Annotated in this window: 44 protein-coding genes and 2 tRNA genes (1 of these 46 running past the window's edge); 20 read left to right on the forward strand and 26 right to left on the reverse strand. The window is 61.7% G+C overall.

The window, feature by feature from the left end; all coding sequences use genetic code 11:
* Both NA647_RS16430 and NA647_RS16435 read left to right on the forward strand, forming a co-directional pair.
* Nucleotides 1-1,713, forward strand: a 1,713-nt coding sequence (locus NA647_RS16430; RefSeq protein WP_256058675.1) for a GMC family oxidoreductase, incomplete at its 5' end; no start/stop codon positions are given.
* Nucleotides 1,710-2,933 carry a c-type cytochrome gene (locus NA647_RS16435; RefSeq protein ID WP_256058676.1) on the forward strand — a complete coding sequence of 408 codons (1,224 nt, stop codon included), beginning with the start codon at nt 1,710-1,712 and terminating at the stop codon, nt 2,931-2,933. The genes NA647_RS16430 and NA647_RS16435, both read left to right, overlap by 4 nt.
* A gap of 39 nt (nt 2,934-2,972) precedes the next feature.
* Here NA647_RS16435 and NA647_RS16440 read toward each other — a convergent pair whose 3' ends face one another.
* The 3 genes from NA647_RS16440 to NA647_RS16450 all read right to left on the reverse strand — a co-directional run bounded on the left by NA647_RS16440 (nt 2,973) and on the right by NA647_RS16450 (nt 6,158).
* Complete coding sequence (locus NA647_RS16440) at nt 2,973-3,317, reverse strand: YdbL family protein (protein ID WP_256058677.1); 345 nt, start codon at nt 3,315-3,317, stop codon at nt 2,973-2,975.
* Between the two features lie 8 nt (nt 3,318-3,325).
* Nucleotides 3,326-3,517, reverse strand: a complete 192-nt coding sequence (locus NA647_RS16445) for a YnbE family lipoprotein (RefSeq protein ID WP_256058678.1) — start codon at nt 3,515-3,517, stop codon at nt 3,326-3,328.
* Nucleotides 3,518-3,584: 67 nt separating this feature from the next.
* Nucleotides 3,585-6,158, reverse strand: a complete 2,574-nt coding sequence (locus tag NA647_RS16450) for a YdbH domain-containing protein (RefSeq protein ID WP_256058679.1) — start codon at nt 6,156-6,158, stop codon at nt 3,585-3,587.
* Between the two features lie 557 nt (nt 6,159-6,715).
* On the opposite strand from NA647_RS16450, the gene NA647_RS16455 reads away from it, so the two are divergent.
* On the forward strand, nt 6,716-7,069 hold the full coding sequence (locus tag NA647_RS16455; protein ID WP_256058715.1) for a tetratricopeptide repeat protein: 354 nt from the start codon (nt 6,716-6,718) through the stop codon (nt 7,067-7,069).
* A gap of 60 nt (nt 7,070-7,129) precedes the next feature.
* On the forward strand, nt 7,130-8,605 hold the full coding sequence (gene rmuC / locus NA647_RS16460; RefSeq protein ID WP_256058680.1) for a DNA recombination protein RmuC: 1,476 nt from the start codon (nt 7,130-7,132) through the stop codon (nt 8,603-8,605).
* A gap of 134 nt (nt 8,606-8,739) precedes the next feature.
* Here rmuC and NA647_RS16465 read toward each other — a convergent pair whose 3' ends face one another.
* A complete protein-coding gene (locus tag NA647_RS16465) occupies nt 8,740-12,210 on the reverse strand; it encodes a hybrid sensor histidine kinase/response regulator (RefSeq protein ID WP_256058681.1) in 3,471 nt (1,156 codons plus the stop codon).
* A gap of 487 nt (nt 12,211-12,697) precedes the next feature.
* Here NA647_RS16465 and NA647_RS16470 point away from each other — a divergent pair, with 487 nt between their 5' ends.
* From NA647_RS16470 to NA647_RS16485, 4 genes are all read left to right on the forward strand, one after another.
* Nucleotides 12,698-13,267 (forward strand): GNAT family N-acetyltransferase, encoded by a 570-nt coding sequence (locus NA647_RS16470; protein WP_248496564.1) that lies wholly within the window; start codon nt 12,698-12,700, stop codon nt 13,265-13,267.
* A 320-nt stretch (nt 13,268-13,587) separates the two neighbouring features.
* Nucleotides 13,588-14,331 carry an AzlC family ABC transporter permease gene (locus NA647_RS16475; protein ID WP_256058682.1) on the forward strand — a complete coding sequence of 248 codons (744 nt, stop codon included), beginning with the start codon at nt 13,588-13,590 and terminating at the stop codon, nt 14,329-14,331.
* Entirely contained in the window at nt 14,313-14,639 is a 327-nt protein-coding gene (locus NA647_RS16480) for an AzlD domain-containing protein (protein ID WP_248496570.1), read from the forward strand. The genes NA647_RS16475 and NA647_RS16480 overlap by 19 nt, the downstream gene beginning before the upstream one ends.
* Before the next feature lie 49 nt (nt 14,640-14,688).
* Nucleotides 14,689-16,020 (forward strand): MFS transporter, encoded by a 1,332-nt coding sequence (locus tag NA647_RS16485; RefSeq protein WP_256058683.1) that lies wholly within the window; start codon nt 14,689-14,691, stop codon nt 16,018-16,020.
* 2 nt (nt 16,021-16,022) lie between these two features.
* On the opposite strand, the gene malE (NA647_RS16490) is transcribed toward NA647_RS16485, so the two are convergent.
* From malE (NA647_RS16490) to NA647_RS16500, 3 genes are all read right to left on the reverse strand, one after another.
* Nucleotides 16,023-17,270, reverse strand: a complete 1,248-nt coding sequence (gene malE, locus NA647_RS16490; protein ID WP_256058684.1) for a maltose/maltodextrin ABC transporter substrate-binding protein MalE — start codon at nt 17,268-17,270, stop codon at nt 16,023-16,025.
* A gap of 177 nt (nt 17,271-17,447) precedes the next feature.
* Entirely contained in the window at nt 17,448-18,371 is a 924-nt protein-coding gene (locus NA647_RS16495; protein WP_256058685.1) for a MalM family protein, read from the reverse strand.
* Between the two features lie 175 nt (nt 18,372-18,546).
* Nucleotides 18,547-19,770 carry a maltoporin gene (locus NA647_RS16500; RefSeq protein ID WP_423836490.1) on the reverse strand — a complete coding sequence of 408 codons (1,224 nt, stop codon included), beginning with the start codon at nt 19,768-19,770 and terminating at the stop codon, nt 18,547-18,549.
* Nucleotides 19,771-20,227: 457 nt separating this feature from the next.
* On the opposite strand from NA647_RS16500, the gene NA647_RS16505 reads away from it, so the two are divergent.
* Nucleotides 20,228-21,907: a glucan 1,4-alpha-maltotetraohydrolase domain-containing protein gene (locus NA647_RS16505; RefSeq protein ID WP_256058687.1), complete on the forward strand. Its 1,680-nt coding sequence runs from the start codon at nt 20,228-20,230 to the stop codon at nt 21,905-21,907.
* A gap of 261 nt (nt 21,908-22,168) precedes the next feature.
* On the forward strand, nt 22,169-24,199 hold the full coding sequence (locus tag NA647_RS16510) for a methyl-accepting chemotaxis protein (protein WP_256058688.1): 2,031 nt from the start codon (nt 22,169-22,171) through the stop codon (nt 24,197-24,199).
* Nucleotides 24,200-24,481: 282 nt separating this feature from the next.
* Here the strand turns inward: NA647_RS16510 and NA647_RS16515 are convergent, their stop codons facing one another.
* A complete protein-coding gene (locus tag NA647_RS16515) occupies nt 24,482-25,573 on the reverse strand; it encodes a hypothetical protein (protein ID WP_256058689.1) in 1,092 nt (363 codons plus the stop codon).
* A 47-nt stretch (nt 25,574-25,620) separates the two neighbouring features.
* Entirely contained in the window at nt 25,621-27,702 is a 2,082-nt protein-coding gene (locus NA647_RS16520; protein ID WP_256058690.1) for an alpha-amylase, read from the reverse strand.
* Nucleotides 27,703-27,953: 251 nt separating this feature from the next.
* Between NA647_RS16520 and malE (NA647_RS16525) the strand changes: the two genes are divergently transcribed.
* From malE (NA647_RS16525) to NA647_RS16545, 5 genes are all read left to right on the forward strand, one after another.
* On the forward strand, nt 27,954-29,141 hold the full coding sequence (gene malE, locus NA647_RS16525; protein WP_256058691.1) for a maltose/maltodextrin ABC transporter substrate-binding protein MalE: 1,188 nt from the start codon (nt 27,954-27,956) through the stop codon (nt 29,139-29,141).
* A 62-nt stretch (nt 29,142-29,203) separates the two neighbouring features.
* Nucleotides 29,204-30,766: a maltose ABC transporter permease MalF gene (gene malF, locus NA647_RS16530; RefSeq protein ID WP_256058692.1), complete on the forward strand. Its 1,563-nt coding sequence runs from the start codon at nt 29,204-29,206 to the stop codon at nt 30,764-30,766.
* 194 nt (nt 30,767-30,960) lie between these two features.
* Nucleotides 30,961-31,851, forward strand: coding sequence for a maltose ABC transporter permease MalG (malG, locus tag NA647_RS16535; RefSeq protein ID WP_181101230.1), 891 nt, complete (start codon nt 30,961-30,963; stop codon nt 31,849-31,851).
* 50 nt (nt 31,852-31,901) lie between these two features.
* Nucleotides 31,902-34,646 carry an HTH-type transcriptional regulator MalT gene (malT, locus tag NA647_RS16540; RefSeq protein WP_256058693.1) on the forward strand — a complete coding sequence of 915 codons (2,745 nt, stop codon included), beginning with the start codon at nt 31,902-31,904 and terminating at the stop codon, nt 34,644-34,646.
* Nucleotides 34,647-35,070: 424 nt separating this feature from the next.
* Nucleotides 35,071-35,619, forward strand: coding sequence for a sugar O-acetyltransferase (locus tag NA647_RS16545; RefSeq protein ID WP_256058694.1), 549 nt, complete (start codon nt 35,071-35,073; stop codon nt 35,617-35,619).
* 48 nt (nt 35,620-35,667) lie between these two features.
* Here NA647_RS16545 and NA647_RS16550 read toward each other — a convergent pair whose 3' ends face one another.
* Nucleotides 35,668-36,948 (reverse strand): hypothetical protein, encoded by a 1,281-nt coding sequence (locus tag NA647_RS16550; protein WP_256058695.1) that lies wholly within the window; start codon nt 36,946-36,948, stop codon nt 35,668-35,670.
* A 340-nt stretch (nt 36,949-37,288) separates the two neighbouring features.
* On the opposite strand from NA647_RS16550, the gene NA647_RS16555 reads away from it, so the two are divergent.
* Together NA647_RS16555 and malK are read left to right on the forward strand one after the other, a co-directional pair.
* Complete coding sequence (locus NA647_RS16555) at nt 37,289-38,908, forward strand: alpha-glucosidase (RefSeq protein WP_256058696.1); 1,620 nt, start codon at nt 37,289-37,291, stop codon at nt 38,906-38,908.
* Nucleotides 38,909-39,002: 94 nt separating this feature from the next.
* Nucleotides 39,003-40,118: a maltose/maltodextrin ABC transporter ATP-binding protein MalK gene (malK, locus tag NA647_RS16560; protein ID WP_256058697.1), complete on the forward strand. Its 1,116-nt coding sequence runs from the start codon at nt 39,003-39,005 to the stop codon at nt 40,116-40,118.
* 61 nt (nt 40,119-40,179) lie between these two features.
* Here the strand turns inward: malK and sugE are convergent, their stop codons facing one another.
* The 3 genes from sugE to rdgC all read right to left on the reverse strand — a co-directional run bounded on the left by sugE (nt 40,180) and on the right by rdgC (nt 42,843).
* Entirely contained in the window at nt 40,180-40,494 is a 315-nt protein-coding gene (gene sugE, locus NA647_RS16565) for a quaternary ammonium compound efflux SMR transporter SugE (protein ID WP_256058698.1), read from the reverse strand.
* Nucleotides 40,495-40,629: 135 nt separating this feature from the next.
* Entirely contained in the window at nt 40,630-41,595 is a 966-nt protein-coding gene (locus NA647_RS16570; RefSeq protein WP_256058699.1) for a bile acid:sodium symporter family protein, read from the reverse strand.
* A 327-nt stretch (nt 41,596-41,922) separates the two neighbouring features.
* On the reverse strand, nt 41,923-42,843 hold the full coding sequence (gene rdgC / locus NA647_RS16575; protein ID WP_197445696.1) for a recombination-associated protein RdgC: 921 nt from the start codon (nt 42,841-42,843) through the stop codon (nt 41,923-41,925).
* A 238-nt stretch (nt 42,844-43,081) separates the two neighbouring features.
* Here rdgC and NA647_RS16580 point away from each other — a divergent pair.
* The 3 genes from NA647_RS16580 to NA647_RS16590 all read left to right on the forward strand — a co-directional run bounded on the left by NA647_RS16580 (nt 43,082) and on the right by NA647_RS16590 (nt 44,344).
* Nucleotides 43,082-43,157 (forward strand) — tRNA-Val (locus NA647_RS16580).
* Between the two features lie 13 nt (nt 43,158-43,170).
* Nucleotides 43,171-43,247 (forward strand) — tRNA-Asp (locus NA647_RS16585).
* Between the two features lie 341 nt (nt 43,248-43,588).
* Nucleotides 43,589-44,344, forward strand: a complete 756-nt coding sequence (locus NA647_RS16590; RefSeq protein ID WP_256058700.1) for an FKBP-type peptidyl-prolyl cis-trans isomerase — start codon at nt 43,589-43,591, stop codon at nt 44,342-44,344.
* A 269-nt stretch (nt 44,345-44,613) separates the two neighbouring features.
* Here NA647_RS16590 and rimO read toward each other — a convergent pair whose 3' ends face one another.
* The 13 genes from rimO to NA647_RS16655 form a co-directional block, all read right to left on the reverse strand.
* On the reverse strand, nt 44,614-45,936 hold the full coding sequence (gene rimO / locus NA647_RS16595; protein WP_256058701.1) for a 30S ribosomal protein S12 methylthiotransferase RimO: 1,323 nt from the start codon (nt 45,934-45,936) through the stop codon (nt 44,614-44,616).
* 124 nt (nt 45,937-46,060) lie between these two features.
* The gene (locus tag NA647_RS16600) at nt 46,061-47,662 is read right to left on the reverse strand and encodes a sensor domain-containing diguanylate cyclase (protein ID WP_256058702.1); all 1,602 of its coding nucleotides are present in this window, start codon (nt 47,660-47,662) and stop codon (nt 46,061-46,063) included.
* A gap of 127 nt (nt 47,663-47,789) precedes the next feature.
* On the reverse strand, nt 47,790-48,860 hold the full coding sequence (locus NA647_RS16605; protein WP_256058703.1) for an acyltransferase family protein: 1,071 nt from the start codon (nt 48,858-48,860) through the stop codon (nt 47,790-47,792).
* 47 nt (nt 48,861-48,907) lie between these two features.
* Complete coding sequence (locus tag NA647_RS16610; protein ID WP_256058704.1) at nt 48,908-49,906, reverse strand: glycosyltransferase; 999 nt, start codon at nt 49,904-49,906, stop codon at nt 48,908-48,910.
* Between the two features lie 103 nt (nt 49,907-50,009).
* Nucleotides 50,010-50,234 carry a hypothetical protein gene (locus NA647_RS16615; RefSeq protein ID WP_256058705.1) on the reverse strand — a complete coding sequence of 75 codons (225 nt, stop codon included), beginning with the start codon at nt 50,232-50,234 and terminating at the stop codon, nt 50,010-50,012.
* A 23-nt stretch (nt 50,235-50,257) separates the two neighbouring features.
* Nucleotides 50,258-50,596 (reverse strand): hypothetical protein, encoded by a 339-nt coding sequence (locus NA647_RS16620; RefSeq protein WP_256058706.1) that lies wholly within the window; start codon nt 50,594-50,596, stop codon nt 50,258-50,260.
* A 33-nt stretch (nt 50,597-50,629) separates the two neighbouring features.
* The gene (locus NA647_RS16625) at nt 50,630-51,847 is read right to left on the reverse strand and encodes a glycosyltransferase family 4 protein (protein WP_256058707.1); all 1,218 of its coding nucleotides are present in this window, start codon (nt 51,845-51,847) and stop codon (nt 50,630-50,632) included.
* 141 nt (nt 51,848-51,988) lie between these two features.
* Nucleotides 51,989-53,104: a glycosyltransferase family 4 protein gene (locus tag NA647_RS16630; protein WP_256058708.1), complete on the reverse strand. Its 1,116-nt coding sequence runs from the start codon at nt 53,102-53,104 to the stop codon at nt 51,989-51,991.
* A gap of 47 nt (nt 53,105-53,151) precedes the next feature.
* Nucleotides 53,152-54,474: a hypothetical protein gene (locus NA647_RS16635; RefSeq protein ID WP_256058709.1), complete on the reverse strand. Its 1,323-nt coding sequence runs from the start codon at nt 54,472-54,474 to the stop codon at nt 53,152-53,154.
* Complete coding sequence (locus NA647_RS16640) at nt 54,471-55,805, reverse strand: hypothetical protein (protein WP_256058710.1); 1,335 nt, start codon at nt 55,803-55,805, stop codon at nt 54,471-54,473. Before NA647_RS16640 ends, NA647_RS16635 begins: the two co-directional genes overlap by 4 nt.
* Nucleotides 55,750-57,009, reverse strand: a complete 1,260-nt coding sequence (locus NA647_RS16645) for a glycosyltransferase family 4 protein (protein WP_256058711.1) — start codon at nt 57,007-57,009, stop codon at nt 55,750-55,752. Before NA647_RS16645 ends, NA647_RS16640 begins: the two co-directional genes overlap by 56 nt.
* A 37-nt stretch (nt 57,010-57,046) precedes the next feature.
* On the reverse strand, nt 57,047-57,550 hold the full coding sequence (gene rfaH / locus NA647_RS16650) for a transcription/translation regulatory transformer protein RfaH (protein ID WP_131650361.1): 504 nt from the start codon (nt 57,548-57,550) through the stop codon (nt 57,047-57,049).
* 54 nt (nt 57,551-57,604) lie between these two features.
* A protein-coding gene (locus tag NA647_RS16655) for a WbqC family protein (protein ID WP_256058712.1) crosses the window boundary here: on the reverse strand, nt 57,605-57,671 show its end. It continues 674 nt past the right edge of the window; 67 of the gene's 741 nt are visible here — the last part of the coding sequence; its start codon lies beyond the right edge, outside the window; its stop codon occupies nt 57,605-57,607.

The following is a 57,671-nucleotide window of genomic DNA, read 5'->3' on the forward strand; positions in this document are numbered from 1 at the left end:
GGGTCGATCATTGCCAACGAGCTGGCCGACGAGGGGCTCGATGTCATTGCCCTGGAGCGTGGGCCCTGGCGCGACACGGCGCGTGATTTCAACATCGCCTCGGTGACGGACGAGTTGCGCTACCTGCGCCGCCAGGAGTTGATGCTGCGGCCCATGCAGAACGCCGTGACGGTGCGCAACAACCCTTCTCAGACCGCATTGCCCATGCGCGATTGGGGCTCTTTTCATCCCGGTAACGGTGTCGGCGGGGCGGGCAACCACTGGGCCGGCATCACCTTTCGCTTTCAGCCCGAGGAGTTTCGCCTCAAGAGCCACCTGACTGAGCGCTACGGCGCCGACGCCATCCCCGACGAGCTGGTGCTGCAGGATTGGGGCACCGACTGGGCAGAGATGGAGCCCCATTACAGCGCCTTCGAGCGCCTGGCCGGTACCTCGGGCAAGGCAGGCAATCTCAACGGTGAGATTCGCCCAGGCGGCAACCCGTTCGAAGGTAGCCGTTCCATCGAATACCCGACGCCCCCGCTGGATCAGCCCTATGGCCCGATGCTGTTCGCCGATACCGTTCGCGAACTGGGCTACCGTCCGTTTCCAGTGCCGTCCTCGCTAGCGTCCCAGGCCTACACCAACCAGCTCGGCGTCACCATGGGGCCCTGCACCTTTTGCGGCTTCTGCACCAACTTTGGCTGTGCCAACTATTCAAAGGCCAGCGCGATCGTGAATGTGCTGCCAGCCTTGATGCGCAAACCCAACTTCACCGCCGTTACCCATGCCGAGGTGCTTCGCGTAACGCTCGATTCGACTGGTAAACGCGCCACGGGTGTGGTCTACGTCGACACTTCGGGCAATGAATACGAGCAGCCGGCGGATCTGGTGATCGTCAGCGCCTTCACCTTCGAAAACGTTCGACTGATGCTGCTCTCGGGCGTCGGCCAGCCCTATGATCCGGTCAGCAACACGGGCACGACCGGACGCAATTACGCCTACCAGACGGCCAACAACGTGCAGCTGTTTTTCGATGACAAGAACTTCAATCCCTTCATCGGCGCGGGTGCTGTCGGCATGGGCATCGATGATTTCAACAACGACAATTATGATCATTCGGGGCTTGGTTTCTTCGGTGGTGGCAGTATCCGTGTCACACCGGTTGGCGCCGCCCCGATCGGCACGCGGCCGGTCCCGCCGGGCACGCCGCGCTGGGGTTCGAAGTGGAAGCGGGCCACCGTGGACAACTACCTCAGCACCATGTCCATCGGCTGCGAGGCGAGCAGCTATACCACGCGCACCAATTACCTCTCGCTGGACCCGACTTACACCGACCCGCACGGAAGACCGCTGCTGCGCATCACCTTCGATTTTTCGGAAAACGATCGCAAGATGTCGCGCTTTTCCGTTGAGAAGCTGGCCGAAATCGCGGCACGGATGAACCCCCGGGAAATCGTCAAGACCTACCAGGACGGTCACTGGAACAGCGGCCCCTATCAGTCGTCCCACGTGGTCGGCGGATTCGTGATGGGCGCGGACCCATCCACCAGCTCGGTGAACAAGCATCTGCAGGTCTGGGACGTGCCAAACCTGTTCGTCGTGGGCGCCAGCGCCTTTCCCCAGAACCCGGGCTACAACCCGACCGGAACGGTGGGCGCATTGGCGTTCAAGGCCGCCGACGCCATCCGCCGTTTCTACCTGAAGAACCCCGGGGAGATGATCACCGTATGAAGATGCTCCCTCTTTACGCCAGCCTGCTTGGTCTCATGGCGAGCCTCGCGCAGGCTGCCGACGGCAGCGACTCCTACGACCTGGTTGCCCGCGGCCGCTATCTGGCGGTACTTGGTGACTGCACAGCCTGCCATACCCTGCCAGGGCAGGCGCCGTTCGCCGGCGGTGTCTCGATCCAGACGCCGTTTGGCGAAGTGCTGGGTGCCAACATCACCCCGGATGCGGACACGGGGATCGGGCGCTGGTCGTTCGAAGACTTCCACAACACCATGTCCAACGGGCATGCACGCGGCGGCAAGCGCCTCTACGCCGCCATGCCCTACACCGCGTACACGAAGGTGACACGGCAGGACAATCGCGCGCTCTGGGCCTATCTGAATTCGCTCGAGCCGGTACGACACCCGGTCGAAACCAACCAGCTGCCGTTCCCGTTCAACATCCGCACCAGCCTGATCGTCTGGAACTGGCTGGCCTTTGATGAAGGTGAGTATCAGCCTGATCCTGAGCGATCGGCGCAATGGAATCGAGGCGCTTATCTGGTGCAGGGGCTGGGACATTGCGGCAGCTGCCACACCCCCAAGAGCCTGATCGGCGGCGACAAGGACGACGAGTTTCTCTCCGGGAGCGCCTTGCAGAGCTGGATGGCCCCAGATATCACCGCCAATAGCCATACCGGGATCGGGCGCTGGAGCGAAGCGGAAATCGTCAGCTACCTGAAAACCGGGGCGAATCGCTTCGACATGGCATCCGGGCCGATGGCCGAGGCGGTTGAACACTCCACCCAACACTGGAAGGACGAGGATCTGAGCGCCGTCGCGGTTTACCTGAAAAGTCTTGGCGGTAAGGATCAGTCGCCGCCTGAGCCGCTGGCGCAGGAAGATACGACCATGCGCACCGGCGCGCTCATCTACGAAGATCAGTGCTCGGCCTGCCATACGCCGGACGGCGAAGGCATCGCCAATCTGTTTCCGAAGCTGGCGCAAGCGCCGCTGGTCAACAGCCGCGACGCGACCTCGTTGATACGCGTGGTGCTTGCCGGTAGCCGCGCGGTGGGAACCGATGCGGCACCGACTGCTCCGGCGATGCCGTCTTTTGCCTGGAACATGTCCGACCAGCACATTGCTGATGTCCTGACCTATGTTCGCAATAGTTGGGGTAACGCGGCTGCCGCTGTGTCTGCCGATGACGTCAAGGCCTTGCGAGATGACATGCAACCCTGACGAGAGCGCCGATACGGCATACCGTCTCGGCGTGTCGGGTTACTTCTTCACCCAGCTGCCATTGAGCTGAATGATCTGGCCCGGTGGGGTTTTCTCGATGGCCTTCTTGCCGGCGATGGCCTCCACGTCGCTGACGCTGATGCCGTTCTTCTGCGCCAGGCGATGGTATTCGGCGCGCCGCGCCTGGTTGATCTGGCTGGCGATATCTTCCGCCTGGCCACTGGACTGCACCACACCCAGATAGCCGTCGGGCTTCTCCCCCAGCTGGCCGCTGGCCTTGGCCTGACCGAGCGCGGCCATGGCTTCATTGAGGGTCATGGCGGCGGCGGGCAGGGCCAGGCACAGCGCCAGGAGCAGGGTGCCGAGTTTCAGATAGCTTTTCATAAGGCTCCTTAGAACAGGCCGCTGTCTTCGTTGATGATCGAGTCGAGCTGCTTGTCGACCTTGATATAGATCTCGTGCTCGATTTTCACATTGAGGTTGATGTTGATCGGCTCGTTGGGCACGGCCAGTTCCACGCGCGGGGTGCAGGCGCTGGCGAACAGGGCCAGCGCCAGAATGCTGATCGGATAGCGCAACCGCATGACGGTCTCTCCTGTACTTGGTGCCGATACAGTGCCTAACGGGCCGCTGAAAAACCACCCGGTTTGCTCAACGGTCTTTTCTGAGGTGCTCCTGTACCCGCCTTTGAATGGTTTCGCTGACGCGATCGGACAATTGCAGGCTGGTCAGCAGAGCCGGAATATCCTCTTCGAGGTTGACCGAAAGGTTGATCGGGCGCCCGCCTTCCAACGCTGGGTTGCGCCCGTGCAGCTTGAGTCCAAGATCGAGCGTGCCGTCGGCGGAGTAGCGCACGTCGCTGGCCAGCAGGTCGTAGTGGAAGTCGTCCAGGGCTTCGGTCACCAGACGCATCGCTGGGTTGGATCGGCCCAGCGCCTGGATTTTCGCTGAGCGGAACCGCAGCACGCCGCCTGGCTCCCGCGCCTGCAGCGAGCCCCGTTCGATGCTCACGCCAGCCGCGCTGCGTTGCAGCTGCAATTCGCCGTCGATGATGCCGGTGCCGGACAGGCCTTCGGCGGGATACGCCTCCAGCAATAACGGCAGTTGCAGGCCTCGCAGATGTGCGTTCAGCTGTTGGGTGCCGGCGTTCAGGTCCGCCTCGCCGGGGTCGAGCCAGAGCCGGCCGCCCAGCAATTGCACTTCGGCGGTGCTCCAGGCAAGGCGGCCCCGATCGAGGTGATCGATGTCGCCCGTATATTCGCCGCCGAACCGCAGCGGGCCGAAGGTGAAGCCGGGATTGGCTTCCCGCAGGACTAGTTCGGGAATATCCAGGCGCAGCTGGTTTCGCCGCAACGCGAGCGAAAGATTCGCGTCCAACCCGCTCAATTCGGTGCGATCGTAAATGCCGCCTAGCCCTTTGACGCTGAGCGTCGCGCTCGCCTCGGGAAGACCCTTGGCAGGCAGGTCGAGTTGACCCTGCCCCTGCAGCCTCCCAGTGCCCAGTTCCAGAACCTGCGGCCAGTCGGCGAGCGTGGCAGCCAGTGGGTTGCCCGCGCGCAGGAACAGCTCGGGAAGGCTCGCATTCAGCTGCGTCGCGCCGCTGGTCCAGTTGTGGTTGAGCGTCAGAGGGAGCGTGAGCCCGGCGTCGTTTTGCAGCGGGCCTTCGAGCGAAAGCTGTTCGCTTCCGGCAACGAGTTTGCCGCTCCATTGCCAGCCCATGGGGCGCAGCGCCGGCTGCCGGAGTTCGGCAATCTTCAGCGTGGGCTTGCCTTCGATTGACAATTCGTCCCACTGCCGGTCGTTGGAGCTAATAGCGATATCGAGCCCGGATGAGTAAATTTGCACGCTGTTAGCCACCAGATCGGCGCCGTTGCTCAGGCGAACCAGTGCGATCTGTGAGCCTTTCTCGAACTGGATAATGGCCGCTTCCATGGTTGCGCGGCCATGCATCCGTAGATCGGCTTCAAGGCCGGTCAAGGTCATTTCCTCCAATGAAAGCGCTCGGCCTTCAAGCGTCAGTCTGGTTTGCTCGAAGGACAGCGCATAGGGCGCGGCGGTTTCGAGCGCGATCAGGCTATCGAGTGTGAGCGGCGTAGCTCCGCTCGCGCTCAGGCGCATCTGCAGCGGCATCGTGGAGGTTGATTCAGTGGCCGGGGCTGGCGTGATCTGCAGGCTGATCGCATCGGGTCGCAGCGTTACCGGAAGGGCTTCGACCAGTGTGGCCGACGGGCGCAGTTGCAGATCAGCGGTCAGTTCGGTAGGTAGCCAGATGCCACGGTTGGCTTCGGCGGTTGCATCCAATCGTCCCTGCACTTGACCGATGCCGGGGACCGGCCAGGGTGCGGGCAGATGGCTCGATAGGCGTAGCTCGCCATCAAGCACACGCCATTCGCCCGTAAGGTCGTCGGTATCGATCTGCAGCGACCAGCCCGCGCCAATGCGCATCTGCTCCGGCAATTCGGGCAAAGTTGGCGGTGCGTAGGCCAGCCATTCGCCCAGCCACTCCAGCAGCCAAGGCGCTTCCGGCAGTTCGCTCATGGCCAGCGTGCCGCGCCATTGTGTCGAGTCGGCCTCTGGCGTCAGCCGGTTTTGCATGGACAGACGCTGTTGGCCGTCCAGCTGCAATTGCAGATCGGCATGGGTGTCGGCGCCCTGTTCGTGGATGTCCAGTGTCAGTGCCAGATGATGCGTGTCGTGACGTAGCTGCAAGTTCAGTGTGGCGGGTAGCACCTCTTTGCCGGCGTGCTGCCAGCTCAGTTCGCCCTGTTCCTGACAGGTACCGCTGGCGCAGGGCAGGGTAGTGACAAGCGAAGCGATATGGCCGCTCCTGGGCAACCAGGCCGCCCAGCGTTCCAGTTGCTGACGATTGGGCAGGGCGGTGGGGTCGCGCTCATCGCTCGCGTTGGGCACCGGCTGCCACTGTACGTCGAGGTGATCGATACGTAGAAACCGGAGCGGCAGCGGTCGCCACCAGTTCTCGAAGCCGAGGCGCAAGTTATCGACCATTACCGCGAGCCGTTCGTCGGCTGCGGTCTGCCTGACCAAGACAATTTGTCGCACATGTAGCTGATCGGTCGACAGGCGCAACCCGTCGATGTCGAGCGTGACGATATCGAACTCGCGCTTGAGTTCTTGCCAGCGCAAGCCACCGTAGACGGCGATGCCAAGAACCAGCAGAACCACTCCCGCTACCGTCCAGCCCAGGACCTTGCGCCCCTTCGTCATGACTTATCCCGTTGTGATCGATGCCCAAGCATAAGCCGGTCAATGCGCGTATTGCGATGTGCCTCAACTGACGGAGCCCGACGACCGGTAAGGCAGTACAAAGTTCCCCGTTAGCCGCTCAAACTTGCGCAAAAGCCGCTTGCGACGGGCTCTCTGAGGTTGCTGCCACAAACTTGTGCACATTCCGTGAGCGGGCTTGTCAAGCGCTTATGACAAACTGTCGCAAATCGCGTGGACGCATAGATCATTAATAACTTGCTGAAAAATAAGGAGATTTTCTAGTGGTGAAAAAAACGCCAGTTTAACTGCAGCCCGCTATCCATAAGCGCTAGCGGAATTTGTAACCCGGTTGCCCACAGAGTTATCCACAGCTTTTGTGGATGAATTTTTATGTGATCTAGATCGCCTTTCTCCAAATTTTGCAAGGCTTTAACTCTAGGAAAAAAGGAGTAGAGTGCGCGCCCTGTCCTCGAACCCCTTCGGTATCCATGAGAACGCGCTCCACCGCTTCGACTTCTGTCGATAGCCCATCAACGTCCCCGCGCTTGCCGTTGCGCATGGCGCTGTGGCTGCTGGATAACCAGCGTCTAGGGCAAACCAAGAGTGTCAAACGAATCGCTGGTCGGATGCTCAAGCAGCCCGCGCGCGAGGGCGTGGTCGAAGCGCAGAGCCGGCTCGGGCGGCTGCTCTGCACCGACTGCGACAGCCAGCGCGATCGGCGCATCGGTTTCGAAATGCTGCGGCAGGCTGCACGTGCCGGTGATTGCCAGGCGCAGCTGGAGCTGGGACAGCTGTATTGCCAGCCGCAGTACTGCGAGCTGAGCAAGGCCCGGCATTGGCTGGAGCAAGCCGCTGCGCAAGGTTCGGCTGAGGCTTCGAGCGCTCTGCAGCGCTTCCCCGCGAAGCGCTGACACAGGCGACCGGCATACGACGGCTGGCTATACTGCCCGGCAATTCAGCCGGAGCCGTTCATGCCTCTTGATCCCATTTACCTGTTCGCCGGGCTTGGTTCCCTTTGTGTGCTGTTGACAGCTGTCGCCGTCGCGTTGCAGCTCCGTCTCTCTCAGAGTCAGGCCGAACTTGCCTTGTTCGACGAGCGGCTCGCCCAGGCCACCATGGCACAAGAAGGCCTGAGTGCGCAGCTCGAAACCAGTCGCTTGGCACATGCCGACCTCAGCGAGTCGCGCGCCGCGCTGCAGGCCGAACTCGCGGCGCTGCGCCGCGAAACCGAGTGGCTGCAAACACAGCGCCTGGAATCCCGCGATGCGCTCAATGATCTGGAAGCCGAGCGCGATGCGCAGCAATCCGAGCTGCGAGCCCTGAGCGCTGCTCATGCCGCAGTCACCGCCGAGCTCAATGAACAGCAGAAGACCCACGAGCAGCGCCTGATCGATCTGCAGAGCGCTCGCGACGAGCTGCGCGCGCAGTTCGCCGAGCTGGCTGGGAAGATATTCGAGGAGCGCGAACAACGCTTTGCCGAGGCCAGCCACGAGCGGCTCGGGCAATTGCTTGACCCTTTGAAGGAACGCATCCAGTCGTTCGAGAAACGTGTCGAGGAAAGCTACCAGAGCGAGGCGCGCGAACGCTTCTCCCTGGCCAAGGAGCTAGAGCGGTTGCAGCAACTCAATCAGCGTCTGGGCGACGAGGCGACCAACCTGACCCGCGCGCTGCAGGGGCAGAAAACTCAAGGCAACTGGGGCGAGCTGATTCTCGAGCGCGTGCTGGAACACGCCGGGCTGGAGAAGGGGCGTGAATACCACACACAGGTCAGTCTGAAGAGCGCCGACGGCGAGCGATTCCAGCCTGACGTGCTGATCCAGCTGCCAGGCGACAAGAAGGTGGTGGTGGATGCCAAGGTCAGCCTCACCGCCTATCAGGCGCTGACCTGTGCCGAGGACGAAGGCAGTCGCGCGCTGGCGCTCAAGCAGCACGTACTGTCGCTGCGTAATCATCTGAAAGGTTTGTCGCTGAAGGATTACCAGCGGCTCGAAGGGCTGCAGAGTCTGGATTTCGTGCTGCTCTTCGTGCCGATCGAGGCGGCATTCGCCGCGGCGTTGCAGGGCGATCCCGAGCTGTTCCAGGAGGCTTACAGCAAGCACATCGTGATCGTCAGCCCGACCACTCTGCTCGCCACATTGCGGGTGATCGACAGCCTCTGGCGGCAGGAGCGGCAAAGCCAGAACGCCCGTGAGATCGCCGAGCGGGCCGGGGCGCTCTACGACAAGTTCGCCGCGTTCATTCAGGACCTGGACGAGATCGGCACGCGCTTGCAACAGCTGGACAAGGCCTTTATCGGCGCGCGCAACAAGCTCACCGACGGGCGTGGCAATCTGGTTGGCCGCGCCGAGCAGCTGAAACTCCTGGGCGCGCGTGCAAGCAAGCGACTGCCGGCCGATTGGCTCGAACGTGCTGGGGCCGAAACACCGCTGGAAGAGGCGGGGGAATAACCGACGCAGGCGGCGTGATGGAGCGTGTGCAAATGACGTCAGCCAGGCGTGGGGGTCCCGCCCCGGGCGAAGCTTTGGCTCTTGTGCTGATATGTCCACCGTCGCCGCTGGGTCGCGCCGCAGCGGCATTTTGCTCAATGCAAGGGCACGTGCCGGCTCATCAGTGCTCGCAGTGCGGCCGGCTTGACCGGCTTGGCAAGGAAATCCAGCCCCGCCGCGTGAACCGCCGCGATCAGCTCTGGGCGTCCGTCGGCACTGATCACCACACCGGGCACTGGCTCGCCGAGGCGGGCACGCAGCCAGGCCATGACGTCCAGGCCGGTTTCGCCGTGGTCAAGGTGATAATCCACCAGCACCAGCTGAGGCCGGATATCGTCCTTCAGCAACGCCTCGGACTCGGTTCGGTTGCTGGCGGTCCATACCTGGCACCCCCAGCGTGAAAGCAGGCTTTGCATGCCAACCAGGATGCTGTCTTCGTTATCGATGCACAGCACCTGGATGCCGGTCAGTGCGGTCTGCTGTACTTCGGACTTGCCGTTGACCTTGGTCTGGCGGACTACGTTACTGGCGATCGGAACCGTCACGCTGAACACGCTGCCCTTGCCTGGCCAGGAGCGTACCGACAGCGGGTGATTCAGAACCTGGCAGAAGCCGTCCGCAATCGCCAGCCCCAGTCCCAGGCCTTTTTCGGCGCGGGTCTGATGACTATCCAGGCGTTTGAATTCCTCGAAGATCACTTGCAGTTTGTCCTCGGAAATTCCCGGCCCGCGGTCCCAGACTTCCAGGCGCAGGGACTCGCCCTGCCGCCGCACGCCCAGCACTACGCGACCCTTGGCGTAGCGGAAGGCATTGGTTAGGAAGTTCTGCAGCACACGGCGCAACAGGCGTATGTCGCTGTCGACCCGTAGCCGGCTGCCATACACCTTGAAATCGACCGCCTGTTCGGCGGCCAGCATGGTGAACTCGGTACCCAGCGTGTCGAACAGCGTGGCCAGCGGGAATGGGTGGCGATCGGGCGTGATGCGTCCGTTTTCCAGGCGCGAAATATCCAGTAGATCCGAGATCAGGTCTTCAGCCGAGCGCAGCGAGCTGTCCAGATGGCGCACCAGATCCTGCGCTTCTCCCGGCAGGGTATCCTGCTGGTGCGACAGGGCAGCGGAGAACAGCCGTGCGGCATTCAGCGGTTGCATCAGGTCGTGGCTGACCGCCGCCAGAAAGCGCGTCTTCGACTGATTGGCCGCTTCGGCAGTGCTCTTGGCTTCGGTCAGCGCGCGGTTCAGTTTCGACAATTCCTGGGTCCGTTCGATGACCCGCTGTTCGAGACCTTCGTTGGCGTCTTTCAGTCCGCGCTCGGCTTCGCGGAAGGCGGTGATGTCACTGAAACTCATGACGAAGCCGCCACCGGGCATCGGGTTGCCGATCAGTTCGACCACCCGGCCGTTGGGAAACATTCGCTCGGAAGTATGTGCGCGGCCCTGGCGCATCCAGTACAGCCGCTTGGCCACGTGGGTGTCCGCGTCGCCAGGGCCGCAGAGGCCGCGCTCGGCGTTGTAGCGGATGATGTCGGCGATCGGTCGGCCGATGTAAACCAGCCCGTCCGGGTATTCGAAAATCTCGAGATAGCGATGATTCCAGGCCACCAGTCGCAGCGACTGGTCCACAACGCTGATCCCTTGGGTGATGTTTTCGATCGCGCCCTGCAGCAGCGCGCGGTTGAACTGCAGAACCTCGGATGCCTCGCCGACGATGCGCACCACGTCATCGACCTGCATGTCACGGCCCTCCAGCGCGGCCTTGACCACCGCGCGGGTCGAGGAGGCGCCGAGGACGCCTGCGAGCAGCCGCTCGGTGTGAGCGATCCACTGGCCGTCGGCCTGTTGCTTGGGTGAAAAGTCATGGCCATGGCGGCGGGCGAAGCGTTGGAAGCTGAGCTCCGCGCGCTCGGCACCGACGAAGCGCGAGGCCAGCGAGAGCAGGTCTTCAACCTGCACGGCCAGCAGTCGGCGCGTGCTGGCGGTCGGGTGGATCTCCTGGCCGATGAAGCGGCTGGCCTGCCAGTGCTCGGCCACACGGGTTTGGGACAGGATCGAGACCCAGAAAAACAGCGTCGCATTGCCCACCAAAGACAGCGTCACGCCGAGCGTCAGGGCGCTGGCGCCGAACGGCAGCTCGGCGGTGTACATCCATTGCAGGCCGGGAAACATCTCCAGTGGCCAGCCGAGCAGCGGCAGAATCAGTGTGTAGACCCAGATCACCGCGCCGGCAGTCAGGCCGGCAAACACACCACGCCGGTTAGCCTGTTTCCAGTACAGCGCACCGACCATGGCGGGGGCCAGCTGGGTCAGGGCGGCAAAGGCGATCTGGCCGATGGTGGCCAGGCTGGCGCTGGAGCCGAGCAGTCGATAGCTCACATAGGCCAGCAACAGAATGGCGACGATGCTGATGCGGCGCACCGACAGCATCCAGTGACGGAACACCTCGAAGGGTTGTTCGGCCTCTTTGCGACGCAACAGCCAGGGCAACAGCATGTCGTTGGACACCATGGTCGACAACGCCACACTGGCGACGATGACCATGCCGGTCGCGGCCGAGGCGCCACCGATAAAGGCCAGCATCGCCAGCGCTGGGTGAGCTTCGGCCAATGGCAGGCTGATCACGAACGAGTCGGGGCTGATTCCGCTCGGCAGAAGAAGTTGTCCGGCCAGTGCGATTGGAATGACGAACAGCGCGGCTAGCACCAAATATAGAGGAAAGACCCATCGCGCCAGGCGGAAGTCGCGCGGCTCGATGTTTTCCACCACCGTCACGTGAAATTGTCGCGGCAGGCAGACGATCGCCATCAGCGCCACGGTGGTCTGTACCAGCATGGCCGGCCAGTTCACCGTTTCCTCCCAGAAGCCGGCCAGCTCCGTGGATGCGTATGCCTGATTGAACAGGTCGCCGAAGCCGTCATACAGCCCGAAGGTGACGAAGGCGCCGACCGCCATGAACGCCAGCAGCTTGACCAGCGACTCGAAAGCAATCGCCAGCACCATGCCGCGATGGTGCTCGGTGACATCCAGGTTGCGTGTGCCGAACAGCACCGTGAACAACGCCAGGACCACGGAGACGATCAGCGCCGTATCCTGCGCGCCGGCGCCGGCCACGGCCTCGCTGTGCTTGCCGATCAGCAGGTTCACGCCGAGCACGATGCCTTTGAGCTGCAAGGCGATGTAGGGCAGCACCCCCACCAGGCAGATCAGCGTCACCACCACCGCCAATGTTTGTGATTTGCCGTAACGCGCGGCGATGAAGTCGGCAATGGAGGTGATGTTCTCCTGCTTGCTGATCATGATCATCTTCTGGATCACCTGGGGCGCCAGCAGCATCAGCAGGATGGGTCCGAGGTAAATCGGCAGGAATGACCAGAGCTGTTCGGCCGCTTGGCCAACAGCGCCGAAGAAGGTCCAACTGGTGCAGTAGACGGCCAGCGACAGGCTATAGACCCAGGCGCGTACACGCGGTGACATATGCGCACGGTTTCGATCGCCATAAAACGCGATGGCAAACAGCACGGCCATATAGGTAAAGGCGACCAGCGCGATCAACCCACCGGACAATGACATGCGAACTCCAGACAGCAGGTAAGTAGCAGGCTCCAGCCCGGCCGGTCATATACCGAGCCGAGCTGCGCTTAGACGATAACCGGTATAGCAGCACGGTCGCACCGGCTGACCAAGGTCAGCCGGTGCGATGCGACTGTTTCGGGACCGGGATTACCGCTCGGGTGACAGCTCATGCTCGGCAGGTCTTGGATAACCGAAGGCTGCCGCTTGGTGATAGATGAATGTATAAAGTTTCGCAGTAAAAGCGATCGGCGTGTGGCGGCTGCGACCATCGTCGCATGAGGCTGGTCGTCGCAGATGAAACCGGCGAAAGTGCCGCGCTAGACAAATATTGGCTGGTTTGCGACGCATGGCGCGGGTGCTGCGACACATGCGACCGGTCTGGTTCAATCCCGTTGTTGTAGTGGATGGCTGGTCGTTTGCCCGCACTTCCCGTCTATGCCGTGATCACAACAAGCGTCCATTCCCCCGAATCAGGAGAATCTAGATGTTCACGCCGCATCCGGTCACTTTGCAGCGAGGCGCCCTGCGCCTGGACCCGCTCGCAGAGGCCGACATCCCGGCCCTGGTGGAGCTCGCCGAGCGTAACCGCGACGAGCTGATTTACCTCAACGGGCCGCTACGCCCGGACTGGTATCGCTTCGCGCTCAACGAACAGCGTGACGGTCGCGCGGTGGCGTTCACCCTGCGCATGGCCGAGCGCATTATCGGGACGACTCGCTTTGCCGATTTCAATCCGTTGCTGCCGGCTGGCGAACTCGGCTGGACCTGGCTGGACAAGGCCGAGCACGGCACCGGCCTGAACACCTCGATCAAATACCTGTTGCTCAAGCACGCCTTCGAAGAGTGGCAACTGGTACGTCTGCAGCTGAAGACCGCCGCCAGCAACCTGCGCTCCCAACGCGCCATCGAGAAGCTCGGCGCCCAGCGTGAAGGGGTGTTGCGCAACCATCGCCGCCTCGCCGATGGCCGCCTGGACGACACGGTGCTCTACAGCATCACCGACCGTGAATGGCCGGCAGTCAGGGGAGCGCTGGAAGTGCGGACTATTGGTTGATGCTTTGCCTGTTTGGCATCCGTAAATCGCGTCCATGATCGCCGACCCGACCAGCGGCCTCATATAAGCACAAACTCGCTTTTGTCCCCCTCTCCCCACCGGGGAGAAGGCTGGGGTGAGGGGGCGCGGCTCCGGCCAGCGCAAAAGTCTGCAACGAGCACACCCCGTCGCCCTCAGACCTAAACATAAGGTAATGTCTGTCGCTTTCCGTGAGAGGTTCGTCTCGCGGTCATCAGCCCGTCTTCAAAATCCACTACGCTGCGACCGCGATGGCGGCGCGTAGCCCGTTATCGTTTGCGGTGCACACCTAAGGAGCCTCGATGTCCCGCTCGCAAGAGTTCTGGCACGGTTGCCGCGATATTCTTCCGTTGATCGTCGGTGCGATCCCGTTTGGCATCATCTTCGGCACGCTCTCCATCGGTGCCGGACTTTCGACCTGGCAGACCATCGGCATGTCAGCGCTGGTGTTCGCCGGCTCCGCGCAGTTCATTGCGATCACCTTGATCACTGGCGGCGTCGGTGCGGCCGTGGTGTTGCTGACGACGTTCGTGGTCAACCTGCGCCATGCCCTCTACAGCGCGGCACTGCAGCCGTTCGTGCGACACCTGTCGAGCCGCTGGCGAGTGCCGCTGGCCTTCTGGCTGACGGACGAAGCTTTTGCGGTCATTCAGCACCGCTATGCCAGCGACGACGCGTCGCCGCACAAGCACTGGTTCTTCCTCGGCGCGGCCTTGACCATGTACCTGAGCTGGCAACTGGCGACGCTGGCGGGCATCGCCTTTGGCCAGGCAGTGCCGAACGTGGCCAGCTGGGGGCTGGATTTCGCCATGATCGCGACCTTCGTCGGCATCGCTGTACCGATGATGCGCACCCGCCCGCAGGTGGCGTCGGCGCTGGTGGCCGCCGCCGTGGCACTGCTGACCTGGGAGTTGCCCTACAAACTGGGCCTGATCGCCGCGGCGCTGGCCGGCATCGTCGTTGGCGTCTGGCTGGAGCAGCGAGCCGAACGGCGAGCCGAACGTCATGCACGAAAGGAGGCGAACCCATGCAGATCTGGTTGCTGATTCTGGGCATGCTGGCGATCACCTTCGTGATTCGTTACAGCTTCTTCGCCTGGCCCGACCTGCGCTTCCCGCGCCTGGTGGAGCAGGGCTTGCATTACGTGCCGGTGGCCGTGCTGACCGCCATCGTGGTGCCGGCGATGCTGATGCCAGAGGGCGAATGGGCGCTGGCGTGGGACAACGCCTATCTGCTGGCCGGCTTGCTGGCGATTCTCATCGCCGCGATCAGCCGCAACCTGCTGGCCACCATCGGCGGCGGGCTGTTGAGTTTTTTCCTTCTGCGTTGGGCGTTCGGGCAGCTGCCGCTGTGAGCGTTGGGGTGGATCTCGTGCCGGGCGAGCGTAACCGCGGAGGTTTCCGATGAGCCAGCATTCCCAGTTCCGCCTGCTCGGCACACGGCGCTTCCTGCCGTTCTTCGTGACGCAGCTGCTTGGCGCGTTCAACGACAATGTGTTCAAGCAGGCGCTGGTGCTCGCCATTCTCTACAAGCTCGGCACCACGGCCGACGTCAGCTTGTTGGTGAATCTTTGTGCGCTGCTGTTCATCCTGCCGTTCTTCCTGTTCTCCGCGCTCGGCGGCCAGTTCGGTGAGAAGTACGAGAAAGCCTGGCTGATACGCCGAATCAAGTTCACTGAAATTCTGATCATGCTGGTCGGCGCCGTGGGGATGTTGCTGGGCAATCTGCCGTTATTGCTCGCAGTGTTGTTCTGCATGGGCACGCAGTCGGCGCTGTTCGGGCCAGTGAAGTATTCGATCCTGCCGCAGCAGCTGCGCATCGATGAGCTGGTCGGTGGCAACGCGCTGGTGGAGATGGGTACCTTTCTGGCGATCCTCGGCGGCACCATCACCGCTGGAGTGCTGATGTCCGGTGGCGATTACGCCATGCGGGTGTCGGTTGCCGTGGTGGTGCTTGCCGTGATCGGTTATCTGGCCAGTCGGAAGATTCCGTTTTCGCTGGCGGCGCTGCCAAGCCTGCGCCTGGACTGGAACCTCTTGCGCCAGTCGCTGCGGATCATGCGTCTGGGGCTGGGTCAGCAGCGCTCCGTGTCGCGCGCGATGGTGGGTAATTCCTGGTTCTGGTTTCTAGGCGCGGTCTACCTAACGCAGATTCCGGCGTTCTCCCGCGACCTGTTGCAAGGCGACGAGGGTGTGGTGACGCTGATCCTGTCGGTGTTCTCGATCGGCATTGCGCTGGGCTCGATGCTCTGCGAACGGCTGTCCCGGCATCGCGTGGAGATGGGCCTGGTGCCGCTGGGTTCGATGGGCCTGACACTGTTCGGCGTGCTGCTCTGGTGGCACGCGACGGGCGTGCCGGCAGCCAGTGAAATTCGGGACTGGACGGCGCTGTTGGCCGAGCCGCGGGCCTGGTGGGTGTTGATCGATATCCTCGGCCTCGGCACTTTCGGCGGGTTCTATATCGTCCCGCTGTATGCCTTGATCCAGTCGCGCACCGCGCTGGAGGAGCGCTCACGCGTGGTGGCGGCGAACAACATCCTCAATGCGCTGTTCATGGTGATTTCAGCGCTCTTCTCGATCCTGATTCTGACCGTGGCCGGGTTGTCGATACCGCAGCTGTTTCTCGCCGTGGCGCTGCTCAACGTGCTGGTCGCCGGGTGGATCTTCAGCTCGGTACCGGAATTCGCGGTGCGCTTTCGGCTCTGGCTGCTGGGTGAGCGCAATCCAGCGCCCTGAACTCAGGGTGCTGAATCGCTCGCTTCGGCGATGGGGTAGAAGCGGCGGCGCACGCTCTGCATCTGCGCATGTTGGCTCAGGCGTCCGCTGATTTCTTGGAGCGTTGCCGGGATTGGCCGCTCGCCGAGCAGCATCGGCTTCAGGCGGCTTTCGAACAATGCCCAGAAGCGCTTCATTTCCGGTACGTCGGGCATGATTTCTCCGGCCGCGGCCGAACGGTAGGTATGCGCGATCAAGGGATCATGCTGTAGCGTTTCCAGCAGCTCCAGATTGGCTACCGCGCCCAGCGGCTTGTCGGCATCGATGCTACGAAGCCCATCTGCGGTGGTCAGGTAGTCGTCGAGAAATCGCTGTGCCTGCTTCTGGTTCGGGCTGTGCGCATTGACCGCGGCGGCGATGACACCCACGAAGGGTTTACCGGGATGGTCGGCATCGATGCCCGGCACGTCGGCAGCACCGAAGCGGAGCCCCGCGGCGCGCAATTCATTCCACACCCAGGGGCCATTGATCATCATCCCCAGTTCGCCTGCCTTGAACGCATCCATCATCCGGCCATAGCTGGCTTCCGGTGACAGCACGCCGAGTTCGAGCAATTGCTGAATCTGCCTGAAGCCCGCAATCGCCCCGGACGTGGCGATGCCCGGATCGTCGAAGTCATACAGACCGTTGCGCTTGCGCAAACTGTAGCCGCCGCTGCCGGCGACGATCGGCCAGGAAAAGTAGAGGTTGGCGTAGTCCCATTCGATGGCGCGCTTGCCTTGGGCGCGCAATCGTTGGTCCAGTTCGATTACCTCGCTCCAGGTGCGCGGCGGCGTTGGGACCAGATCACGGTTGTAGATCAGGCTGACCACCTCGGTGGACAGCGGGTAAGCGTAGATGCGCTTGGCGACGCTGACGGCTTCCCAGGCGAAGGCCGGTGTGCGCTGCAGTGCGGCGGGGCTCGGGGACAACGCGGCCAGATGCCCGGCGTCAAGCCAGGAGCCGAAGCGGTCATGAGCGAAGATGACGATGTCCGGTCCTTTGGCCGTATTGGCCTGACGGTCGAAGCGAGCGGCCAGGTCGTCCGGCGTGGCGACTTCGACCGTGATGCCGGTGTCGGCCTGGAAACGCTCGCCAACCTCGGCGACGCCGTTGAAGCCCTTGTCCTGATTTACCCAGACCAGCAGCTTGTTGCGTTCGAACGCAAGCGCGTTCCCAGACAGGCAGAGCAGAAGAAGCGAAAGCGTCGTGGCGTTGAACAAAGCGATCATGAATGCCTCCTTGCATGACGGCACGCGGCGGGCCGTGCGCAATTGCGCATCGCCAATCCGCACCGGTCCATGCCGGACGGCAGGCCGGTCCGCGACGTCCTTGTTGCGACGAAAAGGGTGACGAGGGATAGGCCCAGGCAGACGCGGCGCGTTACCGGCGACAGCCTGGCAACCGATTCACTTGATTTCGATGCGCTCGAGCAGATAAGCCTTGGCCTCTGGATCGCCGATTCGTGCGGCCTCGTCGGCCAGGCGCAGCGCGCGTTCCAGATCCTTCGCCGCCAATGCCGCATCGATGCCCTGGCGATAATAGGCCTGGGTTTCGGGCAGTACGGCGGGCGCGGGTACTGATGGCAAATCGTTGCCCATCTCGCGACCGATGCTGTAAGCCGGCACATAGGTATTGGCCTGTTGGCCGGCGACCTTGTCTTCGATCAGCACCATCTTGATCACGCCGGTGGGCGCATGCTGTGCCACTGGATCGGGAAGGCTGGGCGGCTCGTTGCCCAGCGCCTTGGCGTAGGCCTTGGCCGGGTGTTCGAGAGTGGTTTGGCCTTGTGTCTGCTGCTCGCTGGTGAAGAGCACCAGGTAATACTCGTTGCCGGGGTTGTTCAGGTACGTGCGGTCGATGCGCAGGCGGGCATCCAGGCTGTCGCCTTTCAGGCCGGATGCGGGGGCGTAGGTGAAGTCGTCGGCGTCGAGCAGGCGCGTGGGGCGCAAGCGGCTATCGAGCAGCATGGCGCTGGGGGCCAGTACGGTTTTGCCGGCCTGACTGTAGAGGCGAATCTCGAAGGACTTGCTGTCCTTGGGCAGGGCGAAGGCACGGAAGAAACTCTTGCCGCTGTCGAAGCGGTAGGCCGGGGCCGTGGCGTCCAGCGTCACGTCACCGGAAAAGTTCACGGGGATAGGTTGAAAGGGCAGGTTTTCGATAGCGTCGCAGCAGATCGGCGCGCTCGCCAATGCTTGGCGGGCGTCGGTCATGGATAGCTCCAGCGGGGCGGGCGTGTGCGCCAGGGCGTCCACACGGCGCAGGGGATCGCTGCCGCAACCAGTGACCAGAACGACGGCAAGGCCAAGCAGGGGAAATCGCAGATTGCTCATGGTGATACTCCAGTCGCCAATCAAAAAAGACCCCGACCAGCCATGGTCGGGGTAAACACACCGTCAAAAACGGTGGGAGCGGAAAGTGAGAAGCGTTGCCCAGAGCCGGCGGGCGCAGCGGGAGGAGAGAGACCGCCGCACGCCGCCGACACTTAGGCGATTACCACCAGACCAATTACCACCAAGCTTCGGCCTGGACCCCGAAGGTCAGACCATCGTCGTCGCCCGCGTCGATGGATTCGCTGGCGGCCTGATAGCGACCGCCGTCCCACTGGGCGTAGGTGGCGAACACGCGGATCTGCGGACGTGCCCAGAAGCTGCGGCCCGCTGACCACTGCTGGGCGAGGGTGAGCTTCTTGAGATCGCGGCTGCGCTCGCCGTCGGCCTGCGGGTCGACGCGGTCATAGCCGAACTCCAGCGCGGTGCTCATGGTGTCGTTCCACTTGTAGACCGGACGCACACCGAAGGAGAGCCATTTCTGGCCGGAATCATTGTCGAAGTCGCGGTCTTCATAGATCTGCACGTACATCATTTCGATGTTGTCGGTGATACCGACCACGCCCTGGTTGACCAGCCGGAGCATGTCGCCATCGCTGTTACCGGTGCTGTTGCGACCGCTGCTGCCGATGATGCCGTCGGTGCCGTACTGAACTGCCAGCTTGTTGTAGCCGCCGAACCAGCTGGCCTGGGTGTGTTCGAGGGTGACCAAGTGACCTTTCTGGTCGGTGTAACCCGGGTCGCTCTCCTGCTCGTCGGTGAGGTTGGCCTTGCCGTAGTCATAGCCGATTTCGAGCTTGCCGTTGGGGTTGACGTCGATTTCGGCCAGACGTATGTCCAGCGTGTCGTTGGCGATGTTGGTGCCGGTACCCGAGCCCTGGTAGGTCCAGTCGCCATCGGTGTTGCGGATCCAGGCGATGCTGGCCTTGGCGAAGCCCAGGTCGATGTCCTCGATACCGGCGCCGGGACCGGATACGTCCCAGTAGTAGTAGTCGTTGATGTGTACGTCGTGGCGCTTGTAGTAGCGCTTGCCGGCCCAGATATCGGCGCCGGGCAGGCTCGCGATCAGGTTGTGGCCAACTACGTTGAACTGGCGAATGGCGACATCACCGCCTTCATCGAAGGGGTTGTTGGCTCCGCCATTGGTGTCGGTGCGGGTTGCCTCCCAGTCGTTAGCCTGGCGCGAGTTGTAGGCGATCATGCTGTCGACGTAAAAGCTCTGCTCGCCTTCCTTCCAGACCTCCTTGCCCAGGCCGATTTCGGCGTAGGTTTCGCACTCGTTGCCCAGGCGGTATTTAGCCGGCGCGCCGGCGGCCTGGAAGCAGGCCTGATCGCCACCGCCCGCGGTAGCGCCGACACCAGAGCGCATGTAGCCATGAAAATCCACCGCATGGCTCGGCATGGCCGCCAATATGGCAGCGCAGAGCAGGGTGGGTTGCAGAAGACGTTTGGATTGTTGCGGGATCATCGCGAGAGTCCTTTGTTCTTGTTGTTGGGCAGTGCGGCGGCCAGGTACTGCCAGCCATGGCGCCAACATCGCCCCGGTCGTATCCGGATCGGGCTGGCGGTGACGAAAGCCTGCGGATCGGCGACGTTTCCAGCATCCTCCCGGTGGTTTTTTTTAGAGGCGGAGCGGCGGGGCGTAGCGGGGGAGGAGGGACAGCGATGTGCACACCGCAGCGCATTACGCCTGGCCACTAAGCCTGGAAAAAAGCACGGGGGGAGGTATGGCGATGCCGTCTGGCGCGGCAGTCTGGCCTGGCAGGTGGCGTTGGCTACGCCGTCTGCGCCCTGTCATCCGGGGAGCTGGTTCCCGTAGTCGGGTGCTCACGACAATTACAAAAAGTGGAGCTACTTCGATGAAACATTCTTTGTATCCTGCCCGCCTGGCCCTGGCGGTTTCTTCTCTGCTGCTGACCCTGGGCACCGCTCAGGCAGCAGATCTGGCTGGCAAGAGCCCGGCTGGGGTTCGTTATCACGGCGGCGACGAAATCATCCTTCAGGGTTTTCACTGGAACGTCGTCCGCGAGTCGCCCGATGACTGGTACAACACCCTGCGCAGCATGGCACCGACCATTGCCGCTGACGGATTCAGCGCGATCTGGATGCCGGTGCCCTGGCGCGACTTCTCCAGCTGGAGCGATGGCGCCAAGTCCGGTGGCGGTGAAGGCTATTTCTGGCATGACTTCAACAAGAACGGCCGCTACGGCACCGACACTCAGCTCAAGCAGGCCGCTGCTGCGCTGAATAACTCCCAGGTGAAGGTGCTCTACGACGCGGTACCCAACCATATGAACCGTGGCTACCCGAACAAGGAAATCAACTTGCCGGCCGGCCAGGGCTTCTGGCGCCACGACTGCACCGATCCCGGCAACTACGCCAACGATTGCGACGACGGCGACCGCTTCATGGGCGGGGACGCCGATCTCAACACGGCCAACCCGCAGGTCTACGGCATGTTCCGCGACGAGTTCGCCAACCTGCGCAGCAACTACGGCGCCGGCGGCTTTCGCTTCGACTTCGTCCGTGGCTACGCTGGCGAGCGGGTCGATAGCTGGATGAGCGCGGCGCACGACAACGCCTTCTGCGTCGGTGAACTCTGGAAGGCGCCGGCCGAATACCCGAGCTGGGATTGGCGCAATACCGCCAGCTGGCAGCAGGTGATCAAGGACTGGTCCGATCGCGCCAAGTGCCCGGTGTTCGATTTCGCCCTGAAAGAACGCATGCAGAACGGCTCGATCGCTGACTGGAAGAACGGCCTCAACGGCAATCCGGATGCGCGCTGGCGCGAGGTGGCGGTGACCTTCGTCGACAACCATGACACCGGTTACTCGCCGGGGCAGAACGGCGGTCAGCACCATTGGGCGCTGCGTGACGATCTGGTCCGCCAGGCCTACGCCTATATCCTCTCCAGCCCCGGCACTCCGGTGGTGTACTGGTCGCATATGTACGATTGGGGCCACGGCGATTTGATCCGCCAGCTGATCCAGACTCGCCGCGCCGCTGGCGTGCGCGCCGATTCTGCGATTCAGTTCCATAGTGATTATTCCGGCCTGGTGGCGACCGTCAGTGGTACCGCTCAGACGTTGGTGATCGCCCTCGGATCGAATCTGGACAATCCCGCTCAGGTCAGCAGCGGTAGCCTCAACCAGGCGCTGAATCAAGACAATGGTCAGCTGCGCATCTGGACGACTGGCAGTACGGGCGGGGATGACGGCAACGGCGGTGGCGACGATGGCAGCATGGTCAGCGTCAACTTCCGCTGCGACAACGGCGTGACCCAGATGGGCGACAGCGTTTATGCGGTGGGTAATGTCAGCCAGCTCGGCAACTGGAGCCCGGCCAACGCGGTGCGCCTGACCGATACCAGCGCCTACCCTACCTGGAAAGGCACCATCGCCTTGCCGGCCGGGCAGACGGTGGAATGGAAATGCATCGTACGCAACGAGGCTGACGCGACCCAGGTACGTCAGTGGGAATCGGGCGGCAACAACAGCGTCCAGGTTGCCGCCGGGGCGAGCACCAGCGGCTCGTTCTGAGTCGGACATCATGGTGGGCTGAAGCCCACCCTACGGGGATGGGACCGCACTGTAGGGTGGGCTTTAGCCCACCGATTAACGCTCGACCGCACGGGTAGGGTGGGCCGGGCGGCGCTCCGCTTCAGTCCACCGAGGTAACTACGCCCACTCACTCCTCCCCCGGCGATAACGCTCGGGGAGGATGTCCGAACGCGCCACCCGGACAATCCTGACGCGACAACAAAAAGCCATCGCGTTTTCGCTGTCGCGTCAGGAGCTCACATGTCCGCCCTTTCCCGCTTCTCCGTCTTTCGGCTCGGCTTTTTGCCGCGGCTGTATGTGCTGATCGCTGCGCTCGTGGCGTTGCTGATGCTCGTAGCTGGGACCAGTCTGGTCGCCGTCACCCGCCTGCAGGGCAATGCCGAACAGATCTCGGCTACCGCGTCCCGCTTGCTGATCAGCGAGAGCTTCTTCAGTACGCTGCAGAGCCTGACCCAGAACCTCTCCGATGCTCTCGCCGAAGACCGGCCGGAGCAGCTGGACGCCTTCGTCACGCGGCACCAGAAGCTACACGAAAGGACAGTGGAGCTGTTGGAGCAGCTCGACGGCCTGACGCCGGGGCATACCGACGCCAAACAGCGATTGAGCGACATGCTGCCGGAGCTCGATCGCCGTAGCCTGGCACTGATCGACGCGCATCGCGGCCTGCTCGAGCGCGTCGACCGTAACGCCGTGGCGCTGCGTGATCTGCAATTGCAGTTCTCGCGACTCAAGCAGGATCTGTTGCAGGCTCAGTTTGTCACTGGCGACGACCTGGCGGCCTATTCGATCAAGCAGTTCATCATCCCGTTTGAGCAGATCGAGGCCCTGTTATTCGACGCGATCGGCGCGGCCTCTACACAAAAGCTCGACGAAGCCCGAGCGAAGATCGCCGAACGCCTGCCCGACCTGCAGAAGAAGCTCGACAACGTGCTGATGGACCTCGCCCCGCATCAGGACAGCCGAACCGACTACGCGCACAGCTTCCGCCCGCCATTCGAGGATATTCAGCGACAGGTGGATACCGCTGGTTCGGGCGCGGTAGGTCAGTATTACGCCTGGCTCCGCGACAAGCAGGCCAACCGGCAGCAGAAGGCCCAGCTCAACGCCTTGCAGCGCCAGGCGCGGGACGACATCGGTACGCTTATCGCCAGTGCTCAAGAGGCCAGCAACGAGCAGTTGGCTCTGGCCGCCGAGACCTATCAGCATGGCGTCACCCGCCTGCTACTGATGGCGGGGCTGTCAATCGGGCTCGCACTGTTCATGGGGCTGTGGCTGAGCCGCACCATGCGCGCTGCGCTTGGTGCCGTCACCGGCACTCTGCAGCATCTGGCTGCCGGAGACCTGCGGGGCCAGTGCGACTACCGTCGGCCGGACGAATTTGGGCGTGTCAGCGAACATGTCAACCGGGTCGCCGGCAACATGCGCGACGCGCTTGCGCAGCTCGGACGCAACGCCGACGAGCAGGACGAGATTGCCCGGCGTAATGCCACAGCGTGCGGCCAGGCGCGCGCCGGGCTGGAGCAACAGCGCAGCAGTATCGGAGCGCTGGTCGCCAGCCTGACCGAACTGGAAACCAGCTTCGGCGAGGTCGCTCAGCACGCTGGTGAGACGGCTGCACGGGTCGGCAGCGTCGAGGGACTGACCCGACAGGGCAGCCACCTGATGGCCGAAACCCGCGAAAGCACCGGGGCGTTGGCGCAGCAACTCGAGGCGAGCGTCGCCGAAATTTCCAATGTGGAGGCCCTGAGCGAGCAGATCGGGCAAATCCTCGATGTCATCCGCGGGATCGCCGACCAGACCAATCTGCTGGCGCTTAACGCGGCCATCGAGGCGGCGCGTGCCGGTGAGCAGGGGCGTGGTTTCGCCGTGGTCGCCGATGAGGTTCGCGGCCTGGCCCAACGCACGGCGCAATCCACTGGTGAAATCCAGCAGCGCATCGAGCGCCTGACGCAAGGCATCGCATCGGCGGTGCAGTCGGTGGAGAAGAGCCGCGCGCAGATGCAGGGCAATCTTGACCAGGTCGGCGAGGCCGATCATTTGATGCAGGACATCCGCCGGCAGGTCGAGCGCATCGCAGTAATGTCGCGCGAAATCGATTCAGCCACCGGCCAGCAGCGTCTTGCGGCAGAGGAGGTTTCGCGCGGCATGCATGCGATCGACTCCGCAGCCGAGCAGAATATGGGAAGCGTCGTAGCGATTAGTGAAAGCAGCGACCGCCAGGCACGCATGTCCGCCGAACAGCAGGCGCTTTGCGCGCGTTACTGCACATGATGGTCGTCGAATGTCGAAGCCGTTGGGCGAACAAGTTCGCCCCTACAGATCAGCGCTGCGTAGGGGCGCCAAGCGATGCAACGAACCGTAGGGCCGAATTTATTCGGCCGTGAGCCGCACCATCGGGCGAATTAATCCGCCCCTACAGCAGCTCTGCGTAGGGGCCGCCAAGCGATGCAACACATCGTAGGGCCGAATTTATTCGGCCATGGGTCACGCTATCGGGCGATTAAATCATTCCTACGGGGAATCATCCCCCCGCGCGCGCGCTTTCGGCGTCCTCTAGGCGCGTGGCACCTGCCAGCCGACGGCTTGCGCTTCGGCACGGTCAAGCTGATCCAGCAGTTCGTTGCGCCCTTCGGCCCGCTCGATCGCCAACGCTCCACAGGCGACAAGATCGAAGTAACGGGCGGCGGCTATATCCCGAAGCCATGCGAGTCGCTGTAGCGTGAGCGGAGTGCAGGTCTGGCCGTCCAGATCATCGGCTAGATCGAGACGGTGCGAACGCCAAGCCTCGCGAAGGTACAGCGCCTCGGACGAGCCAGCGAGTGCCGTCTGCCAGGTACGGCTGATTTCGCCGAGCCGATCCAGCACGACCGTACTCGCGCCTTGCCTCGCCAGTTCGGTTTGCCAACGCAGATAGCGGTCGAGCGCAATCGATTTCTCCAGGCGGAAGGCAGCCAGCGCGTGGTTGCCACCGGCCTGCTCCTGCCCCAGCAGCCAGGCGAAGAATTGCCGTGTTTCGAAGCGCTCGACCGGGTGGAATCCCGGCGAGGCGAGGCCATCGCTGTTGAACTCGCGCAGCGGATCGAAGCGGTACAGGTAGCCGAAGTCGAACAGGCGGATCCGGCCATCGTCCAGCACATTGCCTGGACACAGATCCCATTCGAACAGGCCCTGGGAGGCGAGGGTGATGACGGTGTCGAACAGGTCGACGAGGCGCGTCTCGTCCCACTCGGTGACCTGTTCGCCGTCGATCCAGGGCGACAACAGCACGCCGCGACGAAAGCTCGCATAACGGGTGTCGACGATGCCGGTCAGGCGCTCGGCCAGTTCGGGACGCGCCTTCAGCGCCTGGAGGTCAGCCCGCCGCTGTACCTCATTGAGAAAGGAGGTCTGGCCGTCGGCGTTCTGCACCAGGCAGCGCTCGCGGGCGCGTTTGAGCGTCCAGCTCTGGCCCTGCGCCTCGATCCGATAGACGTGTGCGGTAAGGCCGCCGGCCAGCTCGCGACTGACGTAGGCTTCGCGGCCGTCGGTCATCGCCAGGGTCGAGAGTGGCAGCGGGCAATCTTCGGGCCGCCCGACTTCCAGCTCGGCACCGCTCGCGGTGAAGGCCAGCTGGGCCTGCTGGCGCGTATTCAGGTTTGCAGTCATCTGATCGTTTTCCGGTGTAGGGCGGATGGGCGAGGTTCGCGACCAGGTCAGGGGGCGGCCGAAGCTCCGGCTTGCACGACGATGACACGGTCGTCCCCGGCGATTCTTGAAAACGCGTAAGGCGCGGTGGACAGCCGCTCGTGCCGCCCGGCGCCGATAGCCGGATGGCGCGCGCGAAACTGGCCGAGCGTGCGCCAATGACGAAGCAGCTCGCTGATTTCCGGCTGCGATTGCTCCGTCCAGTTCATCGGCGAGCGCGTGCCTTGGAAAGGGTCCGAACCCGTCGGACCGAACGGCCTGGCCGACTCGTCGCCATAGAAGATCTGCACCGCGCCGGGAGCCAGCAGCAAGGCGTTGGCCAGACCGCGCTGCTTGGCCAGGCTTTCGCCGGTTTGCTGAAAGAACAGCGCCGTGTCGTGCGAAGAGGCGTAACTCATGAAATTGTGCTCGGGGTGCTCGGCCAGCAGCCTGGCGTAATCGGCATAGCTCGGCTCGGCCTTGGCCAGGCATTCGCTGGCTGCTGGTGCCGCCTCGGTCTGGAAGGCGAAGTTGATCAGCGCATCGAAGCCGTTGTCGCGGTACAGGCTGGTCTCCGGCCCGTGGCCGAATACCTCGCCGACCATCCAGAACGGCGTGCCGGCGAAAGGGTCGTCCGGGTTCGCGGCCGACCATTCGGCACGGGCGCGGTCGGCGGCCTTGCGCAGTTCGGCCCAGGCGTGGGGTTCGACATGCTTCACCGTATCGGCGCGAAAGCCGTCGACGCCGTACTCACGCACCCAGTCGGTGAGCCATTCGATCAGGTAATCGCGCACCCGATAATCCGCGCGCGCCACCGCGCCGGTCGGTTGCTTGTGCTGCAGGAACGCGGGCAGGCCGACGGGTTGATCGCTCTCGGTCCTGAAGTCAGGCAGAAAGCTCAGCGAGCCCTTGACCGGATCGACCACCGCGCTTGGCGGCTGCTCGTAATCGCCGAGGCCGGCACGCACCCAGTCCTTGCCCCACCAGCGGACCCAGTCCGGGTGCTGGTAGTCGACCAGGTTGTGGTAGGCGTGCAGGTTCTCGTAGGGCTCGGGCTGCCAGTCGGACCAGCGTTCGGGCAGGTACTGCGCCATACCGTCACGCAGCCCACCGAAGTTGAAGGCTTGCATGTCGGCCAGTGTCGAATAGCCGGGGTGGTTCATCACCACGTCGAACAGCACACGAATGCCGCGCGCGTGGGCCTCGGTCATCAGCTCGCGCAGGTCGGCCTCGCTGCCCATGTTGGCATCCAGCTCGGTGAAATCGAGCGCGTAATAGCCGTGATAACCGTAATGGCGGAAATCGCCCTTGTCGCCGCCGCCGACCCAGCCGTGGATCTGCTCGTAGGGCGCGGTGATCCAGACGGCACTGACGCCCAGCTCGGCGAGGTAGTCCAGCTTGCCGGTCAGGCCTTTCAGGTCGCCGCCGTGAAAGGTGCCGATTTCTTCCTTGCCATCCGGCTGGCGCCCGTAGCTGTTGTCGTTGGACGGGTCGCCATTGGCGAAGCGGTCGGTGACGACGAAATAGACGGTTGCGTTGCGCCAGTCGTGAGCAGCATTCGCGGGGGCCTCGACGGCTTCCAGCAGGAGCAGGCCGTCGCTGCCAGCGGCGGGGGTCAGCGTGACGCGTCCGCCTCGGACTTCAGTCGCCTGGCCGCTGTAGGCGTCGTGCACCTGTTCGCCTTCTGCGAAGACATCGCCGACGTTGACCGTGACAGGCCCGCCGTCCCAGACCGGGCAGCTGGTGGCGGGTTTCGGGGATTCGACGTCCTTGATCGGCAGCAGACGCAGGTTGGCATCGTCACCGAGATCGGCGATCAGGCGGTAACGGCCTGCCGCAGGAACGTCGAAGCGAAACGCACTGTCTTTGCCCAGCGCCTGCTTGCGGTAGAGCGCCAACGGCTGCGTGTTGTCGGCGCCGGGTGCGCCTAGTTCAAGCTTGCCGGCGGGCAGTGCCAGCTCGGCGCTGTAGCGCTCTGGCTGCATTTCACTCCAGCGCAGATGCAGCGGTTCGCCGCCGATGCGGGCGGTGAGGGTCGGTTCGGCCAGTACGAGCTGAGCGGGAAGAGCGAGGCCAAAGGCTAGGTGACAAATAGACGTCCGGCAGTGCATGGTATCGATCCGTTTTGTTGTTTTCGCTGCATTTAACACCCTGCTGCTAGCGAAGTGCAGGCGTAATGCGGGCTTTGCAGGCGGAATTTTTCACGGTGTCGCCCGATCATCTACGCCCCATCTCTACGCCCTCGCTGACTACACCGGGGAGGATGCGCGCCCGATGAGGCTGGTCGAGTATTCAGGCAGTGCAAATGCCCACTGGGCTGCAGCATGTGGGATCAACAATAAGAAGCCACGAGGAAAAAAGTATGAACAAGACGCTGTGGGGTATGGCCGCGGTCGGCCTGGCTGCAACCTTCAGTCTGCCATTGCCGGCCATGGCGGCGATCGAAGAAGGCAAGCTGGTCATCTGGATCAATGGTGACAAAGGCTATAAGGGGCTGGAGAAGGTCGGCGAGAAGTTCACCGCCGAAACCGGCATCCCGGTCGAAGTGGCGCATCCGGACAGCGCCACCGATAAGTTCCAGCAGGCCGCCGCCACCGGCAACGGCCCTGACATCTTCATCTGGGCGCACGACCGCATCGGCGAATGGGCCAAGAGCGGCTTGATCACCAAGGTTTCGCCGAGTGAAGAGACTAAGGGCGAGATCGCGGATTTCGCCTGGAATGCTGTGAGCTACGACAACGCACTTTGGGGCTACCCGATCTCGGTGGAAACCATCGGCCTGATCTACAACAAGGCGATGGTCGATACGCCGCCGAAGACCTTCGATGAAGTCTTCGCACTCAATGAAAAGCTCGCTGCCGATGGCAAGCGCGCCATCCTTTGGGACTACAACAACACCTACTTCACCTGGCCGCTGCTGGCTGCCAATGGCGGCTACGTGTTCGAGAAGGTCGATGGCGGCGTCAACGTCAAATCCACCGGCGTCAACAACGCCGGCGCCAAGCAGGGTGCCCAGGTGCTCAGCGATCTGGTCGAGAAGGGTGTGATGCCCAAGGGCGCTGATTACAGCGTCGCCGAAGCGGCCTTCAACAAGGGCGACTCGGCGATGATCATCAGCGGCCCCTGGGCCTGGAGCAACATCGAGAAGAGCGGCATCGACTTCGGTGTGGCGCCGATCCCGGCGATCAATGGCGAGCCCGGCAAGCCCTTCGTCGGCGTCACTGCCGCGACGCTCAATGCGGCCAGCCCGAACAAGGATCTGGCGGTCGAGTTCCTGGAAAACTACCTGCTCGACGTCGAAGGCCTGAAGACCGTCAACGCCGACGTACCGCTGGGTGCAGTGGCGAACCAGGCGTACATGGAAGAGCTGTCGTCCAACCCGCACATCAAGGCCACGTTCGAGAACGCACAAATGGGCGAGCCCATGCCGAACGTGCCGGAAATGGGCGCCTTCTGGTCCTCCATGGCGGCTGCGCTCACCAACATCACTTCGGGTCGGCAGACTGTCGACGCCGCTCTGGACGATGCCGCCAAGCGCATCACCCGATGAAACCGTCACCGGCCGCATGTCGCGGCCGGTGATCTATTCTCAGGTTAGAAAGGTTCCCCGTTGTGAATGCCCTCGCTGAGTTGCCTAGCCCTGTCATGAACACCCGTACCAAGACGCTTCACCCCTCGCTGAAGGCCGGGTTGCGCTGGCTGGTCTGGCTCACTTTCAATGCCTTCGCGCTGTATCTAGTCGTGGCGCTCTATGCCCAGGGGCAAATGGCATTCGCGCTGCTCGGCCTGGTCGTTACCGGGCTGGCCAGCTACGTCTTCATCAACCGGCGTACCTATGCCCACCGCTACATCTACCCGGCGGTGGCGGGCATGCTGGTGTTCGTCATCTTTCCGTTGCTGTACACGGTGGGTATCGGCTTCACCAATTACAGTGGCAGCAACTTGCTTAGCCAGGAACAGGTGCAGCAGTACCATCTGAATCAAACCTTCCTCGCTGGCGACCGTTACCGATTCAGCCTGCACACGAGCCCGGACGGCGAGCGTTTGCGAGTCGACAAAGGTGAGCAGGGTGTGTTCGTCAGCGAGCCGCTGACGGGCGAGCCGAATGCCGAGGAGCCGCTGGCGATGCAGCGGGCCGAAGAGGTCACCGACCTTGGCGAGGCACTGCCGTTGCGCGACGTTATCCAGCGCCGTGATCAATTGCAGCAGCGGGTAATGCGCGGCCCAGACGGACATCTGCTGCGTCTTTATGGCCTGCGCGAAGTCGCGGCGGTGGAGCCGCTCTACCGCGAGGGCGAAGACGGTGTGCTGATCAACAACCAGACCGATGAGCGCCTGACGCCAGACCTAGATATCGGTTTCTATGTCGACAGCGCCGGCAAGGCACTGGCTCCGGGCTTCACCGTGTTTGCCGGTTTCGAAAACTTCTCCAAGGTACTGACCGACCCGAGCATTCGTGAGCCCTTTCTGCAGATATTCGTTTGGACGGTGTGCTTCGCTGCGCTGACGGTGGTGTTCACGCTGGCTGTGGGCTTGGTTCTGGCGAACCTGCTGCAATGGGACATGGTGCGTGGCAAGCCGTTCTACCGTGTCATGCTGATCCTGCCGTATGCGATACCGGCATTCATCTCGATTCTGGTGTTCCGCGGGCTGTTCAATCAGAACTTCGGTGAGATCAATCTACTACTCGACAGCTTGTTCGGCATCCGCCCGGACTGGTTCAGCGACCCGGCACTGGCGCGCAGCATGATCCTGATCGTCAACACCTGGCTCGGTTACCCCTACATGCTGCTGCTGTGCATGGGGCTGCTGCAGGCAATTCCGCGCGATCTCTACGAAGCCTCGGCGATGGATGGCGCAACGCCGCTGGACAACTTGCTGAAGATCACCCTGCCGCTACTGATCAAGCCGTTGGCACCGCTGCTGATCGCGAGCTTCGCCTTCAATTTCAACAATTTCGTGCTGATCACGCTGCTTACGCGTGGCGGGCCGGACATCATCGGCGCGACCACGCCGGCCGGGACCACCGACCTGCTGGTCAGCTACACCTATCGCATCGCCTTCCAGGATTCGGGGCAGAACTTTGCCTTGGCCGCAGCCATCGCCACGATGATCTTCATCGTTGTCGGCGCCATGGCCTGGCTGAATCTGAAACTCTCGAAAGTGAAAGTATGAAAGTTCGCAAAAACGCTCTCGCCTACTGCAGCCGCCTCCACGTGTCCGCTGCTGACGTTGCGCCACGCAGAAAACGGCGTCTTTTGGAATTGCCAAACTCCCCCGTTTTTTGCGTAACGCGCCTTGCCGCGAACTCGTCGAGACAACCTCGCGACGGCGCTCGCAGTTTTCGCAAACTTTAAGGAGACCCGGACATGGCCATGGTTCAACCTAAATCCGTCAAGTACCGCCTCTGGCTGACGCACGCTGCGTTGCTCGGCTTTATCGCGCTGATCGTGTTCCCGCTGCTGATGGTGGTGTCGATCTCGTTCCGTGAAGGCAACTTCGCCACCGGCAGCCTGTTTCCGGACAACCCGACGCTCGAGCATTGGTCACTGGCGCTGGGCATCCCCTACACACACGCAGACGGTACGGTGACCAACCCGCCGTTCCCTGTGCTGTTGTGGCTGTGGAATTCGGTGAAAATCGCGCTGATCAGCTCGGTGCTGATCCTCATGCTCTCGACTACCAGTGCCTATGCTTTTGCCCGCATGCGCTTCAGCGGCAAGGCGCCGATTCTCAAGGGCATGTTGATTTTCCAGATGTTTCCGCCGGTACTGTCGCTGGTGGCCATTTATGCGTTGTTCGATCAGCTCGGCCAGCACGTCAGCTGGCTCGGGGTGAATAGCCACGGCGCGGTGATCGTCGCTTCGCTGGGCGGCATGGCGCTGCACATCTGGACCATCAAGGGTTACTTCGAAAGCATCGATGGCTCGCTGGAAGAGGCGGCCATCGTGGATGGCGCGACGACCTGGCAGGCGTTCTTCCATATCCTTCTGCCTATGAGCGTGCCGATTCTCGCGGTGGTGTTCATCCTCTCGTTCATCACCAGCGTGACCGAATACCCGATCGCCTCGGTGCTGCTGATGGATGTGGACAAGCTGACCCTGGCCGTTGGTGCGCAGCAGTATCTGTATCCGCAGAACTACCTATGGGGCGACTTCGCCGCAGCGGCCGTGCTGTCCGGGCTGCCGATCACTGCAGTATTCCTTTATTGCCAGAAGTGGATCGTTGGTGGGCTGACGGCAGGCGGAGTGAAGGGTTAGGATCCGTTCCGTTTAAGCGCGCAACAGTGAACGGAATCGAGGGAGACGATATGAACGCCGCAATGCCTGCTCCGCTGCCACTGATACCCGCAAAAATGAAGATGCCGCCGATGCCGCGCGGGCTGCTGGTGCGGCCAAGGCTGGATGAGTGGTTGCAGCGCCTGGGCGAGGTGCGTCTGGCGGTGTTGCAGGCGCCCAGCGGGTTCGGCAAAACCACCCTGGCCTGTCAGTGGGCGGGCAGCTTCGATGGACGCGTCGCCTGGCTGCAGCTGCACCCCGGCGACAACGATCCGCTGCAGCTCGGCCGTTATCTGCTGCACGTGTTCGATGCGCAGCTGGAACACGGCTGCCCGCGCAGCCTGCTGTTGGCCGAGCAGGGCAGGGAAGTCTTCGACACCCTGCTCACGCACCTGCTGGCTGAACTGCCGGGCGAGCATGAGCCCTTGCTGCTGGTGCTGGACGACTTCGAAGTGCTGCACAACGCCGAAGTCATCGCAGCCCTGCGATTCTTTCTGCGCAACATGCCGGCGTGGATAACGCTGCTGGTGTGCAGCCGCGGTCTGCCCGAACTGGGCGTGGCCGATCTGCGGGTGAAACATCAGCTGCTCATCGTGGATGTGCAGCATCTTGCGTTCGAGACCGACGAGGTAGAAGCGCTGCTTGGGTTGGGCTTGCCGGTGACGGTCAACCGGGAGCAGGTCGAGCGGCTCAATCGGCGCATCGGCGGTTGGCCCTGCGCGCTGCAACTGGCGCTACAGGAAGTGCAGACCGGACGCGGCATGGACCTGTTTCTGGAAAATCTGCAGCTCGGGCATCCCTATATTCGTGACTACATGCGCGAGCAGGTGATGGATCGACTGGGCGTGTCGACGCTCGATTTTCTCCAGGCCACCTGCCTGCTGGAGCGCTTTAATGCGCCCTTGGCCAATCACCTTACTCAGAACAACAATGCCCGGGACATGCTCGAGCAGTTGGACCGCGGCGGCCTGTTCTTGCTGCCGCAGGATGGTCTGCGGCAGTGGTACGCCTATCACCCGCTATTCGCGACCTTCCTCCAGGGCGAATTGCGCACTCACCAGCCGCAGCGCATGTCGGAGCTGCATTTGCGCGCTGCCGAAGCGCTGATGGCCGAGAGCCTGCCGGAAGAGGCGGCGCGCCATGCGGTACAGGCCGGTTGTCCTGTGCGGGTTGGCGAGGTGCTGGAACGCCATGGCCGGCAGTTCTACCGCCTGGGGCGGTTGGGGCTGCTTCAGCAGTGCCTGGAAACCCTGCCGGAGCAGGTCATCGCCGGCTCGCCCTTGTTCACATTGCTACAGGCCTGGGTGTCGCAGAATTCATATCAGTTCGATCAGGTCGAACGCTGGTTCAAGGCCGGCGAGCAGACCTTGCAACACAGCTGCACGGAAGAAGACTGGGCGCGCATCGTTGGCGAATTCAATGCCGTGCGTGCGCAGGTGGCGATGAACCGTGGCGATGAGCAACAGGCCATCGCCCTGGCCCGTGAAGCGCTGGCGTGCGAGCCGTTGATCATGCGCACGTCCAAGGTGGCGGCGCTGTCGGGCCTGGCCGAGGCGCATTTCGTTCAGGGGCTGCTACCCCAGGCGCAAAAACAGTACGAAGAAGCCGAACGCCGTGCGCGGGAAATTCGGGCCTCGCATCTGGTGGTGTGGAACCTCGGTCAGCTCTCGGAGATCGCCATCGCCCAGGGCTATCTGCAGAAGGCCTATTCGCTGCAGGAACGAGCGATCCAGTACGTCGAGCAGGCCGAACTCCAGGCCACGCCGATCATGGAATTCATCTACCGCGTGCGCGGCCAGGTGTTGCTCGAATGGCATCATCTGGACGCGGCGGAGCAGTGCGCCCTGCAGGGTATCCAAATCCTCGAAGACGTCGGTGACCGTTGGCTCATGCAGTGTTATGCGCTGCTGGCCGGCGTTGCTCATGCGCGCGGCCAGCAGAGCGCGTGCGCCGATTACATCGGCAAGATTCAGAGCATGCTCGCCAACGACAACTACCACATCGACTGGCTGGCCAACGCGCACGCGGTGATGCTCAGCTACTGGGATTCGACCCAGGACAAAACCGCCATCCAGCAATGGTTGCTCACCGCACCGGCGCTACAGCGCGGGCTCAATCACTTCGCCCAGTACAACGGTCGCAACCACGCGCGTGCCTACCTGTCACTGAAGCAGCCGGACAGGGCGCTGCCGATACTCAGGCAGCTGCAGGTCGATGCCGAACAGCACGGTCTGGTCATGGACCTGAACCGCAATCACATCCTGCTGGCCCAGCTGCACTGGCTGCGCGAGGAGCGTCAGCAGGCGCTGGATCATCTGCAGCAAGCGTTGACACTGGCCAGCAGCACCGGAGCCATCGGTAGCTTCCTGCGCATCGGCAAGCTGATCATCGCCATGCTCAAGGCGTTGCAACACGAGCGCCAGCTCGATGAGCTCGAAGCCCAGCGCGCGGACCGGTTGATCCAACTCGCCCAGCAGCAGCGCGATTTCAGCCGGGCGATCCGCATCACGCTCGACGAGGCGGTGATTCAGGACATCATCAATCGCCCGGACGTGCCTGAACTGATCCGTCATTCGCCGCTGACCCGCCGCGAATGGCAGGTGCTGAGCCTTATCCACGCCGGGCAGTCCAACGAGCAGATCGCCGAACATCTCAACGTGGCGCCGACCACCATCAAGACGCACATCCGCAGCCTCTACCAGAAACTCAACATCACCCACCGTAACGAGGCCGTGCAGCTGGCGCGCAGTCTGCTGAGCAAAATCCAGGGCGATTAGGGTCTGTTGCCGTTTCGTACGCGGCCGCGCCGGAGCCTGTTTTTGCGCGAGACATGGCCGCGCCCGCTCCCGGCGGGCTTGCGGCATTCACTCCATCCATGGAGATTGCACGAGGAGTGGAGTTTGGCTATTCCACTTGAGCGATGAGAAACGCCGCATCGCGCAAAAACAGGCCCCGCCCGAAGGATTGCGCGGCAAGTGGCGCCATGCGGCGTTGCGGGACTTGGCTGGGGAACGACGCGGCCGGCCAGGCCATTCTGCGTCCCGCGCCTTGCGGAACGCCGCCCGGCCTGGCGCCATTTGGCGCAGCAACGCGGCTCGCGACGAAACGGCAACAGACCCTAGCGCAGGCCTCGTTGCGAGCGATTGCGCATCCGTCCGGTCCAGGGACGGATGCATACCTTCCCATCGTTGGAGCTCGACCATGCCCATGACCGAAAAACAGAAGATGCTCGCTGGCGAGTTGTATCAGCCGGGCGATGCGGAGCTGCAAGCTGACCAGGCCGCGGCCAAAGCCTGGATGGTGCGTTACAACGCCGCACTCGGCGAAACCGCCTCAGTTCGTCGGGCCATGCTGGGCGAGCTGTTTGGCAGCGTCGGCGAAGGGGCGGTGATACGGCCGCCGTTTCACTGCGATTACGGCTACAACATTCATTTGGGCGAAGGGGTATTTCTGAATTTCAACTGCGTGATTCTGGATGTGGTCGAGGTGCGTATCGGCGCCGGCACGCAGATCGGGCCGGCCGTGCAAATCTACTCGGCAGATCATCCGCGCGGTGCCGAGCAACGCCGCAGCGGCTTGGAGTTTGGGCGTCCGGTGATCATCGGGCAAAACGTGTGGATCGGCGGCGGCGCGATCATCCTGCCGGGCGTGACCATCGGCGATGATGCCTTGATCGGGGCGGGCAGCGTGGTGACTCGAGACGTAGCGGCGGGGACGACCGTGGTCGGTAATCCGGCGCGCAGCCGCTAGGAAAGAGAAAAGGGCAGCCATTTGCGTGGATGGCTGCCCGGTACCGCCTTACTGCTGGGTCACGATGGCCATATTGCCCGAGCCCATCTGCGACACGATCGCAGAGTTACCCATGCCGCTCTGATCGAGAATCGCCTGATTGGCGGTGCCGCCTTGCAGTACTTGAGCCAGATGACCTTCGCCGGTCTGCATCAGGCTGACCTCGTTGTCCGAACCGTAGATCTGCTGGATATCGGCCACGTTGAGGTCGCCGTCCTGCAGCACGTCCACGCGGTTGTTATCGCCATAGCTCGAACCGTTCAGCTCGTTGCCACTGCCGCGTTGCTCAGCGGTGAGCAAGTTGTCGGAACCGTCCTGAGCGAAGTCGATCAGGTGATCCGTGCCTTGCTGAGTGAGATAAGCCTCGTTGTACTGGCCGGTTTGCTGCAGCGAGGCAGTCTGGAAGCTGCCATCGAGCTGGTCGACGGTCATGTAGTTGTTTTCGCCGGTCTGCTCGGTGCTGGCGTTGTTGCTGTCGCCAGCCTGGAAAATGTCGGCGCTGTTCGATGTACCGTCCTGGTAGATCGAGGCAGTTTGCAGCGAGCCGCTCTGGTCGATGTAGGCCTCGTTCATCAGACCTTGCGATTGAACGCTGGCGCTATGTTCCGAGCCTTCCTGCATCACCGATGCGGTCTGCATATCGCCTTGTTGGACGACCTCAGCGCTAGAGTCGAAGGCATTCACCTGATACACGGTCGCATCGTTGCCATTGCCTTGCTGATCGACGAAGCCGTCATTGCGGGCGCCGCCCTCCTGCCACACCAGCGAGACGTTGCCGTTGCCGATTTGCAGCTGCTCGGACAGGCTCGATTCAGTGTTGCTCTGGATGGTTTCGGCGAAGTTGTCGTTACCGTCCTGCTCGGTCACGGCTGTGCTCAGATTGGCGGAGGTCTGCTCGGTGATTGCGGTGTTAAAGCTCCCTTCCTGGTACTGACGTGCGCTGGCACCAAAGGTGTTGGTCTGGACAATGCTCGCGTCGTGGTTGTCCCCGGTCTGCAACTGGACCGCTTCGCTCTGGTCGGTGGAGTTCTGCACGATGTCGGCGAAGTTCAGGTCGCCTGTTTGGGTCTGGACGGCATCCGACATCGTCGCCTGGTCCTGTGTGACCGTTCCATCATTGTTCGCGCCGATCTGCGATTGATAAGACAGGTTGTCTTGGCCGCCAGTCTGGGTCACCTCCGCGATGTTGTCGGCACCCGACTGGTTTTGCTCTGCGCTGTTTTCGGCGGCATAAGCCTGGGTGGCGAGGATCGCGATGATGGCGGCTGCGAGGGGCTTGCACTTGAACATTTCGTCTCTCCATGGGTTTGGGGATGCGTGTCGCTCCTGGCTGGTGCGGCGGCGCAGGGAGTGCTGGGCGCGGCAGCTACTACGGGGTCAGTCCTGGAACTGCACTGATCCTATAAGCCGCTCGTGACAGATAAGTGTCGATTCGCTTGTTTGTCGACGGTTTTATGACGAAATATTCGGAGCGCTGATTCGATCGATCGTGACGAGTACTACGCCCCCTTTACGAAGCGTCTCTACGCCCGGGTCATACGCCTCGACAATCAATGCACGGGAGGATGTTGCGGCGGGTTGACGCACCTAGAGTGGCGGCGTGTTCCCCCAAACATCGAAGGTTGGTTGTATGAATCGCAATGACTGGTGGCGCGGCGGCGTCATTTATCAGGTTTACCCGCGCAGCTTTTTCGACAGCAACGGTGACGGGGTCGGCGATCTGCTCGGTGTGGTGGAGAAAATCGACTACATCGCCAGCCTCAACGTCGACGCCATCTGGCTGTCACCGTTCTTCACGTCGCCAATGAAGGACTTCGGTTATGACGTGTCCGATTACCGCGGCGTGGACCCGCTGTTCGGCACGCTGGAAGACTTCAAACAGGTCATCGAGGTCGCCCATTCGCGCGGCATTCGCATCCTGATCGATCAGGTCCTCAACCATTCCTCGGACCAGCACGCCTGGTTCAAGGAAAGCCGCTCCAGTCGCGACAATCCCAAGGCCGACTGGTACGTGTGGGCTGACGCGAAAGACGACGGCACCGTGCCCAATAACTGGCTGTCGGTGTTCGGTGGCGCTGCCTGGACCTGGGATAGCCGGCGCAAGCAGTACTATCTGCACAACTTCCTTTCCAGCCAGCCGGACCTGAACTTCCACTGTGAAGAAGTCCAGCAGCAGCTGCTGGAAGACATGGAGTTCTGGCTGAAGCTGGGCGTCGACGGCTTCCGTCTGGACGCGGCGAACTTCTATTTCCACGACCGCGAGTTGCGCGACAACCCGCCGAACCATGACGTGCGCGAGGGCAGCATCGGCGTGCGCGTCGATAACCCCTATGCTTACCAGAAGCATATGTACGACAAGACCCAGCCGGAAAACCTGGGCTTCCTGCGCCGCATTCGGCAACTGCTCGAGCGCTATCCAGGCAGCGCCACCGTGGCCGAAATCGGTTGTGATGACTCCCTGAGCACCATGGCGGCCTATACCGGTGGCAGCGACACGCTGCACATGGCCTATTCCTTCGATCTGCTCACCGAGCAATGCAGCCCGGGCTTTCTGCGCCACACCATCGATAGTGTCGAGCGCGAGCTGGTAGACGGCTGGCCGTGCTGGTCGATCGGTAACCACGATGTGGTACGGGTGATGAGCCGCTGGGCACTGGCCAGCCAGCCGGATCATGCGCGCGGGCGGATGTTCATGGCGATGCTGCTGTCGATGCGTGGCAGCGTGTGCCTGTATCAGGGCGAAGAACTGGGCCTGGACGAGGCCGAGCTGCAATTCGAGCAGCTGGTCGATCCCTACGGCATCCGCTTCTGGCCCGAATTCAAGGGGCGTGACGGTTGCCGCACGCCGATGCCCTGGCACGATCAGGACCAGCACGGTGGCTTCAGCCGGGAACAGCCCTGGTTGCCGCTGGCCGACAAACACCTGCCGTTGTCGGTGGCCGCCCAGGAGCCAGACCCGAATTCCATGCTCAACATCTATCGCCGCTTCCTCGCCTGGCGCCAGGATCAGCGCTTGCTGATTGAAGGCAGCATGCGCACCATCCACCACGACGATGCGCTGCTGGTCTACGAGCGCCGTCTGGATGATGAGGTCTGGGTTTGCCTGTTCAATATGGGCGACAGTGCGCGGCACTTCGAGCTGGCGGCGCCGGTCGAAGGGCTGGACGTGCCCTCCGCGACGGCCGTTTTCGACGGCCAAGGCGTACACTTGCCCGCGCATGGATTCGGATTCGCGCGCCGGCTCGCATGAGCCGACCGGGAGAAACGAGGCGCCTGTTTCGTTCCTCCCGGCCTGCCGCTCGCCGCGATTCGTCGCGGCGTCTGTTTGAAGGAGAACAACAAGAATGGCCAGCGTAACCCTGCGCAATATCTGCAAGAGCTATGAAGACGTCCCCATCACCTGCGGTATCGATCTGGATATCGCCGATGGGGAATTCGTGGTGTTCGTCGGCCCGTCCGGCTGCGGCAAGTCGACTCTGCTGCGGCTGATTGCCGGTCTTGAGGACATCACCGACGGCGAGCTGCAGATCGACGGCGAGCGGGTCAACGAGTTGCCGCCGATGGATCGCTCGGTGGGGATGGTGTTCCAGTCCTATGCGCTCTATCCGCACATGAACGTCGCCGAAAACATGGCGTTCGGCCTGAAACTGGCGAAGGTCGACAAGACCGAGATAAAGCGCCGTGTGGAATCGGTGGCGAAGATTCTGCAGCTCGACAAACTGCTCGATCGCAAGCCGAAGGACCTGTCCGGTGGGCAGCGCCAGCGGGTCGCCATCGGCCGCACCATGGTCCGCGAACCCAAGGTGTTTCTCTTCGACGAGCCGCTATCGAATCTCGATGCCTTCCTGCGGGTGCAGATGCGCATCGAAATATCGCGCCTGCACCAGCGTCTCAAGGCAACGATGATTTACGTGACCCACGATCAGGTCGAAGCCATGACCCTGGCCGACAAGATCGTCGTGCTCAATGCCGGGCGCATCGCCCAGGTCGGTCCACCGCTGGAGCTGTATCACTATCCGAAAAACCAGTTCGTCGCTGGCTTCATCGGCTCGCCGCAAATGAACTTCCTGCCCGTACGCGCGGTGCGCGCGGATGCCGAGTCGGTAGAGGTAACGATGCCGGGCGGCAGCACATTGCGGGTGCCGGTGGATGGCACGCTGATCAACCCGGGCGATGCATTGTCGCTCGGCGTTCGGCCTGAGCATTTTGTCGATGCCGAGCAGGCGGATTTCGTCTTCAACGGCGAGATTGCAGTGGCCGAGCGGCTTGGTGACCACAACCTGCTGCACCTGAACTTCGAAGGCGTGGAGGAAATGGTTGCGGTGGCCAGCGATGGTAATCGCCGGGTTGCAGTCGGCCAGCCTTATGCCACCGGGCTGTTGGCCAACAAGTGCCACCTGTTCCGCGCTGACGGTGCGGCGTGCGCGAGGCATTATCGCGAGCCGGCGCTGCACGGCTGACGAGCGAGGCAGCAGGCGTTCGGCCGGCTGTCTCGGTGTCTAACGGACGTGAAAAGATCTGTTAATGGCTGAGCTTCAAGCCCAGCAAGCCGGTACAGATCAGCAGTACGCTGCCCAGGCGAACCAGACTCATCGACTCGCCGAACAGGATGATGCCGGCAATCACGGTGCCTACCGCGCCTACGCCAGTCCAGATGGCGTAGGCCGTGCCAAGCGGCAGCTCCTTCATCGCCAGCCCCAGCAATCCAAGGCTGGCAAGCATCGCGGCGACAGTGAGCACGGTGGGAAGCGGGCGGGTAAACCCATCGGTGTACTTCAGGCCAACGGCCCAGCCAATCTCGAACAGACCGGCGAGAAACAGAATGATCCAGGACATGTGCACCTCTACGGGACGGTAATGTGGGTGGGGCCGTCCCCGATGCGTCTGTACAGCCTGAGGTCGTCCTCAGCAGGCGCTATTGTGCACAAGCAAACGGCCTGGGCAAGTGGCCCGGACCAAAGGAGCTTGCGATTAGCTGGCTTGCCGCTCCTTCTCCTTCATCCGACGGTAGACAGTCGCCAGCAGCGCGCCGGAGAGGTTGTGCCAGACGCTGAACAACGCGCTGGGGACCGCCGCCAAGGGCGAAAAGTGCGCACTGGCCAGGGCCGCACCGAGGCCGGAGTTCTGCATGTCGACCTCGATCGAAAGCGTCTTGCGCTGCGCCAGTGGCAGGCCGAAGACGCGTGCTACAAAGTAGCCGAAGCCAAGCCCCAGACCGTTGTGCAGCACCACCACCGCCATGATCAGCAGGCCCGATTCAGCAATCTTGGCCTGGCTGGCCGCAACCACGGTGGCGACGATGATCACGATACTGACCACCGAGACCAGCGGCAGTACATCGATCGCATGATGTACGCGATTACCCAGCAGGCGGCGGGCAATCAGGCCGAGGGCGATCGGTAGCAGTACGATCTGGATGATGGATATGAACAGCGCACCGAAGTTGACCGGTAGCCAGGCCGAGGCCAGCAGCCAGATCAACGCCGGTGTCACCACTGGAGCGAGCAGCGTGGTGACAGCCGTGATCGCCACCGAGAGCGCCACGTCACCACGTGAAAACCAAGTAATCACATTGGAAGCAGTGCCGCCTGGACAGCAACCGACTAGGATCACACCGACGGCTACCTCCGGGGGCAGGCTCAGCAACTGACAGAGCAGCCAGGCGAGGCCTGGCATGATCAGAAATTGCGCTCCGACACCCAGCGCCACCCAAAGAGGGCGGCGCGCGACTTCAGCGAAATCGGCCGCTTTCAACGTCAGCCCCATGCCAAACATGATCAGCCCCATGCCAAACATGATCAGCCCCAGCAGCGGAACGATCCAGGCAGTGGCAGGCAGAAACCAGTTGGGCAGGAAGAAGGCAAGAACGGCGAACAGCAGGACCCAGAGGGCGAAGGTATTGCCGACAAAGCGGCTGAGGGCGGCGAGGGCTCGCATTGGGCTTACCTTGTAATTATTGAGAGTACGCCGTCAGCCAGGCCGACGGCGCTAGGGTCTGTTGCCGTTTCGCTGTAAGCCGCGTTGCCGCGCCAAATGACGCCAGGCAAGACGCGGGACGCAGGTAATGGTCGTTCCCTTGCCAAGTCCCGCAACGCCGCATGGCGTCATTTGCCGCGCAACCCGGAGGGACGGGCCGGTTTTAGCGCGATACGGCGTTTCTCGTTGCTTATTTGGAATGACCAAACTGCGCGACTCGTGCCTTGTCTCGCGCTAAAACCGGATCCGTCGCGACCGCGCCGAAATGGCAACAGACCCTAGGGCAGTTTAAATGCCCTGCGGAATCTCCTCACCACCCAAGGCCTCGAACAGCGCGGGCAGGAATTCGCCGAATGTCAGCATCATCAGCAGGAAGCTGGCGTCCTGTTGGCCGAGGTCGTCGTCACCGCCGTCTTGTTCGGCCTGATCCTGTAGCAGCTCTTCGAAGCGTAGACGCTTGATCACCAACTTGTCGTCGAGCACGAAGGAAAGCTTGTCCTGCCAGCCCAGCGACAGCTGAGTGACCTGCTTGCCGACTTCCAGATGCTGCTGGATCTCGTCGCTGGTCAGGTCCTGGCGCTTGCAGCGCACCACACCACCGTCCTCGTGCGTGTCGCGCAGCTCGCATTCGTCGAGCACGAAAAAGTCGTCGGCAGCTTTCTGGGTTTTCACCCATTCGGTCATGGTCGCCGAAGGGGCGATCTTGACGGTCAACGGACGCACCGGCAGCGAGCCGATGGCTTCGCGCAGGGTGGACAGCAAGTCCTCGGCGCGCTTGGGACTGGATGAATCGACCAGAATCAGGCCCTGCTGCGGGGCGATGGCGGCGAAGGTGCCGGACTTGCGGATGAAGGCGCGCGGCAGAAAGGACTGGATGATGTCGTCCTTGAGCTGATCGCGTTCTTTCTTGTAAACCTTGCGCATCTGCTCGTTTTCGATCTCGTCGACCTTTTCCTTCAGCGCGTCCTTGACCACGCTACCGGGCAGGATTCGCTCTTCCTTGCGTGTAGAGATCAGCAAGAAGCCTTGGCTGGCATGTACAAGAGGCGCATCTTCGCCCTTGCCGAGGGGCGCGACGAAACCGTAGGTGCTCAGCTCCTGGCTAGCACAGGGGCGGGCGGGCTTGGCGGCCAATGCAGCTTCAAGTGTCTCGACATCGAAAGGGACGTTTTGGGTGAGACGGTAGACGAGCAGGTTGCGAAACCACATGGCGATTTGAAACTCCGGTAAAAGCAAAGCGCGCATTATTCCCCTCCCGGGAACGCAGGCCAACCCTGCCGCACGGCATTGCCGATGGAAACCACAAAAAGTGGCAATAAACAGAGGCTTTGCTAAGTCTTTGTAAGTTCATCAATTTTTTTTGCAAAAGGGGCTTGCCAAGGTTCGGAACCCTCTCTAGAATGCGCCCCACTTCGAGAGCAAACGCAAACAAGCGAGTGCACTGAAAGGGTGATTAGCTCAGCTGGGAGAGCATCTGCCTTACAAGCAGAGGGTCGGCGGTTCGATCCCGTCATCACCCACCACTCGAGGTTTAGCGCAGCGGTAGTTCAGTCGGTTAGAATACCGGCCTGTCACGCCGGGGGTCGCGGGTTCGAGTCCCGTCCGCTGCGCCATATTCGTTATCAAGGACCACTGAACGCCTTGATAGCATGAGAAAAAGCGACCTTAGGGTCGCTTTTTTTTTGCCTTCGATTCGCGAAACCACCTGTCGACCGACATTCGCCAAGCCCAGGCATTGGTAGGGTGGGCCGGGCGGCGTTCCGCTTCAGCCCACCAGCGGAGCGCGGCAAAAAGAGAGCTTCACGCTCTGTTCGCGCGTTTCGTGCGGCACTTCCTTTCTTTGCGCTGTCTTTACTCTTTACATCGGTACGCTCGGTAGCCACTGTCGGGGGCGACTGTTAAGCTCCGGCAATTGATTTCGCCTCACCCTTTCAAGCGCATTTAAGGAAACAGAATGAGACATCATCGTTTGGCGTCTGCGATAGCCCTGGTTGGCCTGGTCCTGACGGGCTGTGATTCGGAAACCAGCGCCAAGCTGGAAACTCCGGCGCAGAAGGCGTCCTACGGCATTGGCCTGAACATGGGCAAGAGCCTGGCGCAGGAGGGGATGGATGATCTCGACTCGGTCGCTGTTGCGCAGGGTATCGACGATGCCCTGACCAAGCAGGAGCAGAAACTGACCGACGAGGAGCTGATGGAGGCCTTTGCCTATCTGCAGACACGTGCTGAAGAGCGCATGGTCAAAATGAACGAAGAGGCGGTCGCAGCCGGGAAAAAATTCCTTGAAGAGAACGCCAAGCGTGAAGGCGTGAAGACCACCGAATCCGGCCTGCAATATGAGGTGATCAAGGAAGCCGATGGCCCTCAGCCTGGTCCGAATGACGTCGTTACCGTTCATTACGAAGGCAGCCTGACCGACGGCACCGTTTTCGATAGCTCGATCAAGCGTGGTTCTCCGATCGACCTGCCCGTTGGTGGTGTGATTCCGGGTTGGGTCGAAGGGCTGCAACTGATGCATGTAGGCGAGAAGTATAAGCTGTACATCCCGAGCGAGCTGGCGTACGGCGAGCAAAGCCCGAGCCCGCTGATCCCGGCCAACTCGGTGCTGGTCTTCGATCTTGAGCTGCTAGGCATCAAAGGCGACGAAACTGAAGAGGCCCCTGCCTCCGAAGTCGAGCCCGAGGCTGCCGAAGAGGCCGCTGCACAGTAAGGCTTTCGCTGTATCGAAGCCCTGTCCGTCAGGTTGTAATCCTGGCGGACTAGAGGCAAGCAGAACGATGCCCGTATCACTCGATACGGGCTTTTCGTTATGGGGTACATCTGGCGAGGGAGCCTACACATAGCTCCCGAGACATAAAACAAACGCCCCGATGCAGTTAAGCAGTCGGGGCGTTTTCCTTTAACCGGCTCGGCTCAATCGTGGCACTTCGCTCTGGTTGGCGGGCACCTCTGGCAGATGCTAAGGCGCCGTTTACTCGCTTAGATCGTCTCAGCCCAGAGATCGTACTCGTCGGCATTGGTTACGCGGACCCAGACCTTGTCGCCAGGCTGCAGTGGACGCTCGCTGTCGACGTAAACCATGCCGTCGATTTCCGGAGCATCGGCGTAGGAGCGACCGATAGCGCCGTCTTCATCGACCTCGTCGATCAGTACTTCGATTTCCTGGCCGATCTTGCGCTCCAGGCGAGCGGCGCTGATGGCTTGCTGATGGGCCATGAAGCGGTCCCAGCGATCCTGCTTGATCTCATCCGGTACCGGCTCGAGGTCCAGTTCCTCGGCCGGCGCGCCCTCGACCGGGGAGTACTGGAAGCAGCCGACGCGATCCAGCTGCGCTTCGGTCAGCCAGTCGAGCAGATACTGGAAGTCCTCCTCGGTCTCGCCTGGGAAGCCAACAATGAAGGTCGAGCGAATGGTCAGCTGCGGACAAGTTTCGCGCCACTTCTTGATGCGCGCCAGGGTCTTGTCCTCGAAGGCAGGGCGCTTCATGGCCTTGAGCACCTTAGGGCTGGCGTGCTGGAACGGAATGTCCAGATAGGGAAGCAGCTTGCCTTCGGCCATGAGAGGAATCACGTCATCGACATTCGGGTAGGGGTAGACGTAATGCAGACGTACCCATACCCCCATGCTCGACAGCGCCTGGCATAGCTCCAGCATGCGCGTCTTGACCGGCTGGCCGTTCCAGAAATCAGTTTTGTACTTTACGTCGACACCATAAGCGCTGGTGTCTTGGGAGATCACCAGGATCTCCTTAACGCCAGCCTTCACCAGGCGCTCGGCTTCACTGAGCACATCGCCGACCGGACGGCTGACGAGCTTGCCTCGCATGGAGGGGATGATGCAGAAGCTGCAGGTGTGGTTGCAGCCTTCGGATATCTTCAGATAGGCGTAGTGACGCGGCGTCAGCTTGATGCCCTGCGGCGGAACCAGATCGACGAAGGGGTCATGATCAATGTTGGGCGGCACCACTTCGTGCACGGCATTGACGACTTGCTCGTATTGCTGCGGACCGGTGACAGCCAGCACGCTGGGGTGCACATTGCGGATGTTGTCTTCAGCCACGCCCATGCAGCCGGTAACGATCACCTTGCCGTTCTCGGCGATGGCTTCACCGATTGCATCCAGCGATTCGGCCTTGGCGCTATCGATGAAGCCGCAGGTGTTGACGACCACCACGTCGGCGTCCTGATAGGTGGGCACGATCTGGTACCCCTCCATACGCAGCTGGGTCAGGATGCGTTCGGAGTCCACCGTGGCTTTAGGGCAGCCAAGTGAAACAAATCCAACGGTAGGCGCTTTGCTCATCGAGTAACCCTCAGGACACCAAGCGTAAAAAAGCGCGCGAGTATACAGCTATTTCTGCGGCTTTCGGTGGTCATCTGAGGCTCACGCGCCAGGTGGCATTCAGCATGATCGGGCTTGAATCGATTCAACCGTCCCGGTTGAAATCCAAAGCTTGATTCCGATCCAGTTCGGCGACTTCCGAGCGATTGCGGCCGTGCTGCTTGGCCCGGTACAGCGCGCCGTCGGCCAGCTTGAGGACGCGCTCGATGTTATCGGCGTGTATGGGCCAGACGGCGATTCCGAGGGAAATGCTGATATGACCCAGCGGTGGGATCTGCTTTTGCTCGACGCAACGGCGCAAGCGTTCGGCAACCCGCAACGCCGATTCGACATTGGTGTTCGGCAACAACATCAGAAATTCTTCGCCACCACTTCGGCAAAGGGTATCGGCTTCCCGCGAGCACGCGGTCATCAATTGCGCTAGCTGACGAATGACCTGATCGCCAGCGTCATGACCGTAACTGTCGTTGATGCGTTTGAAGTGGTCGATGTCCAGGGCTACAACCGCGAATGAATGGCCTTCCGAACTTAGAGCCTCCAAGGCAAGGGTCAGTCCGCGGCGGTTGTGCAGACCGGTCAAGGGATCGGTCTGGGCATCGAGGTTGAGTTTGCCAATGCGTTGATGCATTAGGCTGATGCCCAACTGCATCGCCCGCTTGAGTTGTGCGGCCTCGAAATACCAGGAACGGATGCGCCGGATACGTTCCGCGCTGGTGGGAGCATCCATCCCGCCTGCGCTCTTGGCCAGTTGCCAGAGCGGACGCGAAATCAGCCCGGATAACCACCAGACGCCAACGAAGGTCAGCAGTGCGAGGGGGGCCGTTTGGCGCAAAACTTCAAGCATCAAATCGTCGAGCGGGTGTAGCGTCACCGCGGTCGGGCGTTGCGCGATGATGCCCCAGCGCGCGGTCGGCACCGCGGCAAAACCGGCCAGCATGTCTTGTCCCTGACTGTTGATGACCCGCTGGCTACCCGACTCGCCGCTGACAACCCGGTCGATGACTGCATTTCCTCCGACTACGGTGCCGAGGCGTTTGGGGTCCGGGTGGTAGAGCAACCGCCGGTTCTGGTCCACTGCGTATAGGTAGGAACCGTCCTGGTAAAAATGCTCGCCGAGCATGCTGTTAAGGATGTTCGGCTCTTTGAGGCTGATAACGCCGCCAATGTAGCCAAGGTACATGCCGTTTTCGTCGAGGATCGGTTGGGATATCGAGATCACCAGCGTCCCGAGCGCTGAAATGTAGGGACTGCTGATCAGCGGTCGTCGCTCTCGAAGTGCTTCTTGCGCGCCGGGTGAACCCAGTTGGTGACCGATCAGCGGCTCGCTGTTGGGCGAAATCGCACGCACCACACTCCGGACGTCGGTGGCGACGACGGTGTTGAAGCTGTTCGTCTGCAACCGCAGTCGTTCGACCTCTCTGCGTAGCGTTTCATCATCGAACTGTTTTGCCAGGATATCTGCACTGTAGCGGAGCTGCTGCTGCACCGAATCGAAGAAGGTTTCGGTGCCGACAGCCAGTTTGGCCGCGTAGGCCCGATTGGCCTCGAGAGTGCTGTTAATGAGCGATTCGCGCTGCACCTGATAGCTCGCATAAAAGCTGATGCTCAGCGTAATCAGCCCGCTGAGAATTGCCAGCATCACAATCAGCCGCCGCAGGTCTACGCGAAACAGTAGGGCAAAAGACATGAAATCTGATTGTCGATAGGCAGAAGGGAATCGCGATGCATGGTAGGGGGTTTAGCTATGGGGCTCCAGGCCCGTCGCAATTTTCTGCGGCAAATCGAGCAGACGGTCTATGGGGTAGGTAGACAAATCATGGGGTCGGGCTGAGGTCTATGCGGCCGGCACGCTCGCGGGCCCCAGGGAGATAGCGTTTCAGCCGTAATGCCGGGGACTCGATCCAATGCCAGGACAACGCTGCGATGGCGATGCTTGCAAAGAGGCTGATCACCATGAATGCGCCCAACGACAACTGCAGGCTGAACCAGTGCATCAGCAGTTGTTGGATCGGGAAGCTGAAAATGTAGATGCCGTAGGAGAAATCGCCATACCTGCCGAATTCGGACAATCGTGGAATCCGCAGGTGTGCCAGATAGATGGTCAGGTAAGGCAATGTCAGAACGTGGAAATACAGCCATAGCTCAGTTTTGGCACTGAGCAGCGAAAGCGCGAGCAAGCTCAGGGCGACCTTCCAGTTCCAGGGCAAATTTCTGCGGTATAGGTACAGCGCCGAACCGAGGAAGAAGAACATCCCCAGCCGGGTGGACTTGCGCAGAATGTCGCTGTCCAGCCCCAGGCCAGGTGCCAGTTGGAAATGGATCAACATCAACATCGCGGGCACGATCAGCACGGCGATTCGCCCGAATAACTTGAGCAGCCCCATCGTCAGCAATGAGGCGTACATCAGCACTTCGTAGGGCAATGTCCAGACCGATCCATTAACGGTGTCGGGAAAGGGATTGTCGGTGAAGACGGCCGGCAGATGAAATTGCGTGATCAGGGCCATGTTGCCGAGGTAGCCCAGGGTCTGGCTATTGAGAAGGTATGCCTTCAGCGATAGCCCGGTCGCCAGTGGCCCGATGACGAACGCAGTGAGTAAGACCGATACGCACAACGCCGGAAAAATTCGCAGGGCGCGTTTGGCGGCGAAGTCCAGAACGCTGCGACTGTTCATCCATGAGGCGGCGATCAAAAAGCCGCTCATTACGAAGAACAGGTTCACGGCAATGTCGGCGGTATCCATGGATCCGGTGAATAGCCGTACCGGTTCGACATCGCCGGCTCCCGACAGCCAATAACAATGACCAATGACAACTGCCGAAGCAGCGAAGAATCGCAGGAAGTCGAAGTTGTTTGCGTCACGTTGCACTGATGTGACGTCCATGAACCATCCCTCGATGAGCTGGGCAGCGGGGAGCCGCCGGCGATTGGTCAACGCAATGGAAAGATCTTGCTCATGCCCAGGGCACCGTTTTCGCCGTCATGAATGGCTTGCTCGATAAGCTTCAGGCGCTTACGGGTATTACGCAGCCGGGCGACCAGGCGCAGCAGGGTGAGGAAGATTGCACGATTGAGGCGATGCAGCCGGGGAGAAGCGGCCCAGACGTTCTTGTCGAACCAGGCTTGATTGCGCGCGGCATAGTAGGCGCGGAAATCCGAGTCGCCGAGCAGGAAGGTTTCGTAGATGTTGCGGGTACGCGCCTTGATGTTCCAGGATTCTTCGAGCTCGTCGATTACGGCACCGGTAAAGAGGAACAGACGACCACCGCCAGCTGTGATGCGTCGCGTGTATTCGGTGTCGTCGACATAAAGCACCAGTTCCTTCAGCGGCAAGCCGATGCGTTGGTACAGGCTGCGATGCGCCAGCATACCGCCGTAGGGGGCGAATGGCAGGCTGATGCTCGCTGGCCGTTTACCGGGCCGCTTGGCCCACGGCAGGCGGCGCCACAGCTTGTAGGGAAGCTGCGCGATGTGAAAACCGAAATAGCTGGAGCGCGGCTGAAGGATGTAGCGCGGCGGTACGCCTTGGGCAACGTCCGCCTGCTGCGTTGCGCGATAGCCCAGCACCGCGACTCGTTCCGGGCCTAGCAGGCCACCCAGGCGCGCCAGTTCGCGATGCAGGATCGTCACCGCTGCGGTGGTCGGAGCGTTGTCATCATCCATCATCCAGATGTAATCAGCCCCGCCTGCCAGAGCAGCTTCGATCGCTACGGCATAGCCATTCGCCGAGCCCGTATTGTGCGGCAGCGGGATCAGTCGGACTTTTCCAGGCCAGCGTTCCGGTAGTTGCTCCAGCGGCGCCAGCGCGGCATTGCTCACGACGATCACTTCGTTGATTTCGACGAATGCCAGCGCGCGCTCGATCAGCTGTTGCAGGTAAGCCAGCCGATCGCCATAGGTCACGGTCACCACTGTGGTTTTGAGAGTCATGGGGGTGTCTCGGCATGAATCGCGGAACGACTGTCGCGCCAACGGCGCAACGCCGTCGGTGAGGCGCTTGAAGCGCTGCAGAGAAAGCCTGTGGACCGGAGTGTCAGAGGTTGCTGGCAGTTTCGGTCATCTCGGCATCGGGCGGTGCTGTGGCCAGATCGGCACCGAGAATGTCGGTGTCCCGGTCTGCGATAAAGAATGCATGGAAGACGCTGATCAACCGGCTTCCACTGGGCATTCCTGGCAATTCGGGCGCCTGGAATATTTCGGTATAGGAATAACCGTCGGCGTAAATCAGCGATTGCCTATTTTGGTCTGCACTGTCCATGGCACCTCCAAAAGTTCGCAGAGCTAAAACGAGTAGCGGATGCTGTCGCCAGAACGGATGTACTGGCTATCAGAGAGCGGTCTCGCCAGGCGTACTGGCGGGGGCGTGACCGTCACGGACTCACTGGTGGCACCGCACGATGGTGCGATCCGGCGAGCCCCATGATCGAAGATAATCGCCCGGCCCACCGAGTTGTTGGCACAGCTGGGCACGTCCCGTGCGAAGCTTTCGTGCCCTTGTCGATACAGTTCACCGTCGGTGTGCTGGGCGATATGGACGGCGCCTGTCGTCCCGCTGATCAGCAGGGCGAGGCCTAATACGCAGGTGGTCTGGACTCGTTGAGTTGCGGTTGCTGTGTTCATCCTTGAAACCTCGCAATTGAAATGGGGTCCTTATCAGGCGGGCTTCATTGGAACCGCCGTTGGGTAAACCGGTGCGACGCTCACCGGTGCAACGGTCGGTCGGGGCAATAGCGCATCCTGTCCCTGAAGCAAAGAAACCTCGCGAACCCTAGTATCGACGAAGGTCTTAATCTCTTGCCTGAATCGTTCGGTTGAAAAACGCTCCGCGCTTGCACGGCAAGTGTCGGGCAATATGTGATGCGCTTCCGATTCGAACTCCGCGACCGCTGCAATCAGGGATTCAGGCGTCTGCTCGGCGTAGAAGATCCCTGTCGGCTCGGGGTGATCGATCCCCCGCACGGTTTCGAGCACGCCACCTTTCCCATAGGCGATGACGGGCGTGCCACAGGCTTGGGCTTCGATGGGCGCGATGCCGAAATCTTCCTCCGCAGCGAACACGAAGGCCCGGGCGCGTTGCATGTGATGCAGCAGCACGGCGAAATTCTGATAGCCCATCAGCGTCACGTTCGGTGTTGCGAGCTCCTTTGCCTTTTCCATTTCGGGCCCGGCGCCAATCACGATCAGCGTCTTGTCTGGCATGCGAGAAAAGGCCTCAACGATCATCGGAATGCGTTTGTAGGGCACCATCCGAGATGCCGTGAGATAAAAATCCTCTTTATCGGCATGTAACGTGAACTGGCGGGTGTCGACGGGCGGATAGATCACGGTCGACTCACGGCGATAGCTCTTGTTGATGCGCCGGCCGATGAAGTGAGAGTTGGCGATGAACTCGTCCACGCCGCTCGCGGTGCGCTGGTCCCACATGCGCATGTAGTGCAGCAGCATGCGCGCCAGTTTGGCCTTGAGACCGTGGTCCAGACTGGCCTCGTGTAGATACTGGTGCTGAAGGTCCCAGGCGTAGCGGATCGGCGAATGCACGTAGCTGATGTGCAGTTGGTTCGGCCCGGTGAGTACGCCCTTTGCCACGGCATGGCTGCTGGATATCACCAAGTCATAGGGCGACATGTCGAGCTGCTCGATAGCCAGGGGCATCAGGGGCAGATACTTCTGGTAGTGCGTCTTCGCCTTGGGCAGTTGTTGGATGAAAGTGGTAGTGGCGCGTTTGCCGCCGAGACTGGCCCGATCTTCGTCGGAGAGGAAGTCGATGACGGCAAACAGGTCTGCTTCCGGCCAGGTCTCAAGCAGCCCGGCAAGCACCCGTTCGGCGCCTGCGTAGGTCACCAGCCAGTCATGAACAATGGCGATTTTCATACGTTAGCCTTCATGGATAAAGAGTGGCAGCGGGATCAATCGTCGATCGGTCGGCGACTGAAGTTTGGGAGTGCCGCGGCGATGCGGCAGGTGGTTGTGGACGCACTCGGCATGGCCGGGCTTCTGTCGGCGTTCGCTCGGTTAGTGCTTGGGCTGGCTGAGCGGGAGCTGTAGGTCTGCTTTCCTACCATCACTCACCCCGGTGAACGCCTGGTCGATCAGCCGGGATACCTGCCGGGCGGACGAATTCCAGCAGTACCGCGCTACGTTCGCTTTGCCACGCCGCCGCAGATCCTGGCGTAAGGCCTCGTCGCGCAGGACCCGCTGCATGCAAGCTGCGATGTCCTGGACCTTCAACGGGTCGAAGTACAGCGCGCTGTCGCCCAGGACTTCTGGAATAGAGGCGGCGCGCGCTGCGATGACGGGGCAGCCGCAGGCCTGCGCCTCGAGCGGGGGGATGCCAAAGCCTTCGTAAATCGACGGAAACACGAAGGCCGTTGCGCCCTGGTAGGCCTCCACCAGCTCCTGATCGGTGAGCCTGCCAAGCATGCGGATGCGTCGGCTGCCGGCCACGTCATGGACGCTGCCGGAGAAGATTCGGTTCGAGTCGCCAATGATGCGCAGCTCGACTTCATCGAACCCTTCTAGTTTCAGAAATGCCGCGACCATCCTGGCGAAATTCTTGTGCGCGCTGGGCGATGACACCGCGAGCAGATAAGGCGCCGAGCCACGCGGACATTGCTCGGCGCAGAAGGGTTGAAAGCGCGCGTCCACGGCGTTGGGCACCACGCAAATGTGGCGTGCCGGATAGCCATAGAAGCGAGCTATCTCTTTCCGGGAAAATTCGCTCACGGTAATCAGCGCCTTGATTCGTTTGAGTAACAGCGGTGTCAGATTGCGATAGATGGCCCGGAACGCTCTCGAATAGCTTTCCGGATGCCTGACATAGGTAATGTCATGATGGGTCGCGATCTGGTTGCCATAGGCGAGCGGGGCGGTATTGCAGAGCGAGACCAGCGGTGGGCTGCCATTGCGTGCGAGCCACAGCGGGAGGTCCAGTTGTTCCCAGAGATGGCCTCGGTGGCGCCCGATGCGGCGTACCTGCAGCTGTTCGGCACTGTCGTGTAGGCGTATGTCGTTTGGCGCAACGAAGACCAGGTCATCGCGCAGGCATCCGAGCTGCAGGCTGATCTGTTCCGCGAAGCGCTGTACACCCCGCATTTCCTGGGTCAGAAAGCGGGCATTGATCACAATCATCTGAAATTCCCCTTTTCAAAAAACTGTTCACGAGTCGAGAGCTTCTGCTAGGAGCCGGAGCGAGCCGCAGCGGACTTGCCGAGGCTGATGATTTTCGGAAATCCATCGAGTTCGATATTGGCGGTGCAGTTGTTCGCGTCGGCCGGGCAATTCCATGCCGCGTCGCTTTGGGTTCGGCCGTTTTCAGGATGCTCGGTATCGATCAGCTCCAGCGCGCCGGTTGCCTGGCCCGCGGATTCAATGCTGACCGAGCGTGCCTGGTCGGTGCTCCAGGCGACGAGAAGCTGTTCTTCAGCGTTACCGAAGCGCATCAGAACGGTGTCTTTTCTGGGTCCGTCGACATGTCCAAGAAACTGGTAGTTCTGGATGATCGGGCTGACCACCTTGAGCACCCGATACGCGGGCTTCAGGGCGTAGTCCTGCCGAAGCAGGCCGAAGTTGTGTTCGCGCTCACGCTTGTCGGTGCCGTCGTTTCGCAAGTCGTACCACCAGTAGCCCCGCACGTTGGGAAGCGTCTTGACGAGCAGGAAGCTGCGCGCCAGATAAGCGGCCTGCAGGCTTTCGTCGATGCCACAGGAACCCTGATAGGCCGGCCAGCTCATCTCCGTCAGATACAGCGGCACCGGCTGGCCGGCGGCGGCTGACAGTTCCATGTCAACGTCTGCAAGCCATTCGATCCAGGCCTCGGGGGTGTTCTTCCCCCGGCCACGGCAATGTACGTATGGGTGCAGCGAGAGGCCGTCGATCGATTGCATCACGCCGGCTTCGATCAGGCGCAGGGCGAAACCGGATTCGATGCCTTTGGTAGTCACCGCGCCGGCCAACACTTTGGCGTCCGGATCATGCTGGCGAATGATGCCCGCTGCGTCGGTGATCAGCCGGGCGTAGTCCTGCGTGAATTGCGGATCGGTCGGGTTCTCGACGTCCCACTCGTTCCAGACTTCGTAGTGCTTGATACGGCCGCGAAACTGCTGCGCGACGAAGGCGACATAACGGTTGAAGGCGGCGCGTACCGGCTCACTGCGTGGCTTTTCCCCGTCGCCATGGAAGATGTTGCCGTAGCCAAGAATGAACAGGCTATCGAGCCCATGCGCTTCGGTGCCGGCGAGATAGCGGTACCAATGCGGCTCCACCTTGAGCCGATCGCGGTTACGTTCGAGAAACGCCCAGTGCGCGTCGGTTCGTACCGACTCGATACCGGCGTCCCGCAACAGTTGATTGCCTTGGCTGCGACTGTCACGTAAATGCAGGTCATGCGAGCAGACGCCGAGGATGAACGGGTCTTCCGGCTGCTGTGCCGGTGCCTGCAGCGCCAGGCCGGATATGGCCGCGACAAGTGCCAGACGGCAAAAGTTGAGGCGGGTAATCATGGTCGCTCGTCCCTGTGTCTAGAGGCATGCGGTTCAAGGCCGCCATGCGGTTGTGCTGCGGTGATCTGGCTGTACGTCCCTCGATGAAGCACGTCCCGAGGCGTCAGAACGTGGGCGATGGCCATACCAAGGAAAAGGGTGGAGGTGGTGACTTCCAATACATCGGTCGCCCAGCCGATCAGGCAGGTGCAGAAGACGATGCCTAGCAGGGCGTCACGAATGCGCGGGCCACGGTCGTGCAGGCGCAGCAGCAACGGGAACAACAGCAAATACAGCAGCACGCCGAACACGCCGAGCATTCCCCAGAGATACAGCGCCGTGTTGTCGGCGATGCTCAGCAGCTCCAGCCAGGCCAGTGGAAAGACCGCTGCGCTACTGCCTACCGCACCGAAACCTGCACCCCACCAACCCCAACCTTCGTTGGTAATCACCTCAATGAAATTCGGCCAGCTATGGATCAGACGATCGTTGAAGGAAGCAAGCATGCTGCCGTTGTAGGCTTCGGCCTGCGGAATGTTCAGCAGCAAGCTAGCGATCGGCAATGCCATTCCCGTTAGCACCGCGATGAAAAACGCGGTGGCACTGGGCATGCGATATCCGGCGAGGAACAGCATCATCAGCGTCAACAGATAAGCCGCGGCGGTGGACTTGTTGGTGGTGAGAAAGATCGCGCCGAATGCCAGCGGGTAGAGCATCATCCGCAGCAATCGGGTGCGCAGGAACGCTGCCAGAAACAGACTGTACAGCGCGATCATCACCGCCAGATTGGTCGACATGCGGGCGAAGCCGGCGAGACGGTCGGTACTGCCAAAGGCCCAGGATTTGTTCGCGGTCACCTCGACGTCGCCCATCATGTAGCTGTACCCCTTCCATGGCACCTGGGTGAACATATCCAGTGCAATGCCTAGCAGAGAGGCCATCAGACATAGCCCGATCACCCAGCCCAACAGGACGGTTTTGCGTTCCAGATAGGTGCCGCAGAACAGCCCGAACAGCAGCGGAATATAGATGAACAGGCTGAAGCCGACGTTTCTCAGCGAAGCCCCGTGAAGCAGCGCGAACGAGCTTGAAACCACCAACGCAAATAGCACCAGCCATACGCCGGGCCTGCTTCGCGCGCGTGGCAACTCGAGCGCCACTGCTGCCAAACAAGCCAGCTTTGGTAGGTAGAGCAGGGCGGAGATACCGGCGATATCGAGGTAATAGCGCAGCGCCCCGGCAAAGGTTTCGCTGATCAGCAGAGAGGCCGCGATCAATGTCAGTAGGGTCGGCTTGTCAATCGCCAGCGGGCTCGATCTGGGATGCGGTGTAATCAGTGAAAACGGCGTCATCGTGGGCTCTCCGGCCGTGTAGCGCGGCATGCAGGATCGATTGGTACTGATCGAGCATGCGTTCCATGTCTAGAAATGGCGCAACGCTGCCATGCGCCTGCTGCGATAACCGCTGGCGCAGGCCGCTGTCCAGATAGAGCTTGAGCATCGCTCTGCCGAGCGAGTCGGGGTCGGCCGGTGAGCAGAGCAGCCCGTTGAGGTTGTTCTGGATGATTTCCGGCAGGCCACCCATGTTCGTTGCGATGACGGGCAGGTGCTGGGCACAGGCTTCGACGGCGACCAGCCCGAAGGGCTCAGCCCATATCGAAGGCACCACCAGTACGTCGATGTTGCTCATGAAGGTGGCGGCATTCTGATAGCCGACGAAGCGGACTTTGGCCGGGTCGGCCTTTGCCTTCAGTTGTGCTTCATCGTCCAGCTTGCCGCGCCCGGCGATTTCCAGGGTGGCGTTGATTGACAGTTCTTGGAACTGTTCGATCAACCACCCCACGCCCTTGTTTTCCGACAGCGTGCCGATATAGCCGAAACGCAACAGGCCGCTGTGGTTATGACGCGGCGTGCGCGGTGCGCTTTCGCTCGGCGTGGTGCTGTTATGCACCACGTGGTGGCTGGCCCGGCTGAAATACCCGTGCCCGGACACCCGGTCCAGAATGAAGCGACTGACGCCGATTACCGCGGCGACCTGTGCCGAGGCCCCCGCGTGTTGCTGACGGAAAGCCGAACACATACCGCACTGGCGCTCGCAACTGCGGCCTTTGCTGAACATGGTGTCCTTGGGGCACAGCAAATAGAGATCATGCAGCACCTGAACGATCGGCACGCCGGCCGCGCTGATCTCGTCCCACGCCGAGATCGACCAGCCGGTCAGGTTGTGGCAAACCACCATGTCCGGCTGCTCGCGTGCGATCACCTCGCGAACGTACAGGCGCATGCGGCGGTTGTAGCGATCGCGGTAATGCCAGCCGAGGCGCAACAACAGATTGGGCCGGCTCTGGGTGAAGTGCCAGTAAAGGTTGTACAGGCCGGCGCGATAGATTCGCACGCCGCCTAGCGTTTCCTCATGCAAGCCGGTCTCCGGGCCGGTGGTTAGCACCGTTACGTCGCAGCCTCGGCCCTGAAGGCCTTCAGCCAACTGGCGCACGACGATTTCCGCGCCACCACCCACATGGGGTGCGTACAGGCTGTGCAGAAACAGAATCTTCATGATCGGAACCCCGAATTCATCGGTGCAACAGCGTGAGTCAGGGCTGCGCGACGCAACCACTGAGATAGCGGGTTGGCACGCGGACTTTTTGTTCACGCTGCAACAGCTTCAGCAGGATCACCGAACGTTCGTCTCCGTCGTCGCTGACGAAGATCGCCTCGAGTTCGTTGAAGCCGCCACCCTGCAGATGCACACGCTCGCCAGGTTGGAACTTCGGCTTCTCTGCCGGGGCCGCGAGTCGCTGGCGCAGCTGCTCGATGAGTTCGTCCCGAACCGGTGTGGGTTCGCTGCCAAAAGACACCACTCGGGCGACGCCTCGGGTCGAACGGATGGGATACCAGTTGTCCATGTGCCGATCGAGGCGGATGAACAAATAACCGGGAAACAACGCTTCGTCTGCTTTGCCATCACCGGAAGTGCTTGGCTTGTGTGGCCTGTAACACTCGAAGTGCTGGCGTTGGAGATTCTCTTCGGCGCGGATTTCCTGACGGGGTTTGGTTTGTATCAGGTACCAGTGTGGATTGTTACCGAGCGCTGACATGTGAAGCTGCCTTCCATAGAGATGAGTTGCTGAAGTCCGTTTTGTCGATGTCGTTCATGCCTGCAATGCGGCTTGCTGCTCGATCCCTTCGACGAGAGAAAAACGCTTGAGCAGGTCCTGC

The organism is Stutzerimonas stutzeri (assembly GCF_024448985.1).
GTDB lineage: Bacteria > Pseudomonadota > Gammaproteobacteria > Pseudomonadales > Pseudomonadaceae > Stutzerimonas > Stutzerimonas stutzeri_AP.

What these genes read in the sequence shown, in the direction of transcription:
- NA647_RS16610 (WP_256058704.1), bottom strand. Translation starts at nt 49,906, where the DNA reads ATGACTCTCAAAACCACAGTGGTGACCGTGACCTATGGCGATCGGCTG.
- NA647_RS16435 (WP_256058676.1), top strand. Translation starts at nt 1,710, where the DNA reads ATGAAGATGCTCCCTCTTTACGCCAGCCTGCTTGGTCTCATGGCGAGC.
- NA647_RS16520 (WP_256058690.1), bottom strand. Translation starts at nt 27,702, where the DNA reads ATGCACTGCCGGACGTCTATTTGTCACCTAGCCTTTGGCCTCGCTCTT.
- NA647_RS16570 (WP_256058699.1), bottom strand. Translation starts at nt 41,595, where the DNA reads ATGCGAGCCCTCGCCGCCCTCAGCCGCTTTGTCGGCAATACCTTCGCC.
- NA647_RS16440 (WP_256058677.1), bottom strand. Translation starts at nt 3,317, where the DNA reads ATGAAAAGCTATCTGAAACTCGGCACCCTGCTCCTGGCGCTGTGCCTG.
- NA647_RS16485 (WP_256058683.1), top strand. Translation starts at nt 14,689, where the DNA reads ATGAGCCAGCATTCCCAGTTCCGCCTGCTCGGCACACGGCGCTTCCTG.
- NA647_RS16640 (WP_256058710.1), bottom strand. Translation starts at nt 55,805, where the DNA reads ATGACGCCGTTTTCACTGATTACACCGCATCCCAGATCGAGCCCGCTG.
- NA647_RS16450 (WP_256058679.1), bottom strand. Translation starts at nt 6,158, where the DNA reads ATGACGAAGGGGCGCAAGGTCCTGGGCTGGACGGTAGCGGGAGTGGTT.
- NA647_RS16465 (WP_256058681.1), bottom strand. Translation starts at nt 12,210, where the DNA reads ATGTCATTGTCCGGTGGGTTGATCGCGCTGGTCGCCTTTACCTATATG.
- NA647_RS16505 (WP_256058687.1), top strand. Translation starts at nt 20,228, where the DNA reads ATGAAACATTCTTTGTATCCTGCCCGCCTGGCCCTGGCGGTTTCTTCT.
- NA647_RS16620 (WP_256058706.1), bottom strand. Translation starts at nt 50,596, where the DNA reads ATGAACACAGCAACCGCAACTCAACGAGTCCAGACCACCTGCGTATTA.
- NA647_RS16625 (WP_256058707.1), bottom strand. Translation starts at nt 51,847, where the DNA reads ATGAAAATCGCCATTGTTCATGACTGGCTGGTGACCTACGCAGGCGCC.
- rfaH (WP_131650361.1), bottom strand. Translation starts at nt 57,550, where the DNA reads ATGTCAGCGCTCGGTAACAATCCACACTGGTACCTGATACAAACCAAA.
- NA647_RS16600 (WP_256058702.1), bottom strand. Translation starts at nt 47,662, where the DNA reads ATGTCTTTTGCCCTACTGTTTCGCGTAGACCTGCGGCGGCTGATTGTG.
- NA647_RS16510 (WP_256058688.1), top strand. Translation starts at nt 22,169, where the DNA reads ATGTCCGCCCTTTCCCGCTTCTCCGTCTTTCGGCTCGGCTTTTTGCCG.
- NA647_RS16470 (WP_248496564.1), top strand. Translation starts at nt 12,698, where the DNA reads ATGTTCACGCCGCATCCGGTCACTTTGCAGCGAGGCGCCCTGCGCCTG.
- NA647_RS16630 (WP_256058708.1), bottom strand. Translation starts at nt 53,104, where the DNA reads ATGATTGTGATCAATGCCCGCTTTCTGACCCAGGAAATGCGGGGTGTA.
- NA647_RS16500 (WP_423836490.1), bottom strand. Translation starts at nt 19,770, where the DNA reads ATGCCGAGCCATGCGGTGGATTTTCATGGCTACATGCGCTCTGGTGTC.
- malT (WP_256058693.1), top strand. Translation starts at nt 31,902, where the DNA reads ATGAACGCCGCAATGCCTGCTCCGCTGCCACTGATACCCGCAAAAATG.
- rdgC (WP_197445696.1), bottom strand. Translation starts at nt 42,843, where the DNA reads ATGTGGTTTCGCAACCTGCTCGTCTACCGTCTCACCCAAAACGTCCCT.
- NA647_RS16645 (WP_256058711.1), bottom strand. Translation starts at nt 57,009, where the DNA reads ATGAAGATTCTGTTTCTGCACAGCCTGTACGCACCCCATGTGGGTGGT.
- NA647_RS16445 (WP_256058678.1), bottom strand. Translation starts at nt 3,517, where the DNA reads ATGCGGTTGCGCTATCCGATCAGCATTCTGGCGCTGGCCCTGTTCGCC.
- NA647_RS16635 (WP_256058709.1), bottom strand. Translation starts at nt 54,474, where the DNA reads ATGATTACCCGCCTCAACTTTTGCCGTCTGGCACTTGTCGCGGCCATA.
- NA647_RS16495 (WP_256058685.1), bottom strand. Translation starts at nt 18,371, where the DNA reads ATGAGCAATCTGCGATTTCCCCTGCTTGGCCTTGCCGTCGTTCTGGTC.
- NA647_RS16555 (WP_256058696.1), top strand. Translation starts at nt 37,289, where the DNA reads ATGAATCGCAATGACTGGTGGCGCGGCGGCGTCATTTATCAGGTTTAC.
- NA647_RS16550 (WP_256058695.1), bottom strand. Translation starts at nt 36,948, where the DNA reads ATGTTCAAGTGCAAGCCCCTCGCAGCCGCCATCATCGCGATCCTCGCC.
- sugE (WP_256058698.1), bottom strand. Translation starts at nt 40,494, where the DNA reads ATGTCCTGGATCATTCTGTTTCTCGCCGGTCTGTTCGAGATTGGCTGG.
- NA647_RS16545 (WP_256058694.1), top strand. Translation starts at nt 35,071, where the DNA reads ATGCCCATGACCGAAAAACAGAAGATGCTCGCTGGCGAGTTGTATCAG.
- NA647_RS16515 (WP_256058689.1), bottom strand. Translation starts at nt 25,573, where the DNA reads ATGACTGCAAACCTGAATACGCGCCAGCAGGCCCAGCTGGCCTTCACC.
- rmuC (WP_256058680.1), top strand. Translation starts at nt 7,130, where the DNA reads ATGCCTCTTGATCCCATTTACCTGTTCGCCGGGCTTGGTTCCCTTTGT.
- malK (WP_256058697.1), top strand. Translation starts at nt 39,003, where the DNA reads ATGGCCAGCGTAACCCTGCGCAATATCTGCAAGAGCTATGAAGACGTC.
- malE (WP_256058684.1), bottom strand. Translation starts at nt 17,270, where the DNA reads ATGATCGCTTTGTTCAACGCCACGACGCTTTCGCTTCTTCTGCTCTGC.
- NA647_RS16590 (WP_256058700.1), top strand. Translation starts at nt 43,589, where the DNA reads ATGAGACATCATCGTTTGGCGTCTGCGATAGCCCTGGTTGGCCTGGTC.
- NA647_RS16455 (WP_256058715.1), top strand. Translation starts at nt 6,716, where the DNA reads ATGGCGCTGTGGCTGCTGGATAACCAGCGTCTAGGGCAAACCAAGAGT.
- NA647_RS16605 (WP_256058703.1), bottom strand. Translation starts at nt 48,860, where the DNA reads ATGGACGTCACATCAGTGCAACGTGACGCAAACAACTTCGACTTCCTG.
- rimO (WP_256058701.1), bottom strand. Translation starts at nt 45,936, where the DNA reads ATGAGCAAAGCGCCTACCGTTGGATTTGTTTCACTTGGCTGCCCTAAA.
- NA647_RS16480 (WP_248496570.1), top strand. Translation starts at nt 14,313, where the DNA reads ATGCAGATCTGGTTGCTGATTCTGGGCATGCTGGCGATCACCTTCGTG.
- malE (WP_256058691.1), top strand. Translation starts at nt 27,954, where the DNA reads ATGAACAAGACGCTGTGGGGTATGGCCGCGGTCGGCCTGGCTGCAACC.
- NA647_RS16615 (WP_256058705.1), bottom strand. Translation starts at nt 50,234, where the DNA reads ATGGACAGTGCAGACCAAAATAGGCAATCGCTGATTTACGCCGACGGT.
- malG (WP_181101230.1), top strand. Translation starts at nt 30,961, where the DNA reads ATGGCCATGGTTCAACCTAAATCCGTCAAGTACCGCCTCTGGCTGACG.
- NA647_RS16475 (WP_256058682.1), top strand. Translation starts at nt 13,588, where the DNA reads ATGTCCCGCTCGCAAGAGTTCTGGCACGGTTGCCGCGATATTCTTCCG.